This window comes from Collinsella ureilytica, from assembly GCF_019795105.1.
GTDB lineage: Bacteria > Actinomycetota > Coriobacteriia > Coriobacteriales > Coriobacteriaceae > Collinsella > Collinsella ureilytica.
This window is the reverse complement of sequence record NZ_JAIMFO010000004.1, coordinates 230,686-288,356: the sequence shown is the minus strand read 5'-3', so window position 1 is coordinate 288,356 and position 57,671 is coordinate 230,686. Positions and strand designations below refer to the sequence as shown.

The 57,671-nt window shown below is 51.5% G+C and carries 49 protein-coding genes (2 of these 49 only partly in view); 41 read left to right on the top strand and 8 right to left on the bottom strand.

The window, feature by feature from the left end:
- From sufB to K6V98_RS01280, 10 genes are all read left to right on the top strand, one after another.
- Positions 1 to 55, top strand: the 3' portion of a protein-coding gene (gene sufB, locus K6V98_RS01325) for a Fe-S cluster assembly protein SufB (protein WP_222198718.1). The gene continues 1,358 nt to the left of window position 1, outside the view; only the last 55 of its 1,413 coding nucleotides appear in the window; its start codon lies off the left edge, out of view; it ends in the stop codon at positions 53 to 55.
- Positions 55 to 1,623: a SufB/SufD family protein gene (locus K6V98_RS01320; protein WP_306792651.1), complete on the top strand. Its 1,569-nt coding sequence runs from the start codon at positions 55 to 57 to the stop codon at positions 1,621 to 1,623. The genes sufB and K6V98_RS01320 overlap by 1 nt, the downstream gene beginning before the upstream one ends.
- The gene (locus K6V98_RS01315; protein WP_222198717.1) at positions 1,620 to 2,978 is read left to right on the top strand and encodes a SufS family cysteine desulfurase; all 1,359 of its coding nucleotides are present in this window, start codon (positions 1,620 to 1,622) and stop codon (positions 2,976 to 2,978) included. Before K6V98_RS01320 ends, K6V98_RS01315 begins: the two co-directional genes overlap by 4 nt.
- A complete protein-coding gene (sufU, locus tag K6V98_RS01310; RefSeq protein WP_222198716.1) occupies positions 2,971 to 3,411 on the top strand; it encodes a Fe-S cluster assembly sulfur transfer protein SufU in 441 nt (146 codons plus the stop codon). Before K6V98_RS01315 ends, sufU begins: the two co-directional genes overlap by 8 nt.
- A gap of 30 nt (positions 3,412 to 3,441) precedes the next feature.
- Positions 3,442 to 3,900, top strand: coding sequence for an RrF2 family transcriptional regulator (locus K6V98_RS01305; RefSeq protein ID WP_222198715.1), 459 nt, complete (start codon positions 3,442 to 3,444; stop codon positions 3,898 to 3,900).
- A gap of 159 nt (positions 3,901 to 4,059) precedes the next feature.
- Positions 4,060 to 4,878: an ABC transporter permease gene (locus K6V98_RS01300; RefSeq protein ID WP_222198714.1), complete on the top strand. Its 819-nt coding sequence runs from the start codon at positions 4,060 to 4,062 to the stop codon at positions 4,876 to 4,878.
- Positions 4,879 to 4,887: 9 nt separating this feature from the next.
- Positions 4,888 to 5,862: an ABC transporter ATP-binding protein gene (locus tag K6V98_RS01295; RefSeq protein ID WP_371734495.1), complete on the top strand. Its 975-nt coding sequence runs from the start codon at positions 4,888 to 4,890 to the stop codon at positions 5,860 to 5,862.
- A gap of 5 nt (positions 5,863 to 5,867) precedes the next feature.
- A complete protein-coding gene (locus K6V98_RS01290; protein WP_222198713.1) occupies positions 5,868 to 6,956 on the top strand; it encodes a glycosyltransferase family 2 protein in 1,089 nt (362 codons plus the stop codon).
- Between the two features lie 2 nt (positions 6,957 to 6,958).
- Positions 6,959 to 8,113 carry a glycosyltransferase family 2 protein gene (locus K6V98_RS01285; protein WP_306792650.1) on the top strand — a complete coding sequence of 385 codons (1,155 nt, stop codon included), beginning with the start codon at positions 6,959 to 6,961 and terminating at the stop codon, positions 8,111 to 8,113.
- Between the two features lie 18 nt (positions 8,114 to 8,131).
- A complete protein-coding gene (locus tag K6V98_RS01280; RefSeq protein ID WP_222198712.1) occupies positions 8,132 to 9,397 on the top strand; it encodes a glycosyltransferase family 4 protein in 1,266 nt (421 codons plus the stop codon).
- Between the two features lie 40 nt (positions 9,398 to 9,437).
- Here K6V98_RS01280 and glf (K6V98_RS01275) read toward each other — a convergent pair whose 3' ends face one another.
- Positions 9,438 to 10,562, bottom strand: coding sequence for a UDP-galactopyranose mutase (gene glf, locus K6V98_RS01275; protein WP_222198711.1), 1,125 nt, complete (start codon positions 10,560 to 10,562; stop codon positions 9,438 to 9,440).
- Between the two features lie 159 nt (positions 10,563 to 10,721).
- On the opposite strand from glf (K6V98_RS01275), the gene K6V98_RS01270 reads away from it, so the two are divergent.
- The 17 genes from K6V98_RS01270 (at position 10,722) to K6V98_RS01190 (ending at position 32,630) form a co-directional block, all read left to right on the top strand.
- On the top strand, positions 10,722 to 12,998 hold the full coding sequence (locus K6V98_RS01270; protein WP_222198709.1) for a GH25 family lysozyme: 2,277 nt from the start codon (positions 10,722 to 10,724) through the stop codon (positions 12,996 to 12,998).
- A 23-nt stretch (positions 12,999 to 13,021) separates the two neighbouring features.
- Complete coding sequence (rfbA, locus tag K6V98_RS01265; protein WP_222198708.1) at positions 13,022 to 13,897, top strand: glucose-1-phosphate thymidylyltransferase RfbA; 876 nt, start codon at positions 13,022 to 13,024, stop codon at positions 13,895 to 13,897.
- A gap of 40 nt (positions 13,898 to 13,937) precedes the next feature.
- A complete protein-coding gene (gene rffA, locus K6V98_RS01260) occupies positions 13,938 to 15,080 on the top strand; it encodes a dTDP-4-amino-4,6-dideoxygalactose transaminase (RefSeq protein ID WP_222198707.1) in 1,143 nt (380 codons plus the stop codon).
- Positions 15,081 to 16,061 carry a glycosyltransferase family 2 protein gene (locus tag K6V98_RS01255; protein WP_222198706.1) on the top strand — a complete coding sequence of 327 codons (981 nt, stop codon included), beginning with the start codon at positions 15,081 to 15,083 and terminating at the stop codon, positions 16,059 to 16,061.
- A gap of 1 nt (position 16,062) precedes the next feature.
- Positions 16,063 to 17,352, top strand: a complete 1,290-nt coding sequence (locus K6V98_RS01250) for an ATP-grasp domain-containing protein (protein ID WP_222198705.1) — start codon at positions 16,063 to 16,065, stop codon at positions 17,350 to 17,352.
- Positions 17,353 to 17,360: 8 nt separating this feature from the next.
- The gene (locus tag K6V98_RS01245; protein ID WP_222198704.1) at positions 17,361 to 17,735 is read left to right on the top strand and encodes a DMT family transporter; all 375 of its coding nucleotides are present in this window, start codon (positions 17,361 to 17,363) and stop codon (positions 17,733 to 17,735) included.
- Positions 17,728 to 18,081 (top strand): EamA family transporter, encoded by a 354-nt coding sequence (locus K6V98_RS01240; protein ID WP_222198703.1) that lies wholly within the window; start codon positions 17,728 to 17,730, stop codon positions 18,079 to 18,081. The genes K6V98_RS01245 and K6V98_RS01240 overlap by 8 nt, the downstream gene beginning before the upstream one ends.
- Positions 18,082 to 18,101: 20 nt before the next feature.
- Complete coding sequence (locus K6V98_RS01235; protein ID WP_222198702.1) at positions 18,102 to 19,136, top strand: NAD-dependent epimerase/dehydratase family protein; 1,035 nt, start codon at positions 18,102 to 18,104, stop codon at positions 19,134 to 19,136.
- A gap of 9 nt (positions 19,137 to 19,145) precedes the next feature.
- Entirely contained in the window at positions 19,146 to 20,381 is a 1,236-nt protein-coding gene (locus K6V98_RS01230) for a type III PLP-dependent enzyme domain-containing protein (RefSeq protein WP_222198701.1), read from the top strand.
- 62 nt (positions 20,382 to 20,443) lie between these two features.
- Positions 20,444 to 21,448: a dTDP-glucose 4,6-dehydratase gene (gene rfbB / locus K6V98_RS01225; RefSeq protein WP_222198700.1), complete on the top strand. Its 1,005-nt coding sequence runs from the start codon at positions 20,444 to 20,446 to the stop codon at positions 21,446 to 21,448.
- A gap of 260 nt (positions 21,449 to 21,708) precedes the next feature.
- A complete protein-coding gene (locus tag K6V98_RS01220) occupies positions 21,709 to 23,976 on the top strand; it encodes a L,D-transpeptidase family protein (RefSeq protein WP_222198699.1) in 2,268 nt (755 codons plus the stop codon).
- 191 nt (positions 23,977 to 24,167) lie between these two features.
- Entirely contained in the window at positions 24,168 to 27,005 is a 2,838-nt protein-coding gene (locus K6V98_RS01215) for a YfhO family protein (RefSeq protein ID WP_222198698.1), read from the top strand.
- A gap of 13 nt (positions 27,006 to 27,018) precedes the next feature.
- Entirely contained in the window at positions 27,019 to 28,113 is a 1,095-nt protein-coding gene (locus K6V98_RS01210; RefSeq protein WP_222198697.1) for an acyltransferase family protein, read from the top strand.
- A 218-nt stretch (positions 28,114 to 28,331) separates the two neighbouring features.
- On the top strand, positions 28,332 to 29,411 hold the full coding sequence (locus tag K6V98_RS01205; RefSeq protein ID WP_222198696.1) for a glycosyltransferase family 2 protein: 1,080 nt from the start codon (positions 28,332 to 28,334) through the stop codon (positions 29,409 to 29,411).
- Between the two features lie 23 nt (positions 29,412 to 29,434).
- Positions 29,435 to 30,682 carry a glycosyltransferase family 2 protein gene (locus K6V98_RS01200; RefSeq protein WP_222198695.1) on the top strand — a complete coding sequence of 416 codons (1,248 nt, stop codon included), beginning with the start codon at positions 29,435 to 29,437 and terminating at the stop codon, positions 30,680 to 30,682.
- Between the two features lie 300 nt (positions 30,683 to 30,982).
- Positions 30,983 to 31,660, top strand: coding sequence for a DUF3800 domain-containing protein (locus K6V98_RS01195; protein WP_222198694.1), 678 nt, complete (start codon positions 30,983 to 30,985; stop codon positions 31,658 to 31,660).
- A gap of 82 nt (positions 31,661 to 31,742) precedes the next feature.
- Positions 31,743 to 32,630: a DegV family protein gene (locus K6V98_RS01190; protein ID WP_222198693.1), complete on the top strand. Its 888-nt coding sequence runs from the start codon at positions 31,743 to 31,745 to the stop codon at positions 32,628 to 32,630.
- 181 nt (positions 32,631 to 32,811) lie between these two features.
- Here K6V98_RS01190 and K6V98_RS01185 read toward each other — a convergent pair whose 3' ends face one another.
- Complete coding sequence (locus K6V98_RS01185; RefSeq protein WP_306792648.1) at positions 32,812 to 33,861, bottom strand: beta/alpha barrel domain-containing protein; 1,050 nt, start codon at positions 33,859 to 33,861, stop codon at positions 32,812 to 32,814.
- Positions 33,862 to 34,069: 208 nt separating this feature from the next.
- On the opposite strand from K6V98_RS01185, the gene K6V98_RS08645 reads away from it, so the two are divergent.
- On the top strand, positions 34,070 to 34,201 hold the full coding sequence (locus K6V98_RS08645) for a hypothetical protein (protein ID WP_306792647.1): 132 nt from the start codon (positions 34,070 to 34,072) through the stop codon (positions 34,199 to 34,201).
- A 227-nt stretch (positions 34,202 to 34,428) separates the two neighbouring features.
- Here the strand turns inward: K6V98_RS08645 and K6V98_RS01180 are convergent, their stop codons facing one another.
- Both K6V98_RS01180 and K6V98_RS01175 read right to left on the bottom strand, forming a co-directional pair.
- Positions 34,429 to 35,367, bottom strand: coding sequence for an RsmB/NOP family class I SAM-dependent RNA methyltransferase (locus K6V98_RS01180; RefSeq protein ID WP_306792646.1), 939 nt, complete (start codon positions 35,365 to 35,367; stop codon positions 34,429 to 34,431).
- Between the two features lie 96 nt (positions 35,368 to 35,463).
- Positions 35,464 to 36,387, bottom strand: coding sequence for a Fic family protein (locus tag K6V98_RS01175; protein WP_222198691.1), 924 nt, complete (start codon positions 36,385 to 36,387; stop codon positions 35,464 to 35,466).
- Between the two features lie 619 nt (positions 36,388 to 37,006).
- On the opposite strand from K6V98_RS01175, the gene K6V98_RS01170 reads away from it, so the two are divergent.
- The 3 genes from K6V98_RS01170 (at position 37,007) to K6V98_RS01160 (ending at position 40,343) form a co-directional block, all read left to right on the top strand.
- Entirely contained in the window at positions 37,007 to 37,585 is a 579-nt protein-coding gene (locus K6V98_RS01170) for a hypothetical protein (RefSeq protein ID WP_222198690.1), read from the top strand.
- A 201-nt stretch (positions 37,586 to 37,786) separates the two neighbouring features.
- Entirely contained in the window at positions 37,787 to 39,604 is a 1,818-nt protein-coding gene (locus K6V98_RS01165) for an ABC transporter ATP-binding protein (protein WP_222198689.1), read from the top strand.
- Complete coding sequence (locus tag K6V98_RS01160) at positions 39,597 to 40,343, top strand: energy-coupling factor transporter transmembrane component T family protein (protein WP_222198688.1); 747 nt, start codon at positions 39,597 to 39,599, stop codon at positions 40,341 to 40,343. The genes K6V98_RS01165 and K6V98_RS01160 overlap by 8 nt, the downstream gene beginning before the upstream one ends.
- A gap of 87 nt (positions 40,344 to 40,430) precedes the next feature.
- On the opposite strand, the gene K6V98_RS01155 is transcribed toward K6V98_RS01160, so the two are convergent.
- Positions 40,431 to 41,360, bottom strand: a complete 930-nt coding sequence (locus tag K6V98_RS01155; protein WP_222198687.1) for a diacylglycerol/lipid kinase family protein — start codon at positions 41,358 to 41,360, stop codon at positions 40,431 to 40,433.
- Between the two features lie 95 nt (positions 41,361 to 41,455).
- Here K6V98_RS01155 and rnd point away from each other — a divergent pair, with 95 nt between their 5' ends.
- The 8 genes from rnd (at position 41,456) to serB (ending at position 49,589) form a co-directional block, all read left to right on the top strand.
- A complete protein-coding gene (gene rnd, locus K6V98_RS01150; protein WP_222198686.1) occupies positions 41,456 to 42,589 on the top strand; it encodes a ribonuclease D in 1,134 nt (377 codons plus the stop codon).
- A 55-nt stretch (positions 42,590 to 42,644) separates the two neighbouring features.
- Positions 42,645 to 43,340: a zinc metallopeptidase gene (locus K6V98_RS01145; protein ID WP_371734493.1), complete on the top strand. Its 696-nt coding sequence runs from the start codon at positions 42,645 to 42,647 to the stop codon at positions 43,338 to 43,340.
- Positions 43,341 to 43,765: 425 nt separating this feature from the next.
- Complete coding sequence (gene xseA / locus K6V98_RS01140) at positions 43,766 to 45,142, top strand: exodeoxyribonuclease VII large subunit (RefSeq protein WP_222198685.1); 1,377 nt, start codon at positions 43,766 to 43,768, stop codon at positions 45,140 to 45,142.
- 14 nt (positions 45,143 to 45,156) lie between these two features.
- Positions 45,157 to 45,441 (top strand): exodeoxyribonuclease VII small subunit, encoded by a 285-nt coding sequence (gene xseB / locus K6V98_RS01135; protein WP_306792645.1) that lies wholly within the window; start codon positions 45,157 to 45,159, stop codon positions 45,439 to 45,441.
- A 157-nt stretch (positions 45,442 to 45,598) separates the two neighbouring features.
- The gene (locus K6V98_RS01130) at positions 45,599 to 45,943 is read left to right on the top strand and encodes a histidine triad nucleotide-binding protein (protein ID WP_222198684.1); all 345 of its coding nucleotides are present in this window, start codon (positions 45,599 to 45,601) and stop codon (positions 45,941 to 45,943) included.
- Positions 45,944 to 46,005: 62 nt separating this feature from the next.
- Positions 46,006 to 47,184 carry an acetate/propionate family kinase gene (locus K6V98_RS01125; protein ID WP_222198683.1) on the top strand — a complete coding sequence of 393 codons (1,179 nt, stop codon included), beginning with the start codon at positions 46,006 to 46,008 and terminating at the stop codon, positions 47,182 to 47,184.
- Between the two features lie 421 nt (positions 47,185 to 47,605).
- Positions 47,606 to 48,775, top strand: a complete 1,170-nt coding sequence (locus K6V98_RS01120) for an acetate/propionate family kinase (RefSeq protein ID WP_222198682.1) — start codon at positions 47,606 to 47,608, stop codon at positions 48,773 to 48,775.
- Between the two features lie 76 nt (positions 48,776 to 48,851).
- Complete coding sequence (gene serB, locus K6V98_RS01115) at positions 48,852 to 49,589, top strand: phosphoserine phosphatase SerB (protein WP_222198681.1); 738 nt, start codon at positions 48,852 to 48,854, stop codon at positions 49,587 to 49,589.
- Positions 49,590 to 49,896: 307 nt separating this feature from the next.
- Here serB and K6V98_RS01110 read toward each other — a convergent pair whose 3' ends face one another.
- From K6V98_RS01110 to pta, 3 genes are all read right to left on the bottom strand, one after another.
- A complete protein-coding gene (locus K6V98_RS01110; RefSeq protein ID WP_222198680.1) occupies positions 49,897 to 52,269 on the bottom strand; it encodes a zinc ribbon domain-containing protein in 2,373 nt (790 codons plus the stop codon).
- Positions 52,270 to 52,289: 20 nt separating this feature from the next.
- Entirely contained in the window at positions 52,290 to 52,940 is a 651-nt protein-coding gene (locus K6V98_RS01105) for a hypothetical protein (RefSeq protein WP_222198679.1), read from the bottom strand.
- 1,549 nt (positions 52,941 to 54,489) lie between these two features.
- A complete protein-coding gene (gene pta / locus K6V98_RS01100; RefSeq protein WP_222198678.1) occupies positions 54,490 to 55,470 on the bottom strand; it encodes a phosphate acetyltransferase in 981 nt (326 codons plus the stop codon).
- A gap of 195 nt (positions 55,471 to 55,665) precedes the next feature.
- On the opposite strand from pta, the gene glf (K6V98_RS01095) reads away from it, so the two are divergent.
- Together glf (K6V98_RS01095) and K6V98_RS01090 are read left to right on the top strand one after the other, a co-directional pair.
- Positions 55,666 to 56,868 (top strand): UDP-galactopyranose mutase, encoded by a 1,203-nt coding sequence (gene glf, locus K6V98_RS01095; RefSeq protein WP_222198677.1) that lies wholly within the window; start codon positions 55,666 to 55,668, stop codon positions 56,866 to 56,868.
- A protein-coding gene (locus K6V98_RS01090) for a glycosyltransferase family 2 protein (protein ID WP_306792644.1) crosses the window boundary here: on the top strand, positions 56,843 to 57,671 show its 5' portion. The gene runs 287 nt beyond the window's last position; 829 of the gene's 1,116 nt are visible here — the first part of the coding sequence; the start codon lies at positions 56,843 to 56,845; the stop codon falls past the right edge of the window. Before glf (K6V98_RS01095) ends, K6V98_RS01090 begins: the two co-directional genes overlap by 26 nt.

The window sequence follows — 57,671 nt, the reverse complement described above, 5'->3', positions numbered from 1 at the left end:
TGCCGTTGAGATGAATAACCTCATTAAGCTCGAGATGGAAGGGGCGATTGGCTAATGGCACAAAACGTTGCTCAAACCCTCTCAAGCATTAATCGGATGCCTGCTCCTACCTGGAGTTGGCTCAAAATGAATGATGCTCATATTGATCTGCCAGCAGGCTTAGTGGTAGAGCCAAAGACAGCTACGGTTACATGTGTGCCGACGGGTACAGCGGCAGCTACGATGGTGCCGACGACTACGACGGTGGCGTCAGCTGCGCCAGAAAGCGTGTCTGAAAGCACGTCGGGTGGTACGCCCGAAACCGCTCCGGCGGGTACGGCTCCGTCTGCGTCTGTGGCTACACCCGATACCGCGACTGAGGCGGTCTTAGGTGTTGCTGGTGCCTTTGATACTGAGCTCGTGTTAGCAGATAAACGTTTCGCTGGTCGTGAGCGCGGACAGGCTCCGGGAGACGCTGCAGCAAGAGAGCGCCTTGTTGCAGGTGAGCTGGATCCCCTTGAGGTGCCCGCACTTTCTGAGTATCAGCAAGGGGCGCTTCGCGTTGAGCAGGAGCTCTCGGTTGGTGAGGCGTTTCGTACCGGCATGGGATCGGAGGCGTACGCATATCTTCGAGGCCTTGCTGGTAAGCCTGTTGTGCTCGACGTGCCTGGAGGCTTATCTGCAGCAGTGCGTGTGGAGCTCGATGGGCGCATTGGCGCGGCGCGGGCAACAGCGATTGATGTGATTGCACGCCGTGGATCTACCCTTGATCTGGTTATTGCTTTAGATGGCGTGGATGAAGGTGCTTTCAGTCGCACCCAGCTTGGTGCGGAATCAGGTCAGACGTCGTCCACGTCGCCTCAAAACTCGGCACCCCAGGCACCTTCCACGGCAAAGCCCGCGAAAACCCCTGCTCCAGGAGCTGCTCATATTGATGCTCGATCTTGCGCTGGGCTCATTGGTTCGAGCCTGCGGATCTTTGCTGGCTCTGCCGCCCGCGTGCGCGTGACCTATGTACAAACCGCAGATGATGCCTTCATAGCTCTTGACGATACGGGCATCTTGCTTGATGAGGGGGCGCATGTAGATATCTCTCATACGATTTTGGGTGCCGGTACTTCTTGCACAGGACTTGCGGCGGATCTTCGAGGAGATACTTCACGCCTTGAGGTGCGCACCAGCTACCTTGGCGTGCGAGAGCAAATTCGCGATTTTAACTATGCACCTCGCCACCTCGGTCGTCGTACCCGTTCAGATATGGATGCGAATGGCGTGCTTACAGGTGCGAGTACGAAGGTACTGCGTGGCACGATTGATTTGATGCATGGATGCTCTGGCAGTGAGGGGGCTGAGCACGAAACTGTTTTGATTGCCGATGAGCGCGTTGAGAACAAGACGGTTCCGGTCATCTTGTGCGATGAAGATGACGTTGCCGGAAACCATGGAGCGACCATCGGGCACGTGCGCCCCAATCAACTCTTTTATCTGAGCTCGCGTGGCATTTCTGAAACGCAGGCAGAGGCTCTTTTTACCTCAGCCAAGCTTGAAGATGCTGCCCACGCCGCTCCAACAAAAAAGATCCGAGCTGCAGTAGCTCGGCTGGCCGATCATATGGGGGTCGATCTTGAGGAGGAAATCGCATGATCGATGCTGAGAATGTAGCATGTGAGACGTGCACGGCACCCGGTGAGCTCGTGTTTGATGCGAGCGATGAGGCATCGCGGGCATGGCCGAAGATCGATATTGCGAAAAACCCCTATAAGGCTGACTTTCCACTCCTAGCTGCTCGTCCGGATCTGAGCTTTCTTGATAGTGCTGCCACGTCGCAGCGGCCGGCCTCGGTCTTAGATGCCCAGCGGCATTTTTATGAGAGCATGAATGCTAATCCGTTGCGTGGACTCTACTCACTTTCGGTTGAAGCAACTGAGGCGATTGAGAAGGTTCGTACTCAGGTTGCTCGCTTTATTGGAGCAGATACCGCGGCAGAACACTCTGCTTCTGGCTCAGATGCTTCACGTGACATTATCTTTTTGAGAAATACCAGCGAGGCTTTAAATCTGGTTGCCAAGTCCTTTGCTCCCCTCGTGCTTTCAGAGGGTGACGAGATTGCCCTCACCATCATGGAGCATCATTCCAACCTCATTCCCTGGCAAGAGGTTGCCCGAAAGACCGGCGCTCACCTGGTGTATTTGCGCCCGAGTGCCACCGGTGAGCTCTCCGCTCAAGAGATTGCAGAAAAGATCGGGAAGCGCACCAAGATCGTGGCGGTTGGCCATGTCTCCAATGTAATGGGGGTAGAAAACCCGGTTGCCGCGCTGGCTTGCGCTGCACACAAGCACGGGGCGTATGTGGTGGTAGATGCCGCTCAGTCGGTTTTGCACATGCCTATCGATGTTCAGGCGCTTGGTGCAGACTTCTTGGCATTTTCTGCCCATAAAGCCTTAGGACCTATGGGTGTCGGTGTGCTGTGGGGTCGCCACGAGCTTTTGGAGCGTATGCCGCCCATGCTTACCGGCGGGGAGATGATTGACTCTGTAACCGAAGAAGCTGCCGTGTGGGCTCCGGTTCCCGAGAAATTTGAAGCAGGCACGCAAGATGCTGCTGGCATCTATGCGCTGGGTGCAGCCTTGCGCTATATAACCGATGAGGTGGGCTATGAGTCTATTCAGACTCGTGAGCGTGCCTTGGTTCACTATCTGATGAGCCGCATGGTGGAGTTGCCCTTTGTAGATATCATTGGCTCTATCTACTGGGATCGCCACCATGGAGTGGTGAGCTTCAATGTGCAGGGTATTCACCCGCACGACGTTGCGAGCATCTTAGATGCCGAGGGCGTGTGTATTCGCGCTGGTCATCACTGCGCTCAGCCGCTCTTGGCCTGGCTTCAGGTTGAGCATCGGGCGTGCTGTCGCGCAAGCCTTGCCTTCTATAACGATGCGCGTGATATTGATGCCTTTATTGCGGGCTTGAAGAAGGTCTGGGAGGTCTTTCATGGCTAATATCTACTCCTCAGTAACCTTTATGGAGCACAGTAGCCACCCCGACTATCGCTATGAGATGGATGCTCCTACCCATGAGCAGGCAGGTATTAATCCGAGTTGTGGCGACGAGCTTGTTTTGCAGCTGCGCGTTGAGGGCAATCGCATTCAAGAGGCTAGTTTTACGGGACATGGTTGCGCAATTAGCCAAGCCTCGGCAGATATCATGGCGGATCTAATTACAGGAGAAACCATCGATGAGGCTCGCCGACTCGCTGGTCTGTTTCTGGCTATGATTCGCGGTGATGAGCTCACAGAAGATGAGCTTGAAGATTTAGACGAGGCAGCAGAGCTCAAGGACATCTCGCATATGCCGGCACGCGTGAAATGCGCTCAGCTCGCCTGGCGCACCTTAGAGACCATGGTTGCCGATGCACCGAGTGAGTTGCAGTAAGTTCGCGCTGAGCGCAGCGAGGGAGGGAATATGCTCGTTACATCAAAGGGTCGCTATGCGCTGCGGCTTATGATTCACCTCGCTGCCTTTGCTGAATGTGGGGTTCGGGTTTCGCTTCGTTCGGTGGCTGAAAAGGAGCGGATATCGCTCAAGTACTTAGAGCAGCTTGTTCGTCCCTTGCAGGCTGCAGGCTTGATTCGCGGTGTGCGCGGAAAAGGCGGGGGATATATCCTTGCGCGCCCGGCCGCAAATATTACTGCGGGAGAGGTCTTGCGTGCGGCTGAAGGAGATGCTGGAGCCGTTGCGTGCGAGGGCTTAGAGGGGCTCTGTGCGCGCTCGGAGATGTGTTCTACCGTGAGATTTTGGTCTGGGCTTGAAGAGGCTATTGAGCACTATGTTGATGGCTTTACCCTGGCAGATCTTGCGCATATTCCCAACCTTGAGCTAGGGATGGGTCCAAAGGCTGCGGCCTCGCAAAGCTGCTCGTAGCGCAGTGCACAGAGCAGTGCGTGCCCGTATCGTGGATCTCAGGGCTGCAGCCCGTCGTTGGTTTGTCTGTGGTGGCTGCGGATGGTAGCATAAACCGCTGTGAGATCCAGCGATTTCAAATGCTCAAGATCGCTGTCGTTGACGAGGAGGCGGGTTTTTGTGCCGCCAGCATCTACAAAACCACGTGGCCTTTTTCCTCCTGCCTTCTTTAAGAAGGATCTGCTCATCTTAGAGCAGCTTGTAGGTAAGGATTTCAAACTGAAGTATCGCCGCAGTTTCTTAGGTGTGGCGTGGAGTGTGTTGAACCCGCTGCTCATGATGGTCATTATGAGCATCGTGTTTTCCTACCTGTTTGGAAGCAATGTAGAGAACTTTCCGCTCTACCTCATTGTGGGAAACGTTACCTTTACACTTATGGCAGATTCCACAAACGCTGCACTGACCTCAATCATCCAAGCGGCACCGCTACTGAAAAAGATCAAGGTGCACCGCTATATTTTCCCTGTTCAAAAGGTGCTCTTTGCCCTGGTCAACTACTCCTTCTCACTCATTGCGGTGGCGATTGTGATGCTCTTCTTCCGCATCATGCCAACCCTTAATTTGCTGTGGTTACCCGTAGGCCTTTTGCTTTTGATGTTCTTCTGCGTCGGTGTTGGTCTAACCATCGGCGCGCTTGCAGTCTTTTTTAGAGATGTCATACATCTTTGGGGCGTGGTGCTGACTGCGTGGACGTATCTCACGCCCATCTTTTGGGATTTGTCTTTGCTTGAAGCAAAGCATGCTCCCATGTGGATTATCTCCTTGGTAAAGATTAACCCAATGTACAACTACCTGCAGTTTATGAGAGATATTTTCTTGTGGCAGCGCCCACCCTCACCAGAACTTTTGGGTATGTGCACGCTTTGGGCGGCGATTGCTATGCTTATTGGTATCTTTGTGTTTCGAAAGACCGAGCACAAGTTCATCCTGTACGTCTAAGGAGGCGCTATGCCAGATACCAGCAAAGAAATGCAGGCAAGCGCCCCTGCGTGTTGCGCAGCTCATATGGGGGAGAGTTCCGCCACGGACATAGCCTCCGCATGTGAGACCCATGCCGAGAGCACATCTGCTAACGACACCACATCTGCTTGTGAGACTTATGCCGAGAGCACACCTGCCAAGGATGCGCTCGCAGCCAGCTCCCCAGCCGTGAGTGCTTCCGCAACATCTCAAGCTTCTCATGCACCTGAGTATGCCGTTGAGGTCAACGACGTAACGATGGTCTTTAATATGGCAAGTGAGCAGCTCAATAGTCTAAAAGAGTATTTTATTAAGCTCGTTAAACGAGAGCTTTTCTTTAAAGAGTTTTACGCCTTAGACCACGTGAGCTTTAAGGTTAAAAAAGGCGAGGTCATGGGCTTGGTGGGCACCAACGGTTCAGGCAAATCCACCATGCTCAAGGTTATTGCAGGCGTCTTGGAGCCTACCTCAGGTTCGGTTTCTGTGCGCGGATCCATCGCGCCTCTCATTGAGCTGGGTGCGGGCTTTGATCTGGAGTTGACTGCGCGGGAGAATATCTTTTTAAATGGTGCCCTGCTGGGCCACGATCGCGCCTTCATGCAAGAGCATCTCGATAGTATTGTGGACTTTGCCGAGCTTGCAGACTTTCTTGATATGCCCATGAAGAACTACTCCAGCGGCATGGTGGCGCGCATTGCCTTTGCCATTGCCACGGTGGTCGAGCCCGATATCCTCATCGTGGACGAGACGCTTTCTGTAGGAGACGTCTTTTTCCAAGAAAAATGCGAGCGCAGAATTCAGAGCTTTATCGATTCGGGCAATGTAACCGTTTTGTTCGTGAGTCATTCCATCGAGCAGGTGGAGCGTCTCTGCACGCGCGCAGCGTGGATTGAGAAAGGCCAGCTCCGCATGGTGGATGAGGTGGAGGCGGTTTGCCGCGCCTACCGTGAACAGTTTGGCTGATTGTAATGGGGGCTCCACTCGTTTCTATCATTATGCCGTGTTACCGGGTGGCGAAGGATTTACCCGCTGCCATACGTTGCGTGCAGGCACAGACAGTAACAAACTGGGAACTCATCGCCGTCGATGATGGTTCGCCTGATCGTGTGGGAGCAATTTTAGAAGCAGCCGCCGAGCGTGATACACGTATACGCAAGCTCTGCCATGAAAAAAATCGTGGACTGTCTGCCGCGCGAAATACCGGCCTTGCAGCCGCGCGGGGATCCTTTATTTGGATGCCTGATCCCGACGATTGCTATGATCCGGACTTTTTAGAGCTTGCACTAGCAGAGCTGACAACAGACGATGCGCCCGATCTGGCAATTTTTGGCTATACCGAGGTGCTGGTAGATGAGGCAGGCAACCAGCAGGCCTCCCGCGCAATTCTTCCAGCTACAGTGGGTACGTATGCAGGCGCAGAGCTCCACGCGCTGGTACTTGGGCTGGAGGAAGCAACGCTTTTAGGCTTTGCGTGGAATAAGGTGTACCGTCGAGACGTGCTTCGCGATCTGCTCTTTGAAGATGCTCCGCTCATCGAGGATATTCTTTTCAATATTGCCGTACTCGACCGTGCCCATGCTGCGTGCCTCCTTCGTAACGCTCCGTATCACTATGCAAAGCGCGTGCCTGCGGCTCTTTCTGGCAAAAGTTTGACGGGTCGCTTTGAGCCGGCGTATTTTGACCTGCATTATCGCCGTGTGCAAGAGCTCTATAACCAGCAGCGTCGCTGGGGGCTTGACGGAGCCGATACACGGGCTCGATTGGGTGTTCGCTTAACGCGCTATATCATGTCTGCCTTGGAGCGCAATTGCGATCCGCGCTCGGGCATGAGTGCGTCTGAGCGTCTCGCGTGGGCGCGCAAAGTAAGAAATGATCCTTTGGTGGTGCTTTTGGTGCGTGCGGCTACAGGCAAAGGTGGCCGACTTGCACGATGGGCAAATCTGTTAGTGCGCCTCGGTGAGCCTCATCTGATGCTGCTGACCGGGCGCGTATTGCATGTGATGCGCACTCGAGCAGCCCGAGGTTTTGGAGCGGTTATTCGAGAGGAGGTTGGTTAAGGATGGTAGGAGATGATGTTCAGGCACAGGTAGCAGAGCGCGAGCGTGATGATGAACCTGCCGCTCTCGATGAGCTTGAGGGCGTGACCGTAGACGCTTCTGTTGACACGCCTGAGTCCGCGCGTCCGCTTTTGAGCATTGCTATGCCCTGCTATAACGTTGAGGCATATCTTCGCCGTGGCCTTACCTCCTTGTCCGATCCACGTTTTGCAGGCCGACTCGAAGTCATTGTGGTTGATGATGGCTCTCGAGATGGCACGGCAGCTATTGCTCGTGAGTTTATACGCACGGCACCCGAGATTTTTCGGTTGGTATCCAAAGAGAACGGCGGTCATGGCTCGGCAGTTAACGCCGGGCTTGCGGCTGCGCGCGGCAGATATTTTCGCGTGCTCGATGGCGACGATTGGATGGATACCGAGGGACTTGATGCTTTTCTGAATGCGCTGGCAAACCTTCATGCTGATCTAGTTATAGATCGCAAGCGCGAGGTAGATATGGTGACGGGCCTCTCACGAGAGTTTCCGCTGGCAGAAGGTGTAGAGACCGGGCATGCTCTACCGTTTGCTTCGGTGCTCACGAATGGGGATACGGTCTTTCAGATCATGATCCACACGCTCACGGCGCGTACCGATTATTTGCAAGGCTTGAGCATTCACTTGTTAGAACGTACGTTTTACGAGGATTATGAGTATGTGGTAAAAGCTAGCGTGCCTGCAGAAACGATCGCATACCTCGATATAGAAACCTATCAGTACCAGGTAGGCAATGCAGCTCAAAGCGTGAGCCATACCAACTATGTAAAGCGGTGGGCAGATCATACCCGTGTGGTGTGGGAGCTTCTGCACTATCTCGCCGACGTGGAGGTGGGTCGGGGGCCTCAGACGATCTCAGGCGAGGCGCTCGCTGCTCCAGCTCGTGCGTACCTGAGTGAGAAGGTACACTTGCTTATTGATACGCACTACAATATAGCCTTGCTTTTTGACGGAGATCGCCGTCGAGGGCGAGCGCGCGCACGTGAGTTTCGTAAAAAGCTTCGTGAATTTCACCCTGGGCAGTTCCGGCGCGGTGAACGGCGGTACTGGTCTGCTCTCATCCTGAACTACCTTGGTATCAGCTATGCTTTGATTCAGCGGATCAAGAAAGGCTGGCGTTCATGATCGGGAGGGTGGTTGTAGATGAGTAGAGCTCGTCGTATTGCTGTTCTCTCGGTAGATGCCAAGCTAGGAAACGAGGTACGAGGGGCAACACGCTATACCTATCTTGCATCGTTGCTCGCCGAGCATGGCTTTGAGGTTGATTTTATTACGGCGTCTTTCCAGCATTGGGAGAAGCGCCAGCGCAATCTAGCCAGCTTGGATTATGCTGCTCATCCGTTTCGGGTTCGGTTTATTGAGGAGCCTTCGTATCCGGCAAATATGTGTCCGCAGCGCATCTGGGCACACCACGTTATGGCGCGTCGTGTGCGTGCTTATTTTGATGAGCATCCCGATTACGACCTGATTTATTGCCAGATTCCCCCCAATGATGTGGCAGCTGCCGCAGCTCGTTCAGCGCACCGCCATAAGATTCCCTTTGTAATTGATGTCAACGATCTCTGGCCTGAAGCGTTTCGCATGGCACTCAATGTACCGATTATCTCTGATCTGTTATTTGCACCCTTTGCCCGCCAAGCGCGACGTGCTTTTGCACTCGCAGATGCGGTGGTGGGGACATCAGAGAGCTATGCAGCTCGTGCCTTTCGCGATCGTGCAGAAGATATACCCAAGCTCGTGCTCTATGTTGGCAATGACCTTGCTACCTTTGATGCTGAGGTAAAGGCGCATGCAGCAAGCATTCGGGAAAGCTCAGCTCAAGGTGCTCCCTCAATGTTCACCTCGCCTGCGCATGAGGTGTTTCGTGTAGCGTATGCAGGCAATATCTCGCCTTTGTATGACCTTGCAACATTGGTGCGGGCGGTGGCGCGTGCCGCGCGTGAGAACCCAGCTATTGAGCTGGTCGTTTTAGGCGATGGCCCTGATCGGGCGGCTATTGAGTCTGTAGCAAAACAGACCGCATGTCCCGCGCGCTTTTTGGGCTATCTGCCCTATGGAGAAATGGCAGCGCACCTGGCTTGCTCAAACGTTGTGGTGAACTCGCTGGTAGCAGGGGCTCCACAGAGCGTGCCCACTAAGATTGGCGATTATCTTGCTGCTGGTGTGCCCATGATTAACTCTTCAATGGATAAAGAATTTCGCTCAAAGGTTTGCCGAGATGGTTTTGGCATCAATGTTCAGCCGGGCGATGTAGCAGGCTTGGCAGACGTACTCGTAGCGTTGAGCCATGACCGAGCGCGCTGTACCAAGTTGGGACACGCTGCTCGATCGGTGGCTGAGCGCGAGTTTGATCGCGCTCAGTCCTACCTTCGAGCCGTTGAGCTTATTGACCGTCTCTCAGCTCGCTAAAAGCTCAATCGCACACGCACGCTCGCGTACGCGTCCTTGCTTAGTGCGCTGCAGGCTCATGCCCCAGTTCTGCTTGTACCAGACGGAAGGCGGCGGCTACGGCCTTGTCCATATCGTAGTAGCGGTATTCACCTAAGCGACCAGCAAATACAACCCGATCCTCTGCTGCTGCTCGCGCCGCATAGCGCTGATAGAGCTGCATATTGCGCTCGTTATTAACCGGATAGTAGGGCTCGTCTCCGGGCTTCCAGTCTGCCGGATACTCGCGGGTAATAACAGTTGTATCTTGCGCACCAAACTCAAAGTGCTTGTGCTCAATGATGCGCGTATATGGAACCTCGCGCTCGGTATAGTTCACCACGGCAACGCCTTGATAGTTCTCCTCCTCAAGCTCTTCGGTCTCAAAGCGAAGACTGCGGTATTCAAGCGTACCGAGCTCATAGTCGTAAAAGCCGTCAATAGGTCCGCAATAAATAATGCGATCAGCAATATCTGGAGTTTGAGCCACGAGATCGCGATACTCAGTATTGAGCTTGACCTCAGTGCCTTCAAGCATGCGATCAATCAGCTTGGTATAGCCCCCGATAGGGATGCCCTGCCAGCGATCATTAAAGTAGTTATTGTCATAAGTAAAGCGACAGGGGAGCCGACGGATAATATGGGCTGGCAACTCAGAGCACGAGCGACCCCATTGCTTTTCTGTATAGCCGCGCACAAGCTTCTCAAAAATATCGCGCCCCACGAGCGAGAGCGCCTGCTCTTCAAGGTTGGTGGGCTCAGCAATATCTTCTGCTGCAATTTGTGCCGCAATGCGCTTCCGTGCATCTGTTGGCGTTACTACATCAGGCCACATCTTAGAGAAGGTATTCATATTGAAGGGCATGTTATAGAGCTCATCTTTATACCGTGCGATGGGGGAGTTGATGTAGTTATTGAACTCAGCGAAACGGTTTACATAGTTCCACACATCGCGGTCAGAGGTATGAAAAATATGAGCTCCGTACTCGTGCACCTCAATACCTGAGACCGTGCGCGTGTACATATTGCCGGCTGTGTGTTTCCGTCTGTCAATTACGAGGCAGGTTTTTCCTGCGCGCCGTGCTTCATGAGCAAAGATTGCACCGGTAATGCCGGCACCGACGATCAGGTAGTCGTAGCGTGACATGGTTCTCCGATCCTTCGGAATTGCGTAGTCGTATGAGATGGTAACAAATGGAGGACTTGAGCGGCGGTATGGAGGGATAGAGCCTTAACTCGTAGGGGTAGTGTGCATCAAGTATTATAGGTGCAGAGCGTTTATTCCGCATTCTTGTTAAGGAGGCACATGTCTCGTTTTCGTCCCGCTGTGAGCGCGTGCGCCGCTTCTTTATTGCTCGTTTCTGCACTTCTTCACCCGTTTACCGCTGCAGCTGAGATCAGCTCGGCGGCAACTGGTGAAGAGGCTGCAGCCAGTAGCGTTCCTCTCGTATCTACGGATACTCCTGTGCAAACAGATCCTGTAACTGATCTGGAGGCGGCAGATGAGCTCTCGTCTGCAGATGCGTCTGCGTTAGCTGAGAGCGCTACAGACTTGGATAGTGTTGAGTCTGCGAGCACGGATACACCTGAGGGCACCGATCAGGGTGAGGACCCAGCCGAGACTCTTTCAGATACACCATCGTCTGATCCTCGTCTGGCGTATTCTTGGCGTCTTCAGGCAGGAGAGCAGATTGCTGCCACAGGAGCGCGGTTGCGGAGCCGGAGATCGGTATCAGTGCCGCCCATGCCTTCTAACGCAACTGGCTGGGGTGTCGATGTTAGTTATGCAAACGGTAAGGTTGATTGGGAGCGCGCTCGTGCGGCAGGGGTGAGTTTTGCAATCTTTCGTTTGGGCTTTGGAGTCGGTGAGCCCGATGATCAATTTGCTGCAAATATTGCTGGTTGCAAGCGCAACGGAATCCCCTTCGGCCTGTATCTCTACAGCTATGCCTGGGACTGGTCTTCTGCTCGTCAGGAGGCTATATGGGCATTGGCAACGCTCAGACGAGCAGGCGTGAGTCCTGCCGATCTTTCGCTGCCAATTTATTTTGATATGGAAAATGAAGATCCAGATACGGGACGTCCAGCAGGTGTTGATAACACTGGTCATCGTCGCCCGGTTGAGGGAGGTCCTGCCACCTTTGCTGCCATGGCGCATGCATTTTGTACTGCCATAGCTGATGCTGGTTATGAGCCAGGAGTCTATGCAAATTTGCATTGGTGGGAAACGTATCTCACGGATGGCTCATTCAATCGTTGGGATCGTTGGGTTGCTCAGTACAATGACACCCTATCCTATACCGGTTCTTGCAGTATCTGGCAATGTTCCAGTAAAGCGAGTGTAGATGGTATTCGTGGGTATGTAGACCTCAACTATAGCTTTAAAAAGATCAGATCTATTGGGAATAAAGGATGGGTTACACGCGGCGATAGACGTTATTACTATCACGAGGATGGTACGCTCCATCGGGGATGGCTGGATCTTGAAGGGCGTCGTTATCGAATGGATGCCCTAGATGGACACCTCTGGTATGGCTGGTACACCGTAGATGGTGCTCCAAATACCTGGTACTACTCTGACAGTCAGACGGGCGAATTGCACCGTGGCTGGTTGGATATAGGCGGCAAGCGCTATCGCATGGACGCGCAAGATGGCCACCTCTGGTATGGCTGGTTTACCGTCAATGGTGCTCCTCATACATGGTATTACGCTGATACGTCCACCGGCCAGCTGAAAAAGGGCTGGTTAGATTTGGGTGGCAAGCGCTATCGGATGGATGCTCAAGATGGGCACCTCTGGTATGGCTGGTATACCTTAAATGGCGCTCCGAACATTTGGTATTTCTCTGATCGTTCAAGCGGTGTCATGGCTCGCGGTTGGCGCGAGGTTGATGGTTCTTGGTATTTCTTTAAGGATAATGGCCTTGTTACCTATGGTTGGATGGAGCAGAACGGCAATTGGTTCTACTTCCATAGCAACGGAACCATGGCAACGGGAACTGTTCGCTTGGATGGATACGATCGCTTCTTTGATTATCGTAGTGGTCGGTGCACAAAGCTGGGCTATCAAAATCCGCCACAGTACTATCAAGTCTCGAGCCGGACGGTTTCGTTTTGGATGCAAGATAACGGTATCTTTGGGTACCGCACACCCTCGCGAATCGGCCTGTGGTCTTCGCGACAAGACTGTGTGAACGCTATGATCACCCGAGCCATGGAGTATCTAGGAACGCCGTACAAGTGGAATTATGCATGCGCGCCGGGTGTGGGTGTAGATTGCGCGGGTCTCGTGATGCAGTCTCTGTACGCAGCCGGTATGAACTTGCATCCTATGACGCCGTGGGATCACTATTACACGCCCGGCCATGACCAGTATGCAAATTTCATGCGCCTGCATGGACGGTTTAAGCATGTCTCTTTTGATGAGCGAGAGCCAGGAGATTTGATCTTCACTCAAGGTCACGTTTCAATCTACCTCGGTGGAGATCGCATTATCGAGGCCTATCCTTCAAGGTCGGGTGTTAGAATCTCGAACGTTTACTCGTCTACACCGATTCTTGCCGTCGGTCGTCCGTTCGTATAGATGCCGATTGCTAAGGGAGAGTCATGAAAGGCATTATTCTTGCTGGTGGAGCAGGGACACGCTTGCATCCGCTTACAACTGTGACGTCGAAGCAGTTGCTGCCTGTATACGATAAACCAATGATCTACTATCCTCTGTCAGTGCTTATGATGGCAGGCATTCGGGACATATTGATCATTTCCACTCCATCTGATCTGCCGAATTTTGAGCGCCTGTTTAAGGATGGATCGCGTTTAGGCTTGAACCTCTCATATGCGGTGCAGCCTGAGCCTGATGGACTCGCTCGAGCATTTACGATTGGTGAGTCTTTCATCGATGGCGATCGTTGTGCTCTGATTTTAGGAGATAATATTTTTTACGGTAGTGGTTTGGGCTCATATCTTGCTCAGGCTGCAGGTCGCAAAACCGGCGCTACGGTATTTGGCTACCATGTTGAGGATCCTGAGCGCTTTGGTGTGGTCGAGTTCGATGCGTCAGGACGGGCAATTTCTATTGAAGAAAAGCCCGAACGCCCGCGATCAAATTATTGCGTAACGGGGCTGTACTTTTACGATGAGCGGGTTTGCGATTTTGCTCGGCAGGTAAAGCCATCTGCTCGTGGTGAATATGAAATCACTGATTTGAATCGTATGTATCTTGAAGACGGAAGCTTACACGTCACAACGCTTGGACGCGGCTATGCATGGTTTGATACAGGCACCGTGGACTCTCTATATGATGCAGGAGAGTTTATTCGAGTGATTGAAAAAAGCCAGGGCGTGAAGATTGCTTCTCTTGAGGAGATTTCTTATAACGCTGGTTGGATTGGTCGCGATCGCGTGCTTGAGGCAGCTGATGCCTTTGGAAAGGCTGACTATGGTCGTTACCTCAAAAAGATTGCTTCTCCACCAGCGCACTAGATAGCCGGTATGTCTTGCTGTTATTTCGATTGGAGCTTGTGTGATCCCGTTTAATATTCCTCCTTTTTTCGGCACTGAACTGGCCTATGTTGAGGAGGCGATTAAGACCAATCGAAAGATCTGTGGAGACGGTCCTTTTACGAAGCGGTGCCATGCGTGGCTCGAAGAGCATTTTGGTTGTCAAAAGGCGCTACTTACCACAAGTGGTACAACAGCTCTTGAGATGGCAGCGTTGCTTTGCGATCTTATTCCCGGCGATGAAGTGATTTTGCCGAGCTATACCTTTTCAACGACTGCAACGGCTTTTGTGCTCGTTGGTGCCAAGCTTGTCTTTGTTGATATTCGTCCAGATACGATGAATATCGATGAGCGCAAGATTGAAGCGGCAATTACTGAGCGTACACGTGTGATCGTTCCTGTGCATTATGCAGGAGTTGCTTGTGAGATGGATACGATTATGGATATCGCGCATCGCCATGGTCTTCGTGTAGTCGAGGATGCTGCTCAAGGTGCAATGAGTACCTATAAGGGTCGCGCTCTCGGTACCATTGGAGACTTTGGTTGCCTTTCATTTCATGAGACTAAGAACTACTCGATGGGCGAGGGCGGAGCGATTCTCATTAACGATCCCTCCTTCAATGATCGAGCTGAGATTATCCGGGAGAAGGGGACGAATCGTCAACGCTTCTTAAAAGGTCAAGTTGATAAGTATACGTGGGAAGAGTATGGCAGCAGCTATTTGCCAAGCGATATGAATGCTGCCTATCTATGGGGCGAGCTGGAGCATGCTGATGAGATTAATCAAAATCGCTTGGCTTCCTGGGATCGTTATAACAAAGGACTTGCTCCATTAGCTGATCGCGGTCTTATTGAGCTGCCTCAGATTCCTGTTGACTGTAAGCATAATGCGCATATGTTCTATATCAAGCTTCGCTCACTCGATGAGCGCCAAGACCTGATTGAACATCTCAAATCACATGATATTAGTGCCGTTTTTCACTATATTCCTCTTCATAGTTCTCCAGCGGGTAAGCGCTATGGTCGCTTTTTCGGAACAGATGAGGTTACCTCTGCGGATAGTGACCGCCTCTTGCGACTTCCTTTGTACTATGGAATTGATCGAGAAGATATTGATACCGTTGTCGCTGAGATTGAGCGCTACTTTGACCGGGAGGTTGTGTAGATGGATGCTGCCGAGTCAACCAAGCCCTTGGTGAGCGTGGTCATTCCCTGTTACTACTCGGAACAGGTCATTGATCGTGTGGTTGATCTAACCGCTGCAGCGCTTACGGAACTGGGTCATCCCTTTGAATTCATTTTAGTAAACGATGGATCTACCGATGGAACGTTTGATCGCATTCGAGAGCTTGCTCAAGGGCCGTTTGCAATTACGGGAGTGAATCTTGCGCGGAATTTTGGTCAGCACGCTGCAATTATGTGCGGGCTGCGTCATGCAAACGGCGATCTTGTGCTGGTTATGGATGATGATCTGCAAACACACCCTTCACAAATTGGCTTGTTGCTCGAAGAGGCATGCCAGGGTTGGGATGTGGTTTTTGCTGCATATGGAGACCTGCGTGAGGCGTGGTGGCGCCGCTTGGGCTCTGGTTTTACCGTGTGGACTATGCGAGCCTTAACTGGTCGCCCGCGCGGAATTGAGGTCAGCAATTTTTTTGTAATGCGCCGCTTTGTGGCCGAGGAGCTTACGCGATACGAGGGTCCATTTGTATACATTCAGGGCCTTCTGTTTAAGGCAACGCATCATATGGCGAATGTCTCGGTGCAGCATTTTGATCGTGAAGTTGGCCGCTCTGGTTATACCTTGAAGAGCCTGATTGCTCTTTGGTCAACCGTGCTCAATTTCTCGATGGTGCCTCTGCGGCTCGCCTCAATCTTAGGTGCAGGTGTTGGAGGGGTAGGTTTTGTAGGAGCTATTGTGCTCGCCATTCGGCGCCTCTTGGATCCATCGCTTCAGCTGGGATGGAGCTCGCTTATGGTGACGATACTCATTTGCGCTGGATGCATTTTGTTGTGCTTGGGCGTTATGGGTGAGTATCTTGGCCGCCTTTTTATGACAGTCAACCGCTCTCCTCAGTATGTAGAGCGAGAGTCCGTTCTAGCCGATGGTGTCACAGAGACACTGAATGAGCGGAGGCAGAGCTGATATGCAGCTTTCAATCCCTGAAGGTCGTCGTCTCGCCATTTTGGGTTCTATGGATGAGTTTTGTGACCTCGTAGAGCTTGCGCGTTCGTACGGCATTTATACCGTAGTTGTAGATGGATATGATGACGGCCCTGCAAAACAGCTGGCAGATCGCTCCTATCTTATCGATCCTCGTGACACTGCTGCCATTGCTGCCATGTGCGGTGAGGAGCGAGTGGATGCGATCTTTGGTACCTTTTCCGATTTGCTTGCTGAGTGCATGGTAGATATTTCGGCAAAAGCTGGGCTACCCTGCTATGCCACGCCAGAGCGTTTTTCGAGCCTTCGAGAGAAACCGCTTATGAAGCGCATGTTTGATGAGTTGGGTATTGCTCATGCGCACTCATGTGTATTGAGCTCAGGTTTTCAGGATGAAGATTTAGCCGATGTCGGCTTTCCGTGCGTTGTTAAACCTTCGAATGGCTATGGCTCGCGTGGCGTATATATTGCACACGATGTAGCATTTATTCGTGAGCATTTTGATGAGATCGCATCGTATTCTATTGGGGATGACCGAATCATCGCTGAGGCCTATAACAACGGCTACGAGATGAATATGATGAGCTGGATTGTGGATGGCAAAGCGGTAATTTTAAGCATTGCCGATCGTGAGAAGACTCAGCTCAATGAACACGATATCCCGTATGTATCTCGTATTGTATATCCGGGATTTTTCACCGCTGAGCTTGCGCATGAGGCTCAAAAAATCGTGCAGGCAATTGCAGAGTATGTAGGCATTGAAACCGGTCCTTTGTGTGTTCAGCTCTTCTATACTCCTGGCGCTGGTATTCAGGTATGTGAGGCTGCGGGAAGAATCTTTGGCTACGAGCATGAGCTTTTAGAACTGGCTGGGGGTCTTCGCATCGAAGAACTCATCTTGGCGCATCTCTTTGATCATGATGCTTTGCGGCGTATGCTTTCCGGTCATGATTGCACGCTTTCCTCTGTGGCAGCAGGCTTGTACTTTCATGGGTGGGAAGGTCGTGAAGTTGCCGATCTTTCACCTGCAGTTGCGGCGGCTAAAACACCTGGTGTTTCAGCGTTTCTTCCATACTATGAGATTGGCGATACTGTCGCTCATGGCGTAGGTGCCAAGCCCTATGTATGTCGCTACTATCTTCAAGCTCCCTATCGCCTTGAGGTTGATTCGTTAACTGCGGATCTGTTTGAACGCGTACACGTTTTAGATCAAGCTGGAAAGGATCTTCTGTATCACAATCAGATGTCTGACTATCCCGAAAATAAGGCTTAGGGGCATCAATGCGCTTACGAACCTATCTTGGTCTGCATCTTTTGCTGGTCATGTATTCTCTCTCAGGTATTTTTAGTAAATTAGCATCTTCGGCACCGTTTCTCTCCCTTTCTTTTTTTCTTTGTTATGGAGCGGTGCTGCTGATTCTGTTTGTCTACGCACTTGGCTGGCAACAGGTGATTAAACGTATGCCACTTTCTGCTGCCTTTGCCAATAAGGCAGTGACGGTGGTATGGGGCATAGTTTGGGGTTTAACCATCTTTCACGAGCCAGTAAATCTCTTTAAAATCGTCGGTGCTGGCATTATTATCGCGGGAATTGTATTGTTCTCTCTCAGCGATAGCGGCGCTTCGCAAGAGGGAAGGGATGCTTCTCATGTCTGATTTAGCACTCTTTTCCAGCATCTATTTATTTGGCGTTTTTATCAGTGCTGTCTCGCAAGTGTTGTTAAAAAAGGCTGCTCAGCGAGAGTATCCATCAGTTATTAAAGAGTATCTCAATCCGTTGGTGCTGACTGCATATACTATCTTTTTCGCAGCTACTTTGATCGTCATCTACTCATATAAGGTTGTCCCACTTTCCTTAGGTCCGATTCTCGAATCAACGAGTTATATCTATATTGTTGTTTTCGGTGTTGTTTTCTTTGGCGAGCGGATGAACCTCCGAAAACTCTTTGCTTTGGCGCTTATCATAGGAGGCATCCTCCTGTATTCGTGGGGGTTGCGGTAATCCGTATGAAGGGAAGCGCCATGGGAACGGTCGTAATTTTTGGAGCTACGGGAACACTTGGCCTGTATCTTACTGATCGGCTTGCTACCTCCGACGCTGGTTGGCAGGTAGTTGCAACGGGCAGGCGAGCCACCTCCTTTTTCTCCGATGCATATCCAGGTCGAGCCTCGTTTTGTACATGCGACATTACTGATAGGCAAAGCTTTGAGTCGCTTCCAGAGCGAGCAGATGTTGTAGTCCATTTTGCTGGTGCCTTGCCCGCCTATATGAAAGGGTATGACCCATATCGCTATATCGAGGCTAATGTGCTCGGCACCCTCAACGTACTTGAGTATGCTCGGCGCTCAGGTGCTTCGCGCGTGCTCTTTACGCAGACTATTTCTGACTATAACGGGTATTTCGGAAAGCGCGTTGAGCTGTTAGATGATATGCCACGTAAGGTTCCTTTCTCGGGAGATCACTCGGTATATGCAATTACAAAATGCGCTGCTGAGGATTTGTGTTGGAATTACCGGGAGGAATACGGAATTGCAGCATATTCACTGCGCCTTCCGAATATTTATTGCTACATGCCCGAGGCAAAAACTCTCTACCACGATGGTGTTCCGGCAACGAGCTCATATCGTCTTATGATTGAGCGCGCTATGGCAGGTGAGGCTCTTGAGGTGTGGGGAGATCCGCGTAAAGGGATGGATCTGATTTACGTGAAGGATTTTTGCCAGATGTGCGAGTGCTGTATGGCCGCTCCGGCGTCGGCAAGTGGAACGTACAATGTTGGTACCGGTCACCTCACGGCGCTTGAAGATATGGTTCGAGCGATAGCAAGCACCTTTAATGATCCAACAGCTCCCTCAGAGATTATTTATCGTCCAGAGAAGCACGATAGTGTGAACTACTTTATGAACGTTGATAAGGCGCGCAAGCAACTGGGTTATAAGCCGATTTTTACAACTCCCGAGTTAGTATTTGAAGACTATCAACGCGAGATGCAGATCAATCGTTTTGCAGCATACTTTCAAGAGCGCTATGGAATGAGTGGGGCATACGTAGACTAGGAGACTGGCATGCAGAGAGTTCCTTTTCATGAAGCATCAATTCATACACCATGCTTCGTCTATGATGCCGATGAATTTCGTTCTAATCTTCAGGATTTTCAACGTGCGATTCGCTCATCTTGGGGATCGTTATCAAACGTAGCCTACTCAGTTAAAACGAACCCGCTGCCTTGGTTGCTTGATGAGGTGCGGTCATGCGGTTGTATGGCTGAGGTGGTGTCTGACGATGAGTATTGTCTGGCACTTGAGCGAGGTTTTAAGCCACAAGAAATCGTATTTAACGGCCCAGTTAAAGGCAGGGCGTGCTTTGAGCATGCACTCAAGCATGGTGCCTTGGTAAATATCGATTCTGAGAGAGAAGTCTCGTGGCTCAAGGAATTGTCTGAGCACATGTCGGAAGGCACGCTCAAGGTTGGCTTCCGTATTAATATTGCTCTTGAAGAGTATTCTCCTGCGGGTACTACGGCGAGTAAAAAGCGCAAAGGTCGCTTTGGCTTTTCATATGAGGACGGCTCAGTTCAGCGTGTACTGGATCGTCTCAGGGCAATGAACAATGTAGTTGTGCACGGCTTGCATATGCATGTTACGACGTTGACACGTACACAAGATGTCTATCGCATTCTTGCGTCTTTTGCTGCCCGTATTATCCGAGAGTTTGATCTTGCTGCACATTTGAGATATGTGGATATTGGTGGTGGCTTTTTTGGTGGTGGTGCAAACAATGTAGGAGCCTATGATACGTACGCCAAGACTATTGCTGCTGAACTTTCGGGCTCGTGTGATCCATCGAGCGTGGCCTTGCTCGTTGAGCCAGGAGGGGCGGTGGTCGCAACTCCGGGGTATTATTGCGGTCGAGTTGTTGATGTGAAGGAAGTCCGTGGCGAGCGCTTTGTTGTTTCTGAGCTATCGCGTCTCAATATTGATCATGAACTAAAAAAGACAAGCTATCCACTCGAGGTCGTTCCTGCATCGGGAGTTGCTGCTGCACCTATGAACCATCAGGTTCTTGGTGCCTTTACATGTATGGATAGTGATCGTCTCTGCATACTTTCAGATTTTGAAGAACTAAAGGTTGGGGATCTGCTTGTAATCTCATATGCAGGTGCGTATTCTCAGTCATTCACTCCAGACTTCTTCATTTGGCATCCACCTGCGGTTTATTCATGGGATGATGAGGATGGCTTTGTTCTCAGGCGTGCTCCCTTTACACCTGAGGACTCGCTTGCAGCGTTCGCAGGCTGCTAGTAGGTGCCTGTCTCAGTTTGTTCCATATTGAGCTATGAAATGATAAGGAGCGTTTAAGACGGATGTTCAAGCGTATTATTGTCACCGGTGGCTGTGGCTTTATTGGGTCGAATTTTGTGCACCATGTTGCTCGTGAGCATCCAGATGTCCATATTACGGTTTTGGACAAACTTACCTATGCAGGTAATCCAGAAAATATCTCAGATCTTCCCACCGATCGCGTTGAGTTGGTTGTTGGGGATATTTGCGATGCGGCGCTGGTAGACTCGCTTGCTTCTCATGCGGATGCAATCGTTCATTTTGCTGCGGAATCCCACAATGACAATTCCATTGCTGATCCAAGGCCATTTTTAGAAACAAATGTAGAAGGCACCTATACCTTGCTCGAGGCAGCTCGAGCCCATGGTGTGCGCTTCCATCATGTTTCGACCGATGAGGTCTACGGTGATCTGGCGCTTGATGATCCTGCTCGTTTTACGGAAGAGACACCCTATCATCCTTCGAGTCCATATAGTTCAACAAAGGCTGCGAGCGATATGCTTGTTCGTGCGTGGTATCGAACCTATCACGTGCCTGTTACTATCTCGAATTGCTCGAATAACTACGGTCCGTATCAACATATTGAAAAGTTTATTCCGCGCCAGATTACGAATTTGTTGATTGGTGGACGTGCAAAGTTGTATGGGGATGGTAAGAATGTGCGAGATTGGATTCATACCGAAGACCATAGCTCTGCTGTTTGGGAAATTTTGACACGTGGCCGCCTTGGTGAAACGTATCTGATTGGCGCTGACGGAGAGCGAGCTAATATTGATGTGCTTCGCGCAATTCTAGAGCGTATGGGTCATGACCCAAATGATTTTGATTGGGTGCGAGATCGTCCGGGTCACGATCGGCGGTATGCCATTGACGCTACGAAGTTAACGACAGAGCTTGGTTGGCGGCCCACACACACTGACTTTTCAGCCGGGCTAGATGATACGATTGCGTGGTATCGATCGCATAAGGCTTGGTGGCTACCTGCAAAGGAGGAAACTGAGACACGGTACCTGCAGCAAGGTCAATAGCTAAAGGGTGCACCAGCTCAGGGTTGCTCTACTATACTGCTGTAAGGATGTGTATTTTTAGCTGTAAGGCCTTGTTTCGGTTCGTGTATTCTTCGACGTCTGGATTTTGCATGATGCACCGTTTCACTCCCAGTCACCTCGACAGTTCATTTTCACGCATTTCTTTGCGGGGCCGATCGTTACAGGTAGTCCCTGCAGCTCTTTTTCTTGCGCTTATTATTGGCGTTGCCCCGGTCTATGCACGCTCAGAAGACAGCAGTGTGTCAAGTGCGCATGCGACTGCAACTTCTGATGCGGTTCGCAATACTAGGCAGCCCAGCCTCAGCCCTCTTGTGCCTGAAGATAATTCAGAGGCGTCCACTACCGGTAGCCCTAGCCCTTCAAGTCCTTCAGCCGGTGTTGGCGACCGAACTTCTGCTACTCCAAGCGACTCAGATGAATCTGCTCATAGGGCTGTAAGCTCCCGTGCTGGTACCTCAGATGCTGAGACTCCTGCAAATACGTTGCATGATGATCTAGCGGCTGCTGATCAAGAGGTTTCAGAGTCCAATCAACAACAAACTCTCGCAGGCCTATCCTTGAAGCGTGAGGGTGGTCGGGTCTTTGTTGTTACGCCTGAGGGTGGGCACCTCTTGGGATTTCAGGAAGTTGATGGTAGGCGTTACTATTGCGATCCTGCTCGGGATGGTGAGGTGTATCGCGGCTGGCTTGACCTAGATGGTGAGCGCTATCGCTGTGATATGACCGATGGCCATCTATGGTATGGCTGGTATCAAACTGCAGAAGACCCACGTGGCTGGTATTACTCAGATCCTGCAACTGGACGGCTTGTGCGCGGTTGGCTCAATTTAGGCGAGCGCCGTCATCGTATGGATGCTCAAACTGGGCGGCTGTGGAAAGGTTTTTATACGCTCGATGGTGAGCCACACACCTTGTACCACTCAGATCTCGCAGGTGTGCTTGATCGTGGTTGGTTTACCGCAGATGGTAAGCGCTATTATGCCGATCCGGCAACAGGCGCTATAAAACGCGGCTGGCAAGATATTGCGGGCAAGCGGTACCGCCTTGATGCTCAACGTGGTTATCTCTGGACAGGTTTTTATACGCTCGATGGCGAGCCGAATACTTCATACCACTCAGATGGAAATGGCGTACTTGATTATGGTTGGTTTACAGCTGGCGGTAGGCGTTATTATGCCGACCCAGCAACGGGTGCTGTAAAACGAGGTTGGTTAGATGTTGCGGGCAAGCGATATCGTCTTGACGCACAGCGAGGCTATCTCTGGACAGGTTTTTATACGCTCGATGGTCAGCCGCATACTTTGTATCACTCAGATGGAAATGGCTTACTTGATTACGGTTGGTTTGCGGCTGGTGGCAAACGCTACTACGCTGATCCAACAACGGGTGCTGTAAAACGTGGGTGGCTCGATATTGAGGGGAGGCGGTATCGCATGGACGCTCAGACTGGGCGTCTCTGGACAGGATTTTATACGCTTGATGATAAGCCAGGTTCTCGTTTTTACTCGGATCCCCAAACAGGCGAGCTCCAACATGGTTGGCTCGATCTTCATGGGCAACGGTATCGTTTGGATGCCACGTTAGGATTTTTGTGCACCGGTTGGTATCACTTAGATAACGAGCCATCCGTATCCTTCTTCTCAGATGCTGAGGGAGTGTTGCGCGGGTCTATTGCTACAGATGCCGCTGGTCGGCGTTTTTTGAGGAGAGCAGATGGATCCCTTGCTCACGGATGGTTGAATCTTAAGCTCATGTGGCTATATGGAGATTCCACAACTGGTGAGCTTCAAACGGGTTGGCGCGAAATCGATGGTCAGTGGTATTACTTTCAGAATAATGGACGGGTTACGTACGGTTGGATGAAGCAGGGTGGTAATTGGTTCTATTTCCATTCGAATGGTACCATGGCTCGGGGTTGGCACGAGATTGATGGCCAGTGGTATTACTTCCAGGATAGTGGTCGGGTAACGTACGGCTGGATGCAACAGGGTGGTAATTGGTTCTATTTTCACTCGAATGGCACCATGGCCAAAGGGTGGACATGGGTTGATGGCTCGTATCATTTCTTTAATGGTGTTGGTCGCCTCATTGCAAATCCGAGTGAGATGACGGTGTGGGCACAGGATTATAGAAGTCCTACAAACTGGCTTATTATGGTCGATACACAAAACAATAATGTTGGCATCTACTATGGGCATCAAGGTAACTGGCAGTGGCACACTGGCTTTGTGTGTACCACGGGCGCTTCTTGGAGTCCCACCATTAAAGGCGTGTTTAGCGTTACTGGTAAGGGATATTCTTTTGGCCACGGATACACATGCTATTACTACACGCAGTTTTGTGGAGACTATCTTTTCCACTCTGTTCTCTACCATGAGGGAACATTTTGGGTGAAGGATGGCAGGCTTGGACAGCATTTGTCTGCAGGCTGTGTACGGCTTGATATCGATAATGCCTATTGGATTTATCAGAATATTCCTTACGGCACAACGGTCGTTACGTACTAAAGTATTGATTAGTGCTGGTAGGGCTGCAGGATGTAGGAATATATAGTCGTGCAGTATACTCATATGGTGATTATTCAGGGAGGTCAGGTCAATCTGGGCTCCCTTATGCCAGATAACTGAGCATATCGGCTACGCTATTCAATAGTGAAGGGATTTCTGAGCCTAGGCTTGGACATTGAAAGGAGACCGCTATGAAGCAGCTTGGTCGCCGCATGATAGATTGGGTCTCTTCGTCGCGGTTGCATCTGTATATTACTGGCTGGGCACTTACCCTGTTGCTGTTTCTTCTGGGTAACCTTACGCTTTTTTGGGCACATCGAACCTTTTTTTGGACATGGGACGGTTTAGAGCAGCAGTTTCCTTTCTTTTTATATCAAGGCCGATGGCTGAGAGCTGTTCTGGGTTCGGTCATAGCAGGTAGACCTGAGGTGGTGCTTTGGGAGCCTTTTGGTATCTATGGTGTTGATGCTCTTGAAGTGCTCATGAATACGATCGGAAACCCAGTCAACCTAATTTCGGTCTTTTCAAGCCCTACAACTGCTGAGTTTCTGATGCAGCTCACCTTGCCAATTACGCTCATTCTAGCGGCAACAACTTTTTTGGCCTACTGTGAGCATCGGAGATTTGAGCGAGTGGCAAGCCTGATGGGTCTTTTGACTTATCTGTTTAGTTGTCATACGCTGCTCATGTATCACCAAGTGCATATGATTTATCCCTTGGTTTTAGCTCCCATCATCCTTCTTGGAACCGACCGTATTTTTAATGGCAAGGGTTCTTTATCGTTGATAGTAGGCATGGCGCTTTTGGGCATGTATTCGCTCACGGGCACCTATATGGCATGTATTCTCTTGTTCGTGTATTGCTTGAGCCGCTATGTGTTTCTTGTCCAAAAGAAGAGCCTTCGAGTCTTCCTTAGTCTTTTTGTTCGCATGGCAATTCCTCTTGTGATCGGGATTGCTATTTCTGCTTTTCTCTTTGTCCCGATGGCCATGAACGTGCTTGGTCAAGATCGCATTGGTATCACAAGGACCTACAGTGCTTTTTACTCATTTGAGTATCTTCAGTCCATGCTCTTGGCAGCCCTATCCTTTGCCCCAGCAGGTGCAGATTGCTATTGGAGTCTCTGCTTTTTAGGCATCATTTGTCTTGTTTGTGCGGGAGGTACCACTGCAGGTAAGGCGGAGCGACGCTTAAGTTGGGTCTTATTGATCGGCTGTATTCTCATTCTAGTTATACCAGCGGCCGGTAGAGTCATGAATGGCTTTTCTTATCCAAATAACCGCTGGACATGGATGTATAACTTGCTCATGGGCGTGGTTGTTGCTCGTGATTTCCCAGCACTTATGGATGCAGAGCGCTCAGCGGTGCCTGCCCGTAGACTCTTCTGGATGCTTATATGTCTGCTTGCACTGAGTGCTCCGATGATAGCGCGTTTGCAGCAACCAGTTTTCTTTGCCGTTTCTTTCATTGCCTTAGCAATTTTGGCAGTGGTGGCATTTTCATACTATGTGCGCTCTTCGCGCATGCTTATTTTGGGTGCGCTTTATAGCGCCCATATTCTCATGACGTTCAACCTTGCTGCGGTAGCGGCTGTGACTAATCAAGTGCCAATGGGGGAGGCGTGGTCAAGTCATGCAAACAATCAAGGGCTTGATCTGTTAGGTGCCGCAGCAGATGCAAGGGTACATCAGTTTGATGCTACGGGTTTTCCACGTGCAGTACGAAACGCTGGTTTTGCAACGGGGCTTCGTGATGCTACGTGTTATAACTCGTTCTATCACAGTGGTGTTGATGCGTTTCATACAAGTCTTGGTCTTGCTACATCTTTTGTGAACTTTAGCTATGAGGGTTTGAATGCTCGGCCAAATCTTGAATTTTTTGCAGGAGTCGATCGCTTTGCAACGCCGATTGGTCAAGAAGCTGCTCGCCCCTGGCAGTTTAGCCAGCGCCTTGATGAGCGAACAGGAGTTGACGGGGGAGCTGTTCTGTTCGGTACGCATGATTATGCGCCAACAGCCTGGGTGGCTCCACGCACGCTCTCTCGCAAAGCTTATGAAGCGTTGCCAATGGTGGTGCGGGAACGTGCTCTACTAGATCATGTGGTATTGGATGAGGCTTCTGACCAAGATAGCGTGGCAATAGATGCCGCAAGCGCTGGAGTGGAGCGGCTTGCATATACCTGGTCGGTTAATCCGGAGAAAGACATGCTTGCCGGAACTGAGGCCGAACCAGCTGCAGTGGAGGTGAACGATCATCAGATCACCGTGTGGCAGCCGGGTGCTTGTGTATATCTAAAAACAAATATACCTGCTGAGCGTGTGCTTTCGGTTGCCGTGCGAGGTCTTGAGTACGCTGTGTTCGAACCCGATCCCGCGAATGGACTTTCACTTGCAGAGCGTTATGACCGTAAGTTCAAGACCTACCAGCCCTATCAATCCTATGGAATTACCGTTACGGGAGAACCAACGTCAACCCTGCTTCATGGGTATACGTCGATGAGTCCCTTGTACGCTGGGAAAACTGATTGGGTAGCCTGTGTGGGTTATTCAGATGAGGCACGAGGAGTGGTTACCCTCTGCTTCAATAATCCGGGTATATACACCTTTTCCGATATAGAGTTGTATGTCGATGATCTTTCTGCCTTGAAGCGAGTGAGCGCTGAGATGCCAAGCTGGGCTGCGGATGAGCAGTCTTGGAGCACGAATGCATTTAGGTGTACGGTTGATACTCCTGAAGACGGGTCATTTCTTATGCTCCGTATTCCGTATTCTTCTAATTGGATAGCACGAGTTGATGGTCAAGAGACATCGCTTCAACGTGCAGACCTTGCCTTCATGGCACTTAAGCTATCTGCGGGGCAACACCGCGTGGAGCTTGCCTACCATTCACGTCCGCTTGAGCTTGGGTTATGGGTAAGTTTTGCAGGTATGGTTGCTGCAGTGTTGTATGTGGCTATAGAGTCGCGCATGCGTACGTGTGTAGCTGGGAGCGCAAAAGATGCTCATGCGTTGCATATGATGCGCGATTAGGGAGTATTCGCTCATGAACATAGGCAAAGATCAAGAAATCTCAAGTCAGACCCCGCCGGCTGTTCTCCAACGTACACGTGAAAGGCTAGATGCCTTTGATATAGCAAAGGCTGTGGCACTGCTGGCAGTTGTGGTGGGTCACTGTTCGTTTATGGGACTTCCGCCTGTTCTAGCTCGTGCGAGCTACAGCTTTTCGATGCCGCTCTTTTTCGTGGTGAGCGGATACTTTACGCCCGCGGGCCGCCTTCATCGCGCGGGTGTTTTGCGAAGTGTAAAAAAACTCCTTATTCCTTATGCGATAACTGCAGTTTTGGTCATCGTAGGCATGGCGGCTCGTACTGCATTGTTCCAGGATGGCTCAGTTTTAGAAGCTATTCGATATTGGACAGTAGCTGCGCTTTATGGCTCAGGCGCAGCACCTGATTCTATGCCTGCTGATATTGGAGCAATTGGAGCAATTTGGTTTCTCTGGGCCTTATTTTGGGCTCGAATAGTTCTCTCTGCGATCAGTGAGCTTGAGTATCCTGGCGTTTATGCAGTAGCTTTGTTCTTCGTAGGTGTTGTGAGCAAAGAGCAGATATGGCTGCCGCTCAGCATACAGCCAGCTCTTTGTGCTGTGCTCTTCCTTTGGTTTGGACAATACATACGCAGGAGCGCTCTTTTGGAGCCTCGACGTCTTTCTGTCGTTCTTTTCGTGCTTATGTTCGGTATTTGGCTCTATTGCATCAAGTTTGCTGGCGGTCTTTACATCGTTGAATGTACCTTTACCCAAGGTCCGCTCGATGTGATTGGTGGCTTCTGTGCCTCGCTTTGCATTCTCAAGATGGCTCAGCTTGCTGAGAAGTATTTTCCATATGGTGCCAAGCTCTGTGCTGCTAGCGGTCGTATGAGCTTGCCATTATTTTGTATGCATTTGGTTGTTCTGAATGTCACTCGTTGGGATGTATTCATTGATTTCATGGGTGGGGCTACGCCCAAAGCTGCACTTGGTGCTTTTATAGTCAATATTGTAGGCGCTGCTGTATTGACTGGTCTGCTCTATCTGATGCCCAAAAGGATTTCTGGAGCGTTTTTTGAAGCTCGGAAGCAGAGCGTATCTGTGAGTTAGTAAATCTGCCTTGCCGGAGATTGATGAGTTCCAACGTACACATACAGAAGTTTTATAAGTTCAGCATCCTATATCTTTTGACTCTTCGACATTCGATCTATCTTTGGTGCACGTCTCATATCGTATTGATTCTGCGGTAATCTGATGCTTCAGTTAATAAGGTGATCATCTGTTACGATAGGCGAGTATGAAAGGGCGATCGGAAGGTCGAGGGCTGCATGTCGCATGAGGCTCCGTCGGTATCTTTGTTGGTACCAATATGCAATGTTGAACGGTATCTACGAGAGTGTCTAGATTCGGCCTGTAAGCAAACGTTGCGCGATATAGAAATCATTTGCATCAATGATGGCTCAACGGACAATTCTTTGGCAATCATTCAAGAGTATGCAGCTCAAGATCCACGGATTGTAGTTATTGATAAGCCTAATTCTGGCTATGGCGACTCGATGAACCTGGGGCTTGCTCGTGCGCGTGGTGAGTATATTGGCATTCTTGAGTCTGATGACTATATGGAGCTTGATGCACTTGAACGCATGTATCGTGCGGCTCAGCGTGGGCATGCTCAGGTTGTAAAGGCGGACTTTTATTTCTTTTGGTCTACGCCAACGGTTTGCAATAAGCGTGCCCACTTCGTTGATAGTGTTATTGAGGGTCATGTAAATCCCCAAGTTGAGCGTGAGGTTTTTTATCGCAAGCCCTCAATTTGGTCGGCCATCTATAAGCGCTCATTCCTTGAAGAATGTAATGTTTCGTTTTTGCCAACACCGGGAGCTTCGTATCAAGATGCTGGCTTCAACTTTAAGGTTTGGTCTTCGTGCACCAATGCCGTTTTGCTTGATTATGCTGTTTTGCACTACCGTCAGGATAATGAGAAGTCCTCAGTAAATAACCCGGGTAAAGTTTTTAACGTTTGCGATGAGTATGAAGAGATGTGGCGCTATCTTGATGAAGCGCATGCTGATCGTCCCTATCTCCGGGCTGTGTTGGCGCGGATGCAATTTGATAGCTATGAGTGGAATTATGATCGTCTTTCAGACGAGTTGGCAGCTCAGTTTTTGCCCAAAATGCGTGAGGATATGAAGCGCAATATTGAGCTTGGTCGGGTCAACCTGAATATCTTTGAGCCTGCTAAGCGCGTCGGCATCAAGCTCTTGCTTGAGCGGCCGCGTTTGTATGCAATAAAGCGAGCTTCAGATGAAGATAAGGTAAAAACTCGCATGGAGCGCTTCCGCTCATTGTTACGTATTGGTGGCTTGATCAACACCTTCCGCCTCATGGCTTTCCGCGCTATTCATTAACGGACATCAGAGGAGATGTAATCGTGCCTACGGTTAGCATTATTGTTCCAGTCTATAACGTTGAGCGCTATCTGCCCATGTGCTTGGACTCTATTCGCGCGCAGCGATTTCAGGATATTGAGATTGTTTGTGTCAATGATGGCTCTCGCGATCGTTCAAGGCTGATTCTCGAGCTGTATCGCAAGGTGGATCCTCGTGTGAAGATCGTAGATAAGGAAAATGGCGGTCTTTCATCTGCTCGAAATGCTGGGATGCGCGCAGCAACCGGTGACATTATTTGCTTTGTTGACTCAGATGACCTGATTGTTCCTACTTTTGCCGGAAGAATTGTTGAGGCTTTTGCAGAAGCTGAGGCAGACGTGGTCACGTTTGGCGGTGAGGCAATCCCGGTAAGCACGAGCGATGCCTGGCTGGAGCAGACCCTGTCTCCTCGTGATAAGGTCTATGCAAAGTTTACGCCTGACATCTTTTTTGATGAGGCGTGTGAGCCCTTTGTATGGCGAACTGCCCTGCGTCGGAGTTTTCTTGAGAAAAGCGGCATCCGCTTTGATGAAGATCTTCGTTTTGGCGAAGATAAGCTCTTTCACTATGCGCTGTATCCACGCTCTTCCAAAACGGTTTTTATCCACGATAAGCTGTATCTGTATCGAGTTTCGCGTGCTGGCTCGCTTATGGCAAGCAGGCGTGACGATAGGCTTATGAAGCTGTATGATCACGTGCGTATTGTAGAGAAAATCTCACAAGACTGGTATGAGGCTGGGTTTATCAAGCGCTATGGTTCTGAGCTGCTCGAACTTATGAGCGAGTTTGTGCTGATCGATATTATGCGCGCTCCGGTGGGGGATCGTACGATTTTAGCGAACTACCTCGATGCAGTATGGCGTACCTATTTCACACCTCAGCAACTTGAAAAGCTGGTAGCACATCGGCTGTATGGTTCTATGGCAAGGGCAATCCTGAGTGATCGCCGCCGTGCTTTTGGCATCAAGCGCAAGCTCGTGTTTTACATGAATACGCTGAAAGGCAGTCCTCGTTTCTTTATGCGGCGTGTGGGCTCTCGTGCCTTAAGCGTGCCTCCATTGAGTTTGATGAAAAAGTTGGCATCGCACGTCTTTCCCTTGTCAGCGTATCGTACGAAGCAACTTTTGGGTAAAGGTGAAACTCATTTAGAAGACGAGCAAACGTTGGTGGAATCCCTTGCCTTACTTGAGCTCGAGCTGCGCGCGCGTACACGTATGGAGGAAGATGCGAAGAGTGCTCCGGGCGCGTGATCTTCTCGTCACGCACCTGCATTACACCTGGTAGTTGTTGCCCGCAGGCTCATGTCTCAAAAGTTGGTGTAATAGCCGCTTCGAGTTAATAAGAAGGAAGCGACCTTCGCCTAGAATCTTTAGTTAACAGCACAAGATTCAAAGAAAGGAAAAGGCACCTATGGACATTGCCATTCGTTGGCTGATGCTATTGTAGGCTTCTGGTTGGTGGGGTAATATATACGTACTGGGTTTGCCGTAGTGCACGCCCACCCTTGGGCGGGGACTTTTTCCCCGCCATTTTTATTTCCAGGAGAGCTGTTGTTGTTAGAACTGAGTATCTTTATTGACGAGTCAGGCGACTTCAGAGCCTACGAGTCCCATGCGCCCTTCTACCTCATCACGCTTGTTCTACATAACCAGTCAAAAGATATCTCCATTCCTATCGAACACCTGCAGCGCAAGGTGTTCGAACGCGGGCTGCCTGCAGACCACGCGATTCACACGGGACCGCTCATCAGACGTGAGGGAGAGTACAAGGTTCTCGAGCTTCCAGACCGCCGAAAGCTCTTCCGTCACCTCTTTGACTTCGCCCGTATCGCTGACATTCACTATAAGACGTTCGTGTTCGAAAAGCGCGAAAGTCTGGAGCACGATGCGTTGGCCGGGCGCATGGTTCGCGAACTAAGCCTGTTCGTGCGTGACAACCTCGAGTTTTTCCAGGCCTTCGATCGCATCATTGTGTACTACGACAACGGCCAGAAAGAGATGGTGGCCATCATCAAATCCATCTTCAACTCGCTGGTCAATGCAGAAATTCGCAAGGTAAAGCCTGCCAGCTACTACCTGTTCCAAGCGGCTGACCTGTTCTGCACATTGGAGCTCGTGCGGCACAAGATGGAAAATGGCGGAATCAGCAAGTCTGAGGATACTTTCTTTCGGGGAACACGTAACCTCAAAAAGAACTATCTCAAGCCGATTGGACGAAAAAGTCTCTGACTTTGTAAGGTCACATTTTTCTTGTGCGACAATTAGGTTATAAAAATGGCGCGTATTGCCTACGTCACAAAAAGGAGTTGATATGGCTACGTTCACCCTTTCTACCTGCTCAACTGCAGATTATCCCCGTGCATTTTTTAGCGAACGGAATATCTTGTGCCTGTACTTCCACTATCAAATGGACGGGAGTACGTATCCAGATGATTTGTACGAAAGCATCAGCCCCGAGCAGTTCTTTGGCAAGATTAAGGCTGGATCTCAGCCAACAACGTCGCAGGTTGCAACCGGAGATTATGTAGACGTCTGGCGTCCGTATCTAGAGCGCGGTTCAGATATTTTGCACATTGCCCTTTCATCGGGTATATCTGGCAGCTATAACTCTGCACTGCTTGCCCGCGATGAGCTTGCAGAAGAGTTTCCAGATCGCACGATTCACGTAATTGACTCGCTTGGCGCAAGTGGTGGTCTTGGCCTCTTGGTTGAATATGCGGCAGATCTGCGTGACGAAGGCAAGGGCATTGATGAGGTGGCGGCGTGGGTTGAGCAGAACCGTCTCTCAATAAATAGCTGGTTTTACGTGTCTGACCTTGAGTGCTTGAAGCGCGGTGGTCGTATTTCTGCCACGAGTGCCTGGCTTGCAACGGCATTAAAGATCTGCCCGGTTCTTGAGGTTGATCGTGCAGGTACGCTTCAGGCACGAGAGAAGATTCGTACAAAACGCCGTGCCATTGCCGCTCTTGCTAGTATCTGTATAGAAAGGCTGCTGCGCTCAGGCGATCGTCCGGCAAAGTGCACGATCACACATTCAGTTTGTCGTGAGGATGCCGAGGAGGTTGCGCGCCTCATCGTTGAAGGCGCTCCTGAGCTTGCAGGTAAGATCAAGATTCACAATATCGGAACTGTCATTGGTGCTCACACAGGACCGGGTGCGGTGGCGCTTTTCTTCTTAGGCAAGCCTCGCGAGAGCTGATGCGTGCTGTGATGAGAGTAGGTTGCGCGTGCACACATGGTGTGCAGTGAGCAGCTTTCTGCGAGCCAGGCGCCACGAGCCGCGCGCCACGCGCTGTGAGCTACGAGCATCGCGCAGCAGCCGCGAGCCGTGAGCCACGGAGCCACGGGCCACGGAACTGCGAGCAGCTGGCCACGAGCCCCTAGCTTCTATCGTCAAAGAAGAACTCCAAGTTTGTGTTTGGCTTTTGGCAGCATCTTGGTGTGTTGTGCACACGGGCTATGAGCTCGTCTGGAATGGGTACGTCTGCTCGCGCACTCTCAAGCGGATTGACGTCTGCAGCAGCAATGGGGTCAAAAACGGCAGTTTCTGGCTCAGGGCCGGGTGCTTGTTCTGCTTCGCGATACCGCCTCATCATATCGGCTTGGAGCTGCTGAGCAGAAGGCGGTGTCCAAATCACTGCATTTGCTCCTGCAGCGATGGTTTCACGCACCGAGAGTGAGCTGCGCCCACCTGAGGCAATGAGCGGAAGGTTAGGGTAGGCCTGCCTTAGGGCGCAAAGTCCTGCCGGAGTTTCTTTACCAGCAGCTACATTTAAGATCTTGGCACCAGCAGCAACCTTGGCATGAGCTTCTGCATCTATGCGTACAACGGTTGCAATAACGGGAATATCCACCATGGATGCAATCTGCTCAACGAGTTCAGGCGAGGCAGGGGAGTTCACAATCACGCCTGCCGCACCCTGCATTTCAGACACGGCGGCCAACTGCACAGAACGCTTGCCGCTCGTCGTGCCGCCACCTACACCTACAAAGACCGGGCACTCTGCAACGGTGAGCAGGGCTTGGGTAATAGCGGGCTGCGCGGTGAAGGGATAGACCGCAAAGATTGCGTCGGCGTTGGAGTTTTTGATAACCGCCACGTCGGTGGTATACAGCAGAGACCGGATGCGACGACCGAAGAGGGTGAATCCGCCACATTCTGAGGTTTCTTCAGGTACGCTGAGCGCGGCGCGGCGAAGCCTGCCTTCAATGGGTGTGGGGTCAAGCGTTAAAACACCCGGCATGGAGGGCTCGATGAGCGGGGCAGCAAGCTCAGCGTCAATTTCGACTTCTGTAAAGTCGATGGCTGTATCTACCTCGCCAGGAACCTCGGCGGGAACAGGAATGGAAGCGGGCGTAGAGCCGAAGTTTTGCGAAGTATGGCTCGTATCGTTGTTGCCTGATTCAAAGATCTGATCGCTCAGGGGCATGAAACCTCCTCAGACAGTTCATGAAACTGTTTTTCTGCGGATCATTTTTACCCGAGAGCCCGCGTTCTATGCGTTTTAATGTGCAAGGAACAGCTTAATTTCTGCTTCTTGGCGCGGATCTTTTGTAGGAACACTCGGGTGCCACACGGTGTCGTGAGCCTTCTGATAAGCTGGTGCGAGAAAAGTTACTTGAACCGGAGGGTAGTACATGGGCTTGGCAGAGGTAGCGGCACCGATCTTTTTCTGCGTCATCGCCATTGCCTTGACTGCCGGTCTGTATTTTGCTGTTACAGCGTTGAAGGATCGAAGCGGCCGTCGTCGCGCAGACCGCAAAAGGTAAGCCCCAGTTTTAGATAGTTGAGAGCTTTGGCATGCGGCTTCTTGTAAAATGAAGATGCAGGCGAGCGGAAAGCCTTCAGGTGTTGTAAAGGCGGGATCCGGCGGGTCTTGCTCTTGCTTTCTGAGATTGGATCCTTTGTCTTGCTTGTTGTATTGCTCGTTGTTATTGGTATCGCTTGCGCTGACGCACGCGCACTCTCGTTGTCTTGCTTGTCGTAGTGCTCATTGTTATTGGGCGTACTCTTTTTTGATGAGAGCCATATAGAAGCCTTCGAATTCTTTTGTGGGAGCTATAGAAAGCGTCTCTGGCTGCCCGCCCAAAAGCAGCGGAATTGGATAGGGCTCAGCATTCCACGCGCTTGGGTCGAGGGCTACTAATGAGCAGGTACGGTGTCGTTTTTTGCTCAGAGCCTCAAGTACTTGCTCATCATTTTCTTCGGGCAAAATTGAGCAGGTGGAGTAGAGGAGCGTACCGCCGGGTTTGAGAATAGTGAGTGCCCGATCAAGAAGAGCCTGTTGAGATCGCACTACCTTGTTCAACAAGCGCTCGGTAATGCGCTCATTGGCCGTCGTATCGCCCGCTCGTACGGTGCCTGAACCCGTGCAGGGGGCATCGAGTAAGATGTGATCAAACGAGAAGAATTCATCGAGCCTTCGGGCATCGCTTCGCATGACCTGAACGTTTGTAGCTCCAAGTTTTTTGAGATTATATTGCAAGCGCTCAGCGCGTGGCGCATGCATCTCGCAGGCTGTGATTCGGGCCGTAGGGTCGATAGCGGCAAGTTCGGTTGTTTTGCCACCGGGCGCAGCGCACATATCAAGAATGTCTGTGTTTGAGCGCGGTGCTAGAGCGAGCGGCGGCAACATAGAAGAGAGGCTTTGCAGATACACCGCGCCTGTTTCATAGATCGGCAAGCGTCGCAGCTCATCGAGGCGTACGTTTGGATCCATAACAAAGGCATCTTCATACCAGCCAACGCGCACAAACGAAAGGCCAGCGCTCTCGAGCTCTTTGGCAACGTAGTCTGCATCTGTACGCAGGGTATTGGCGCGAAGGGTTATCGGGCGCTGTTGCGCAGTCTCAAAACCAGAAAAGATGCGCTCTGCCTGATCGGTATCAAACGCCGCCGAAATCTTTTCGTATAAAAAGCTGGGGATGTCTGTCATGTTCATCCTTTTTGTAAATACCTGCACCGAGCTCATATGTGCGCATTCAAGCGTAGCAAAGGGCTTACACCTCGCATGCCTTGGCAGGGATTCTGCTTATAAGCTCAGTATTTCGAAATAGCGGTCAAGCTGCTCATTGATGTAGGAAGCTACGAGCTCAACCATGGCATTTGGCTGTCCGTCACGATAATAGGCATCAAAGGCATCGTAGTAGCGCTTACGATCCGTAAATTTCACGCTAATGGCAGGATAGCCACTTTGAAGCAGCTCTAAGTTCAGCAACAATCTTCCGGTGCGGCCATTTCCATCAATGAAGGGATGGATGCCTTCGAACTCTAGATGAAAGCGGGCAATGCGCTCAATTGGATGCATAGTCTTTTTGCGTTCTTCGTTGGTTCGCAGGAGACGCTTCATGCTCGCTTCTATTTCATATGGATGAGTGGGCGTTGTTGCAGCCCCGGCAATTCGTACTGGGATTTTTCGATAACTGCCCTTGTCTTGCGGGCGATGCATAAGTACAAGGGCATGGATCTCCTTAATTTCACGCTCACCGATCTTTGTCTTTGTTTGTGCAAGTTCTTCAACGTAGATAAAGGCATCTTTATGTCCGATGGCTTCCAGATGATCTTTAAGCGGTTTTTGATCAATCGTCATGCCTTCTAACACCAGTGCAGTTTCTTGCAAGGTGAGAGTATTGCCTTCAATCGTGTTTGAGTTGTACGTAAAATCTATCAGGAATTCTTCTCGTAAGCGTGCAAGCTCACCGGTGGTGAGCGGACGCATACTATCCAAACGTATCTTCTTCTCATCAATTGATCGGAACAATTGCGTAAAGCAAGACGAGCTATGCTGCTTTCGAAGTTTCCGACGATCGATTGGTCGTGGGGCAGTAGCGGGAATAAGATATTTCTTTCCTTCTCGTAGTACGCCTTCAATGGAATTATCTGCGCAAAGCTTGCGTACACGTCGGGTGGAGAGACCCCACTTTGCGGCCATCTGAGTGACAGTTACATATTCCAAAAGGACCTCCTCTCGTAGCGTACATCGTAGCGTAAAATCGGAATAAAAGAAGAGTTTTCTGCTAGCTTCTCTTACAATCATTCCGATAAAGCTTATGCTTACGATTGCTGGGGCAAGGTGGACGGGTGACCATGGCCTCCAAAACGGTTGGGACTGGGAGAACAATCCGGCTTTCGCCCAGCTTTCAGATGCCGCACGTTGCATCCACGTAAGTAGGAAAGGGCAGGTCATGTAGCTGCTACTCAGGTTAGAAAATGGCAGGCAAGTACGGCAGGTAAGCAGGATTTGGAAATCAATTCGAAATTCTGAAATCTTTGAGCGCGCATCTTGATTTACTGTGCTACAGTATCTCCCAACAGAAGACCCCGAACACACGAGAGGAGCCATCACATGTCTTTCTGCACCATGATCCGCAGCAACTGGTGGTGGCGTGATGTGAACTCGTTCGGTCGACGGTGAGTCCCTCGCTCCTATCTAGGTAGCTTTAGGCCTCCGGTTTGACCGGGGGCTTTTTTGTGTTTCGAGCTGAGTTGCTCCCGGTTCATTTCGATCGTTCGTTTGCATCGCGCGCCCTCGCTGCAGTTGTACGCATCGTAAAGATAAGGGAAAGGAACCCATCATGACTAACACATCCACTCAGCCTCGTACCGTATCTACTGTTGATCGTGGAAAGCTCGATATTAAAGCGCTCGTGCTCTTGGCTGTTTTGCTTGCAGCAGGATTCATCTTGAACTTTACGGTGGGTAAGTCCATCGCTACGCTGACCGGTAATGCTATAGGACCTGAGTTCATCATTTCTGCTTTCTGTCTCACGATTTTGATTATTCGCCCAAATATTGGTCAAGCGTTGGTGATTGGCCTCATTTCTGCTGCGGTGATTCAGCTCACCACATCTTCTCCCTTCATTGATTTTGCGGCTGAAGGAATTGCTGCCATGCTCATGGCTTTGATTGTTAATCTTGGCATGCGAACCCCTGCCGCTAAGCTTATTCCGCTGGTAGGCACCTTTGTAGCCACTGCGGTCTCGGGCATCATCTTTATGACGATCAAGCTTGCTACCATGGGATTTGCGCCTGAGGTTGTGGCTGCGTTGCCAGCTGCTATGCTGCCGGTCATTTTTGCCACAGCTGCCTTTAATGCTGTCGTTGTAGCTGCTTTGTATCTTCCCATGCGCAAAGCCTTAAAGCTGGGAGACTAGGGGTCGTACATGGTTCAGATGCTTAAAGCTTGAGGTTCTCACGAGCTGTATGTTGAGACGCGCTGATGTATTGAGGAGTACATACGCTGCGGCTTTCGGTAGCGAATGTACGGAATTGATGCTTCAAGGCATATTGCTTGCTGTTGATAAGGCCTCTAAACTGCTCCTTTTGAGTGCCTCTTTTGTATCGGAAAGGTTCGTATGGCATTGCTTGATTCAGAGCCTACTACCTCAGTTATTGAACTCGATGGCGTTTCGTTTGCCTATGGAGCACATGCAACAAAGGCGATTGACGGGATTGATCTGCAGGTTTTAGAGGGTGAGTTCTTAGGTATTATCGGCCCTTCTGGTTCGGGAAAGTCCACGCTTGCAGCAGCACTTTCTGGGGCGATTCCGCATCATTTTGGTGGTGAGTTGTATGGCGCAGTGCGCGTCTGTGGCCATGATACCTGCGAGGTAAGTCTGACTGATATTTCGCGTATGGTGGGTAGCGTTCTGCAAGATATTGATACCCAGATGGTGGCCTCAGTTGTTGAGGATGAGCTGCTTTTTGGTTTAGAGAACTTCGGTGTTGCTCACGACGAGATTGAGGCGCGTATTGCACACGCTTTGGATACCGTCGGTATTACAAGCTTGAGGCACCGTGAGATCGCAACGCTTTCTGGTGGTCAGAAGCAAAAAGTTGCCATTGCCGCAATCTTGGCGCTTGAGCCTCGCGTGTTAGTTATGGACGAGCCTACTGCTGCTTTGGATCCAGAGAGCTCTCGAACGGTCTTTGAAACGCTCGCTCGTGTAAATCGTACGGCAGGTGTCACGGTTATCGTGATTGAGCAAAAGGTCGCCCTGCTCTCTCGGTATTGCAAAAGAATTGCTGTCATGGCGGCGGGCAAGGTGGAGATCGTGGGCACGCCTCACGAGGTGTTTTCTCATGCGGAAGATCTGCGAGCGCTTGGTGTAGATAGCCCGCGTACGGTACGCATCTCAAATAGTCTCATCCAAGAAGAGCTTGCATCAGCTACTACGCTGCCCGCCTTGGATGCTGAGTCTGCCTGCAAGCTCATTGGCTCGATCGTAGAGGCAGATGCTGTAGCACCTAAACGAGCTCGTTTGGCCGCCGAAGAGAAGCAGACGAAAGCTATATCCGGCCTGGGCACATCGCCTGAGCGACAGGAGGCTCAGCCCGTCTCATCTGGTGCTCCTGTGATCTGCCTTGAGGACGTATCATTTTCGTATGGACCGGGAGAAGCTGCAGTATCCCATTTGAGCTTCGAAGTTTTTCCTGGCGAAATTTTGAGTGTTATTGGTCAAAATGGCGCAGGTAAAACCACGCTCACGAAGCTTTTAAATGGTCTTTTGCATCCAAGCTCAGGTGTCGTGCGCGTTGCAGGGATGGACACGGCTCAGGTTTCTACCAGCGAGCTTGCTGCACGGGTGTCTACGTTGTTCCAAAATCCTGATCGCCAGATCAGCAAAGAGAGCGTTGTGGAAGAGGTAGCCTTTGGGCTTGAGCTTACAGGAGTTGAGCGCACAGAAGCCCATCGTCGCGCCGAGGTCGTGCTTGCACGGTTTGGTCTACCAAAAGATGAGTCTCCGTTTTCGCTTTCACGTGGCCAGCGGCAGATGGTAGCCCTTGCAAGCGTTTTGGTGATGGAGCCGCAAGTCGTGCTTTTGGATGAGCCGACGAGTGGTCTTGATTATCGTGAGTGCATGACTGTTATGGAAACGGTTCGTGAGCTGGCAGAGCAGGGGAGTGCGGTGGTGATGGTTTGTCACGACATGGAGGTCGTTTCAGACTTTGCTGATCGTGCAGTAGTGATGGCAGACGGGCACATCATTGGTGCTGGCGCTACAGCAGAGATTTTTGCCCAGCCGGAGCTGCTGCAAGCCGCCAGTGTGGAAGCCCCACAGGTGGTGCGGGTTTCAGAGCAGCTCTCTCGAACTGTGAGCTCGGCTTTTGCTGGCGTGAGTGAAGTGTCTGATATTGTTCAGATTACAAGGGAGCTGATCGATCGTGGTTGATGTCATTGACTTTAAGCCAGGCACGACCGTGCTACATCGCTTAAATCCCGTAGCTAAGCTTGCGCTCGCCGCAGGCATTATTGTGGCAACTCTTTTGAGCTCAACCTATCCCATGCTTTTAGGGCTTTTGGCGCTCACGTGTGCGCTTGCTGCCTATGCTGGTGTGAGCCATCAAATCATCGGCCTGCTCAAGATCATTGCTCCACTTGCAGTTCTTATGCTTGTCGTGCAACTTGTGTTAGTCAGAACTGGCAAGCCGATTTTTTGGACGATTACCGATACCGGCCTGATCACCGGCACTAAGGCGTGTCTTCGTCTTATCGGTGTGGCCTTGCCGCTGGTGCTGATCCTTGCTGTGACCAAGCTTACGGATCTCGCGAATGCCTGTGTTGAGCATCTGCATATACCGTATCGCTACGCGTTTACCTTTACCACGGCTCTGCGTTTTGTGCCGGTTTTCTCGCGCGAGATGGATGCCATTATGGAGGCACAGACTGCACGCGGCGTGGCCTTTGATACCAAAAATCCCCTGCGCAAGCTCAAATTGATGCTGCCGCTGTGCATCCCTTTACTTATTACCTCAGTAGGAAAGACCGATTCCACGGCACTTGCCGCCGAACAGCGTGGCTTCTATTTACGGACGCGCGCGAGCAGCTATAAGCGTTACCCATTTATGCTGATCGATTATGTAGCTCTGGCCGCCTCAGTCCTGCTCTTGGTGCTCGGTGCCTTTTTCTAGTGTGCGTGTACGACACGCTTGCTCCCGCACGCACACGACGCGCTTGCTCCTCGATCGCTTTGAGTATGCCTTTCTGGGCGTGCATCCCTAGTGAGCAGCTTCTGAGTGATTGAGCGGCGAGAACTCATCGATGATGAGCGTAAGGCAGCGTGGAATAGCATGAGCGGTAAACGAGCCTGGTTTTCCCTCAATGAGTTCTCCGTCAAACTCCATGCCAAGCGAAGGCGTGGCGGTAATTTTTGCCTCTTTTGCCTGGAAGAAGGTAAACTGCGGCCGTCCAAGGCCGGTTCCTGCAGGATCAAGGACTCCAGCAATAACGGTTGGTAAGAGTCCAATAGGGCCAGAATCAATTACCGCAATATCTATGAGGCCATCATCCATGCGACAATCAGGGAAGAGATTGATTTCATTTTGCAGAAGAGCAGTATTTCCCACCATGCAGCCAATGCCTTCCAGCTCATCTACCTTGCCATCGTGCTCAATAACAAAGTGAGCACGCTGCGGAGCTATCTCGGTGAGGGCTGCAAGCATATAGGCAATCTCGCCCATCTCGCCATGGGTCTCTTCTGCTCGGCGCATAATGGCTGCATCATAGCCAGTACCTGCGATGATAATAAAGCCGTGGCGCTGATGATTCCCTTCATCGTCAACCCAGGTCAGCTCGCCCATGTCTACCGTGGCAGTTCGTCCTGCGCGGCAGGCTTGAGCGAGTGCGGCAGCTTCTGGCGCGTTTCCAATATTGTTAAAAAAGAGATTGGCAGTTCCTGAAGGAAAAACAAGAACCGGAATGCCGGTGAATCTGAGGTAATCGAGCACACTCGATACCGTACCGTCTCCTCCCGAGACAACAACTCGGTCAAAACTGCAGGCATCACGTGTTGCTTCGGCTGCTTCGAGCCCAGGCCCTAAAAACCGAAAGATCACTTCATCTCCGGCTTCAGACAGCGCGTGAGCAAAGGTGAAAATCTCATCTGATCCAGGACCAGACGCAAGATTGTGGATGATGAGGCAACGCATGGTTGTAATTCCTATCCGATGACGAGCCGAGTATAGTGGTATCCGTCTCCATACCCTACCGCGAGTTGTTCTAACTCGCATCTCCAAGGTGAGATATGTTGATTTCCACATTTCCCGAACTTGCAAAGGTCTGCGAGCGAGCCCGCACCCATGATGCCGTAGCGATTGATACCGAGTTCATCCGAGAGAATTCATATCATCCGCGTCTCTGCCTCGTTCAGATTGGAACTGAGGAAGAGTCGGTGCTCATTGATCCATTTGCATTTCAAGATATGAGTCCGCTGGCAGAGCTCTTAGAGGATCACTCAACTACAAAGGTCTTTCATGCCTGTGCTCAGGATATGGAAGTTCTGCATCATGCCCTGGGCGTTTTGCCAGCTCCAATTTTTGATACACAGATCGCCGCTGCCTTTTTAGGGTCTCGCCAGCAGATCTCATACTCTTCGCTTGTGCACACCTTTTGCAAGGTTGTGCTGCCAAAAAGTGAGTCGCTGACTGATTGGGCTCGCCGTCCGCTCACGGAGCGCCAAAAGGCCTATGCCATAGATGACGTGTACTACCTGATCCAAGCATATAAAAAGATTGCGAAACGTCTTGCTGAGACCGGTCGCGCTGAGTGGGTAGCGGCAGAAACTGCTCCGCTCGCTCGGCTTGATCATTATGTGGTTGATCCACGTCGGGCGTATTTGCGGGTCAAGCGCGTATCTGCGCTCACGCGTCGCCAGCAAGCTATTGCGCGTGAGCTCGCTGCATGGCGCGAGTATGAGGCGAGCCGTCGGGATATTCCGCGCAAGTGGCTTATGTCAGATGAGGTATTGGTGGCTGTTGCCAAGCGCGCACCCGAGACCTTTGACGAGTTAAAGCGGGTGCGTGGTACGAATAATCTTTCCACAACCGCTGTGGCGGAGCTTTTGAGAGCAATTCAGCGAGGCCAGGTATGTCCTTCAGAAGATCTACCTGCGCAGACCCGTTCGCGCCATACGGTGTCTCCCGAGCTTGAGAGTGTTGTGGACTTGATGTATGCGCTCATTCGGCTGGTTTCTGAGCGCTCAGGCGTTGCGGCTCAACTCATTGCTTCCCGCGATGATTTGCTTGCCTATATTGAGCATCCAGACCAGAGCCCCCTGCGTGATAGCTGGCGCTTTGAGCTGGTAGGTCCTATGATTGACGATCTGCTTGCCGGCAATATGGGCCTTACGGTTAAAGATGGCCATCTGGAACTGTTATAGCCTTGGTAAAGTGATTTTGAAGCGGTTTGCCGCGCTTGCATAAAGGGAGGTTCCCGTGTTTGGTTATGGTTTTTGGTATCACACTGACCCGTTTTATTTGCTGCTTGTTGTAGCGTCAATTTCTATCGGAACTGCTGCTCAGAGCTATATTAAAACCACGTACCGCAGGTGGTCTGCTGTGGAGTCTGATGGTGCAAGTGGCTCGCAGGTTGCCCGGCGTATGTTGGATGAATTTGGCTGTGGCCAGGTTGGGATTAAGCCAGTAGCAGGATCGTTAACCGACCATTACGATCCGCAGGATAAGAATTTGTATCTCTCTGAAGAGAATCGAGCAGGCGGATCGGTTGCAAGTGTAGCCGTTGCCTGCCACGAGGCGGGCCATGCCGTTCAGCATGCTCAGGGTTTTGCCATGATGCGCATACGCACGGCCTTGGTTCCGGCGGTAAATTTCACACAGAGCATCTGGTTTTATGTGCTGCTGGGTGGTATGTGGCTCAATCTTTCTGGCTTAACTACGGCAGCGATTGTCCTCTTTGCCTTTTCGGTTCTTTTTCATCTGGTAACACTTCCAGTTGAGATTGATGCAAGCCGCCGCGCCATTGCCTATATTGATGCCTCGGGCATGAGTCCTGCCAACGCAGCTGGCGCTCGCGAGGTCTTGCGCGCTGCAGCTCTCACGTATGTTGCTGCAGCACTTACCAGCGTTTTGCAGCTCCTCTACCTGATCGGTCGTAATCGCTCGCGAGATTAAGGCGTTACGTGCTTGAGGCTGAGTGCCTTGATCCGCTGGATCGTACCGGGCACGTGAGTCTGTTTGTGTTCAGGGCTTCTGAAATCGTGCAGCGCGCGTGAGCTGGCGTGTTTTGAGTTCGCTTGCTCTGGGTTTCTGAACCCTGAAGTGCCGAGCCTGTGTGTTTTAAGCTCGCTTGTTCCGGGCTTCTGAATCCTGAAGTGTCTATCCTGTGTGCTCGGAGCCGCTGAATTGTACCGGGCACGTGAGTCGGTGTGCTCGATCTCTCTACATTCGCCGTATGTGATACGTCTGCTTTCCCCTACATGTCGGCTGTTGAGCTGTGTATACAGGACGCTCAAAAAGTATCTGCTTACCCTCGTTGCGGTATTGTCCGGGTGCTGCGTTATGCTTTTGGGTGAGAAAAAGCATAGAAAGGGGTTTGAGTGAGCATATGGGAACAAACTACGGCTCAGAAGTCGAGTGGTGCTGACTCGGTTTCGGTCTCGCAGGCGGTTGCCCTTGCTGCTGATGCTATTGGGTCACTCCCTCAGATTACCGTTTTGGGTGAAGTTACAGGCTTTCGTGGCCCCAATGCCCGCAGTGGGCACTGCTATTTTCAAATTAAAGACGATGCAGCTGCTATGGATTGCATCATTTGGAAGGGCGCATATGCAAAACGCAGCTTTGACCTGCGTGATGGCCTGCAGGTTAATCTAACGGGTTCATTTGACCTCTACCGGCCAACAGGGCGCATGAGCTTTGTTGCCCGTTCGTTTGCACTGGCAGGGGAGGGCTTGCTGCGCCAGCAGGTTGCGGCGCTCGCAGAAAAGCTGCGCCGCGAGGGCTTGATGGACGTTGCTCGCAAGCGTCCAATTCCGGCATTTTGTATGCGCGTAGCTGTGGTGACCTCGCTATCTGGTGCCGTTATTGACGATGTTAAGCGCACACTTCGGCGGCGAAACCCCTTAGTTGAGATTATTTGCGTGGGAGCAAAGGTTCAAGGTGAGGGGGCTCCGGCAGAGCTTGTTGAGGCGCTTGAGCGAGCAGCAGCTCTGCGTCCTGCTCCTGAGTGCATTTTGCTGGTGCGCGGCGGCGGCTCGTTTGAGGATCTCATGACCTTTAACGACGAAGCGCTTGCGCGCGCGGTGGCTGCATCTCCCATTCCGGTAGTTACAGGCATTGGGCATGAGCCGGATACCTCAATTTGTGACATGGTAAGCGATCGTCGCGCCTCTACGCCAACGGCAGCTGCAGAGTCGGTGGCTCCTGCAAAAGAAGACCTCGCTACCGTTTTGGAAACCAGAGCTGAGCGCCTGGCTCGCACCTTGTCTCTTTCTGTAGCGACAGGCGTGCAAGATACTGAGGCGGCACGTACTTGTCTTGCTCGAGCAATGCAGGGCTTAGTTGCGCGTGAGCGCATGCGTCTGGAGGCACAAGCAGCTCGTCCGGTGCTCGCAAGCCCAGGAGCTGCCGTTGAGCGGCGAGTAGCTGAGCTCGAACAAACAGCTGAGCGCTTGGCGCGTGCTGGAGGCTCGTCGGTGCGTGCATGCGGGCACGATCTTGTTTTGGCTATTTCGCGTTTGCGTGGTCTTGCGTCAAGTATTTTGAGCCTATCGAAAGCTGAGCTTGCTGCCGCAGCAGCCCAGCTTGATGCCCTGTCTCCTTTGCAGGTTTTAGCTCGGGGGTATTCCATTGCGTATACCAAGGATAAGGTGGCAGATTCGGTTGCTGCTTTTGAGCCAGGTGCTGCCTTGCGCGTACGCATGGCCGATGGTGAGGTGCTCGGCACGGTGAGCGAAGTCATAAGACGAGAGTTTTGATAGAAAGGACTGGTATGGCTACAGAGGAAACGCAGGTCGATATGAAAAAGATTGATGAGATGAGCTATCGCGAGGCATCTCAAGAGCTCGAGCGTATTATCCGTAACCTTGAATCGGGCGAGCTGGAGCTTGAGGAGTCGCTCGAGGGCTATTCGCGCGGTGTTGAGCTGCTCAAGAGCTTGCGCGAGCGTCTGGCAGATGCTGAACAGAAGGTGTCTGTGTTGGTGAAAGATGTTGATGGGGCAGATGTTTTGGAGCCTGCTCAGGCGGCAGATGAGGATGATTCCCTGTCGTTCTAGCGGATGGCTCGTCTGCTCAGGCGGCAGATGAGGATGATGTTCTGTCGTTCTAACTGCTGGTCAGACTACTTGGCCGGCGGATGAGGATGATGTTCTATCGTCCTAGTTGATGGCCAAGCTGCGACCTTGTTTCAGATTTGGTTAAGAAAGGAAGATCATGAAGACTGATCCCGATTGCATTTTCTGTAAGATTGCCAGCCACGAGATCCCCTCTACGGTGATTTTTGAAAATGATGAGGTTATTGCCTTTGACGATCTCAGCCCTCAGGCACCTGTTCATACTCTCGTCATTCCTAAGGGTCACTACGACGATATTGCAGATGATGTACCAGCTCATGTTTTGGCTGCTATGACAGAGGCAATTCGTGAGGTTGCAAAGGCAAAAGGCCTTGCAGAGGGTTATCGCGTCATTACCAATAAGGGTGCTGATGCCGGTCAGACCGTCATGCATTTTCATATGCATGTCTTGGGCGGCAAGACCTTGGGTGAAGGCTTGGTCTAAGCATATCTTTCGCTCACTGGTTGTATGATGGTGTGGTCTGATTAATCCGTTGAAGGAGTTCCATGAACGTTCTCGTTGTAAATGCCGGTAGCTCAACTCTTAAATACCAGCTCATGGATACAAAAACCGGGGAGATTCTGGCGAAGGGTTCATGTGAACGCGTGGGTTTTTCGGGCGGTACTTTTACGCATACAGCTCAGGGCTCGCCTAAGGTGACCGATAAGGTTGAGTTCCCCGATCATAAGCGTGCTATTGAGGTCGTGCTTGCCGATCTTGAGGAGCATCAGGTTGCAATTGATGGTATTGGCCACCGGATCGTTCAGGGTGGCTGGTATTTTGGAGATTCCGCACTGGTAGATGAGGATATCCTAGCAAAGATTCGCGAGGTCGCTCCGCTCGCTCCACTGCATAACAACCCTGAGGCAGATGTTATTGAGTATTGCCTGAGTTCATATCCCGACCTTCCCAATGTGACGGTATTTGATACGGCTTTTCATTTCAATATGCCTGAGGTTGCGCGCACGTATGCGCTGCCGCGTGAGGTGTGCGATCGCTTACATATTCGCAAATACGGTGCCCACGGTACGAGCTATCGGTTTATCTCCCGTGCTTTAGCGGAGATGAAGCATGGCGCTGCTGAGCGTGTTGTGGTCTGCCATATTGGTTCAGGTGCTTCACTTGCTGCCATTGAGCACGGTGCCTGTGTAGATACCACCATGGGTTTAACGCCGCTCGATGGCGTGATGATGGGTACGCGGTGTGGCTCGATTGATCCAGCAACCGTCATTTACCTGCAGCGTGAGGGTGGTTACACCTTTGATGAGATTGACGACATGATGAATCGTCAATCTGGCTTGCTTGCGGTTTCTGGTACAACAAACGATGTTCGCGATATTGAAGAGGGTGTTGCTGCGGGAGATCCTAACTGCACGCTCGCCTTCGATATGTTCATCTATAAGATTGCTGCAAAGGTGGCCGAGATGGCCTGCGCGATGGGCGGCATGGATACCCTGGTATTTACTGCTGGTATTGGTGAGCATGCTCCTGCCCTCCGCGCGGGTGTATGTGATCGGCTGACCTGGGCTGGCGTTGAGCTTGATCATGCTCGTAATGCCTTGCGTGCAGATGGTGCTTGGAAGCTTTCTCGCCCCGATTCTCCTGTGGCGGTCTATGTGATCCCAACCGATGAGGAGCGCATGATCGCTGACGATGTAGAGCGGATTGTGTCTCAAAGCGTCTAGATGAGGCTGCAGCGTTGGGTCTGTCTTGCTCCGCAGCGGGCTGCGCTTCTTCGGACTCGCTTCTGCGGGTGCGCCTGTCCGGCTCATATCTCAGCGAGGTTGTGTCCTTGTGGTTGCACGTCTGCGGACGCGCCTGCAGCGAGCTGTGCTTCTTCGGGCTCGCTTATGTGGGCGCACATCTGCGGTGTTTTGGCGTGCTCAAGCTAGGGGCAACGGGTTTCCGTATCTTTTGCGTACTATGTGAGTAGATTGGTGTAGGACTTGAGCGAAAGTTAGGCTACCGTTTCTGCGCTGTCCAGCAACTTGTTCACCCCAATGGTGGCAACTGTTGGAAGAAGATAGGCTCTTGCCTCTGTACTGTCCATCATCTCGATCCAAGGGTTAGCGCGTATTGCCATGTGAGCCCCGAAAAGGAGCACCTATGAACGTACTCGTCGTGAACGCCGGCAGTTCAAGCTTGAAGTACCAGCTGATGGATGCGGGTACTCGTGAGATCTTTGCAAAGGGCAACTGTGAGCGGATTGGTCTTGATCGTGGCATCTTTGGGCACGCGGTACAAGGCGAGGCGAAGGTAGAAGAGGAGGCACTCTTCCCCGATCATCGCTCAGCAATCCGTACGGTGCTCGACCATCTTTCAGAGCTCGATATTGCCATTGATGGAATCGGACATCGGATCGTGCAGGGTGGCTGGCATTTTTCTGACTCCGCGCTGGTAGATGATGAGGTGTTGCGAAAGATTCTTGAGGTAGCACCTTTAGCACCGCTGCACAATTATGGTGAAGCAGCAATTATCGAGTATTGCCGCGAGCGTTTCCCGAGCCTTCCTAACGTCGCTGTTTTTGATACGTCCTTCCATATGAGTATGCCGGCGGTGGCATCAACCTATCCGTTGCCGCGTGAAGTATGCGAGAAATATCACATTCGCAAATATGGGGCTCACGGAACCAGCCATCGGTATGAGTGGATGCGTGCAAAGGCGCTTTTAGGTGACTCTTGTCACCGGCTCCTCTCGTGTCATTTGGGCAATGGCTCTTCGCTTTGTGCGATCGAAGATGGACAGTGTCGCGATACCACGATGGGTCTTACACCCCTCGATGGATTGATGATGGGCACGCGCTCAGGCTCCATTGACCCAGCTACGGTGTGCTATCTCCAGCGTGAGGGCGGCTATACCTACGACGAGGTGGACGATATGCTCAATAGGCAGTCCGGCCTCTTGGCAGTCTCTGGCATCTCAAGCGACGCGCGCGATATTAGAAATGGAGCCAAGGCTGGAGATGAGCGCTGCCTGTTGGCCTTTGATATGTTTGCGTATAAGGCAATGACTCATGCCGCCGCTATGATTGCAAGCATGGCGGGTGTAGATACCATTACCTTTACGGCAGGTATTGGTGAAAATGACTGGTCAATTCGTCAGGCATTTTGTCAGACGTTTGAGTGGCTTGGTGTGCGCGTTGATCGCGAGCGCAATCGCGCAGAGGTTGGCGGTGAGCGGGTGATCTCAGCTGCTGGATCTGCTGTAACGGTTATGGTTATTCCTACCGACGAAGAATATATGATCGCCAAAGATGTTGAACGTCTTGCATTTTGATGACCATGAGCTGCGTTGAGTTTCCTGATGTTTGTGGTGTGCACTTCTTTTCTCGTGTGCAGAGGTGAGGAGTGAGATGCTGAGCGATTCGAGTGTTCAAGACGACGCTGCTTGCGCACGCCTAGCTTGCGTTGATGGTAGCGAGAGGCGAGCGCTGGCTGCTGGAGCTACACCGAGCGCTGAGCGGCGACTCATCGTTATGGATATCGACTCTACCCTCATTAACGAGGAGGTCATTGACCTTATTGCTGATGAGGCTGGACAAGGTGAGCGCGTCGCTGATATTACGGCTCGTGCCATGGCGGGGGAGCTCGATTTTGCTAAAGCTCTTTCTGAGCGTGTGGGTTTGCTCGCGGGTCTTTCTGTATCTGTTTTTGAGCGGGTGCTCGATCGTGTGAGCTTTACGCCTGGAGCCTTGGATCTTATTGCTGAAGCACACCGTCGCGGCTGGGTGGTTGGTGTGGTGTCCGGTGGCTTTCATGAGGTGGCAGACGAGTTGGTGATGCGAGCAGGAATTGATTGCTGTCTTGCGAACCGCCTTGAAGTGTGTGCAGGATGCTTGACTGGAAAAACGACCGGGCCGGTTGTTACGCGTGAACTTAAGCGTGAGACCATGCTTGCATGGGCACGCGAGCATGGGATCCCGGCTTGCCGCGTGATTGCCATAGGGGATGGAGCAAACGATATCCCTATGATTCAGGCTGCAGGTATCGGTATTGCGTTTTGTGCAAAACCAGCTGTTCGTGCTGCAGCTCCTTATTCCATAGATGAGCGGAATCTCTTGCGGGTTCTTGATCTGATTGCTGCTGTGTAAGGACGCATTTTCTAGATGAGCGGAATCTCTTTCGGGTGCTTGATCTGATTGCGGCCGTGCGTGCATTTTGGTGTCGTTAGGAGCATTTTTGCCCGCACGTGGCGTCAAATCTGTGCCTAAGGGGCAATAAATGTACTAAAAATAACCCCTCTACTCGTAAGAGCGAGGGGTTAAGAATAGATGAATGGCCGCAGTGCTACCGCTGTTTGCTTTCGACTAACAGCGGCAGGTGCCTAGAGATGTAAGGCTAGCCTAGAGATGCAGGGCTGACCTGAGGATGCAAGAGCATCCTCAGGCTTAAAAGGTGCTACGCATTGAAGGGATGAACAAGAAGCTCTGCTGTGCCCTCTGCATAAATCTTTCCGAATGCATAGTAGGGAATGTACAGATAGACCCCATCTTCTTTGAGAAGATATCCACCGGTCGCAATAAGATTTTTGAGTTCTCCTTCTATCATGTTCTCATCAAACGGAGTACCCAATGACCTCCGCTGTTCATGCGAGAGGACAGCGCGATGCGCTTCCTCGAATAGTTGATGCTCAGAAATGCCCGCCACGTCCCATGCGCATATTGGTCGACCGGTGGCGACGTCGTAAATCTCACCGGTGGCTTTGCCATCGCCATGTGGCCCCCAGAGCGTTCCATAAATCGTTGTCGTGATGCCGACGATCCCGTCGCGCACATAGGTGCAGGCTTGATCGTAGCGGATCGTAGTCCAGCTGGTTCCCGTTGCATTCGTGGTTGCTTCACGATGCCGTTCAAAACGCTGTTTAAACTTTTCATTCAGTTCGTCAACAGCGGTATCTGGTTCTGTTGTTTCGAGCTGTACATAGGTCCATGTTGCAGTCTCCGTGCTATAAGGTTCGAAAGGCCCTATATAGTAGGTGTTATAGGTAATAGCAGTACTTTCGGTAGTAGAGGTAACGTCCTTCACTGATCCCCTGTTGTTGCAGCGCCGCGTCAGCTCGTGGTGAGTTGCCCGGGCGCGGTCGCAGAGTTCGGCGGGGAGTATGAACGTGGCATCGGTGCTTCGGATATTGTTGCTTCTGAGGCCTTCTGCGACGTCCTGTGCCTCTTCTTCGGTCATACCTTCTACACTCCACGTGAAGGTCTGATATGTTCCACCGGTCTTGCGATTTGAAAGTACTGCACGGAACAGTCGTTTGAACTCGTCAAGATTCATTTCACCGTCGATATCCGTCGCGACTGAATCTTCTCCCGGGATGCGTGCGAATTGTGACGTTGCGCGGCAGAGTAGGCCGAACGATCCATCTTTCATGACTCCATAGACTTGGGAAAGGCCTATGAGTCCACCGTTGCCTATGAAATCTTCGAACACGAGATAACGGTTTCCATCAGGATCTTGCACAATTGAAACATCACGCTCGTGCATGGGATCGTCGGCTGTTGAGACAGTGCCGCATTCGATTGGGTCGCAGGCTGCTCGTACAGATCCGGTCGCTTCGTCGTACTTCCAGAGTTCGACCTCGTATCTGATCCCGCTGTCTGGAGATAGTAGGCTCGCAAAGCCATCTTTGGTGAGGTGTGCCGTAACAAGGCGCTCTACGCCATCTCCAAAATCGATGAGTTCAGCATATGCAAGCCCGTCTGCACGAGCCTGAACTAATGACTGATTAGCACCTCCTGTGTCGCTCAACTTGGTGATGTTGTGGCAGCTGATCTCCGGTTCTCCGTACGCTTCTGAGAGCTCCTCGATTTTAGCAAGGAATAGCTGGTTGGAGCTTGGATGGTTCGGATCCCCGGGTGCTGGAGTGATGGTTACCGATTCGTTGGAGCCGTTGGGTGTGACTTCGATCGGAGGGAGGGTTTTGACATTACCTTCGCTGGTTCGTAGCGTGATCTGATAGGTGCCATCTGGAAGCTCTTGATCCAAGAGCGCATCCATCGTGAAGCCGTCTTCACCTTTCACTTTGAAGCTCGGGGCTTCGTCGAGATCAATGGGCTTGCCGGAGCTATCAGTTGCTTTGGTGATACTGAGGGTATACCGCTCGAGTGGTGTTCCTTGTTCATCGGCGGGAACGATTGGAGCACGACGGGACACAGTTATGACGGTCGCCTTTCCGTAATGTACATGATTGTGTGCGAAACCGAAAAAGCCGCCCCGAACGAGGAAAAATCCACCGCCGATAAGAAGGGCAAGGAGTAAAGCGGTGGCAACGGCGATGAGCATGCTCTTTCGTTTTCCACTTATGGGGTGTTTCGGTGCACTCGGAGTTGTTACCAGCTGAGGCACGGTTGGCATGTATGTAGTCGCAGGTTCTTCAGCTGTTGGAGCAGTCGGTGCAGCTTGATCCTTCGGGGTAGTTTCAGGCAGAGAATCCGTTTCGCTGGCTGACTCCGTTGCCTCTTCGACCACAGTCTCTTGAGTTTCTTGAGTCTCTGGAGCGGACGTGTTGACCGTCACCGCCGCAGTCTCGTCGTCAATATCCGAATCAGCTTCAGGTACTGAAGTTGCTTGGGCAGTGTGTTCAGACGTGGTGTCAGTTTCGACTTCCGGAGTAGTCTCGGACAGGGTTGCCGTTGTGCGATCCGATAGAGGTGCAGCCGGGTGTGTAGGTGCGTCAGCAATCTCAGTTGTGTCCTTGCACACGGGATGGCCGCACTCGATGCAGAAGTTCGCATCAGGTACGAGTTCTGTGCCGCAGTTTTCACAAAACATCTCAGCTCATCCTTTCGGCCTTACGCCTCTATTGCGGGATTTCCACAAACAACAGAAGGCTTTACATCGTGCATCCAGTACCCCACAGCCCGCAACGAAATGAGTAGAGCGGCAGTATGAAGGTAAAAGAATCCAAAAACGAGCGGCAGCCATAGCAGAACCATTGAGAAGAGGGTGCCGATGATGGAGGAGATGATTACAGACACGTCTATACCGAACATGCCGTAAAAAAGCATACTCTGACCCATCATCGAGAGCGAGTTGGCTTGAGACGCCACAGAGGCCGTCATCATGGCAGCAGCGATCATGAACCAGATAAATCCAGCTAAGAGCGTAAGCGTGAAGACAATAATGGCGGGCACGCAGGTGGCGGTGAGGAGATGTCCGGTTTTATTTGACGATGTGAGCAGCGTCCAAGCACGTGAGATATTGAGACCATCACGCACACCGCCCGTAAGAGCAGAGGTCATCTGGCAAAGAGCGATGAGCGGGATACTGACGAGGGAGAGCCCGAGAATTAAAAGGGCAGCGAGGCTGCTGAGCTTTGAGGGAACGAGCAGAAGGAGCAAAAGAACGCTTACGGAGAACAAAGCGATCTTATAGATGAGTGTGGTTATGAAGCCATAAAGACCTGCATCGAGGACTCCGGGGCGGACGATCTTACTGTTCATGAGGTGGGGGTTGCCTTCTGCGGCTTCTTGTCCCCACGAAAGAGCGAAGCCGTGCAGCGTGAGATTGCCAACTCCGGGAAGGAATTGGAACAAGGCGAGTTTGGCGGCGATACCTAGCTTGTTTGGTGATGTTTTCCAGTCAGTCCAAGCTAGAGAGAGTGGAGAGGGCGGAGTTTGAGGTAGGGCGGCTGCAGATACCTGGTTGCTCGACTCCTGTTGAGGTGCGGAAGAAAGAGGAGGCACTGGAGGCTGAGAGGTGGATGCTGCGGCGGCCGGGAGAGTGATTGTAGGTCTCGCTGGTGATTGCTGCTCAGTAGTAGGTGCAGGAGCAGGTTTTTGAGCAGGTGCAGGCTCCGGAGTAGGTTTTGAAGAAGGTTCTAAAGCAGGTTTTGGAGCAGCCTGTGCCGACCCGCAATACGGACAGAATTTAGCGATATCGCTGATCGATCGGTGGCAGGTATTGCATTCGGACATGAATAACCCCTTTCAAAGAGCGCAACAAAGCTGCTCATGGTAGATAACTATCTATCATAATTGATACCACGCGGCGCGGACGTGGTGGGTCGATACTTTTAACTCAGTGCGCGCTTCTTGAGCGACTGTTATCGGTACCGTTTTGGTATTGGGAGTCATTGCAGTTGTCGGTAGGATTATCGTTCGCCGCCGTCGTAGCATGTAATGTGTTGCATATTGTTGTCTGATGAGGCCGGTGCGTTTTCACAAGTGTGGCGACTGGCCTCTGTGTGGCGTGTTCAACTTGATTTGTAATCGTGCATCGCTCCTGCCGGTGTGGCGCACCGGCCTTTTGTTTGGTTCGTACAACGTCTTGCTTATTCGGGGCTTTATGCAATTGAGGAAAGATGTCATGGCGCTTGCAGCCGTGGTTGTTCCGCGCGATCTTACCGTTCAAAGCGCTGCACCTGAGCCAAGCGTATCTCGTTGTGTGCGTGCATTTTGGTGGCTCGAGGAGCATTTTTGCCCGCACTTGGCGTCAAATCTGTGCCTCAGGGGCAATAAATGTACTAAAAATAACCTCCTAACGATCAGAATGCTGATAATACGAGCTTGCTGCCAGGCTGAAGCCTGGGCACGCACTCTGTCCACTTGAGTGATTCTTTCTGATATTTCGATTTCGCTGAACGGCAGGCTCGTACAAAAAAGCTTGCGTCAGAAACAACTGGAAACCAGACTCACATAAAAAGGCTCGAACCAGAGATAGCTGCCAGGTAAGCTCACATAAAAAGGCTCACGCCAGAGACAAGTCCCTCGAGCGCGAGCCTTAAACAGTGAGCCTTAAGTAGCCAGAAGAAAAGATCTCAGCCGACTTTCACCAGAAGTTAGCATCTTCTTCAGCGCGCTCTAAGCAGCAACCACAAGCAAAGATCTCAGCAAGTTCGAACGAGCAGGCTTGTGCCAGAAGCGCGAGCCTTCAGCGGCAAGCATCTTCTTCAGCGAGCTCTAAGCACCAGCCGCAAGCAAAGGTCTCAACAAGTTCAAACAAGCAGGCTCGCCCCAGAAGCTAAGCATCTCGAACAGCGAGCCCTAAGACCTACTCTGCCATCTGAGCCTGAACAGCGGTGATAGCAACTACGCCAACGATATCGTCTGCCGTGCATCCACGGGAGAGATCGTTGACCGGCTTGGCAATACCTTGCAGGATCGGTCCGTAGGCGTTGGCTCCAGCAAAGCGCTGTACGAGTTTATAGCCGATGTTTCCTGCCTCAAGATCAGGGAAGACCAACACATTTGCTTTGCCGGCAACCTCGCTTGCAGGAGCTTTGAGCTCAGCCACGGTGTCTACGATAGCGGCATCAAGCTGGAGGTCTCCGTCCACGGCAAGCTCAGGTGCGCGCTCCTTAGCAAAAGCCGTGGCTTCTTGCACCTTTTTGGCAACATCTCCGCCTGCAGAACCCATGGTGGAGTATGAGAGCATGGCTACACGCGGTTCAATTTCTCCCATGAAGGTAGACCAGGAGTGAGCGCTCGCAATTGCAATCTCGGCCAGTTCGTCAGCGGTTGGCGCAATATTTAAGGCACAGTCCGCAAAGACCAGGGTGCCATCTGAACCAAAGCGCTCATCAGGCGTGACCATAATAAAGAAGGCAGAGACAAGCTTGGTGCCCGGGGCAGTTTTTAAGATCTGAAGAGCGGGGCGTAGGGTGTCTGCGGTGGAGTGGCAGGCACCGGAGACCAGACCGTCGGCGTCTCCCATTTTTACCATCATGGTGCCAAAATAGGTGGCGTCCATTACCTGTGCGCGAGCCTGTTCGATGGTAACGCCCTTCTTGGCACGCAACTCAGCAAAACGTTGGGCATAGGCCTCATGGCGCTCATCGGTACGAGGGTCAATGGCGGTAGCGCCCTCAACGTCAATTTTGGCTGGGTCTCCTAGGATAACCACATGGGCAATGTCTTCAGCGATGATTTTTTTCGCCGCTTCAAGTGTGCGTGCATCTTCACCTTCAGGCAAAACGATCGTGCGCTTGTCTGCCCGTGCAGCTTGCTTCATTCGGTTTAAAAAGTCGCCCATCAAAACCCTCCGCTCTAACACGCCCATCCGCACGGTCTGGGCGTGGTGCGCGCGCCCGATTTTGCCAAGCCTGGCGTATGCGTTGAGCTTTCCTTGTGTGGCAATGCTTATTATACGGCACGGGCTGTATAATCCCGTGAGGGCGAGACGTCTGTGCACCCTCGTCGAACCATCGTCGTGTGCAAGGGAGTTCAGATGGTCTTCGGCTCTGGCTTACCACAGAGCTTTAATCCGCATAAGTACGACATGATTGTCGTGGGCGCGGGCTTTGCTGGTTCGGTATGCGCTCGCCGCATTGCAGAGGGCTTAGGCATTCATGTTGCGGTGCTGGAGCGTCGAGGCCACGTTGCGGGCAATGCGTATGATTGCGTCAATGAGGCTGGTATTCGCGTCCATGTGTTTGGACCGCATGTATACCATACAAAAAGCCAGCGGGTGGATTCGTTTCTTTCACGCTTTACTGAGTGGACGGATTATCGTCATCGTGTGCTTGCAGACGTTCATGGTGTGCTGATGCCCGTGCCATTTAATCGTCAAAGCCTGCAGTTGGCCTTTGGCCCGGCGCGAGCGGAGCGTCTGTTTGACAAGCTGGTAGCTACGTTTGGAAAAGACGTTACCGTTCCCATCTTGGAGCTGCGAGATACCAATGATCCTGATTTAGCCGAGGTGGCAGATTATGTGTTTGAAAACATTTTCTACCATTATTCGGTTAAGCAGTGGGGAAAGACCCCCGATGAGCTTGACCCAGTCGTGCTTGATCGGGTGCCCATTCTTATTGGTGAGTGTGATCTGTATTATCCCGAGGCGCGTTTTCAGGGGTTGCCGTGCGATGGCTATACGGCCATGTTTGAGCGCATGCTTCACCATGACCTGATCGACGTCTTTTGTGATGTTGATGCCCGGGATCTCATTTCTTTTGAAGAGACCCGTACCTTGTTTGCTAACGAGCCCTATGGGGGAGAGATCATCTACACCGGTCCTTTGGATGAGCTCTTTGGTTTTGAGTTTGGAGTCTTGCCGTATCGCAGCTTAGAGCTGGGCGTAGAGACCTTGGATCAAGATCGGTTCCAGCCGGTAGGAACCATTAATTACACGGTAAGCGAAGCCTTTACGCGTATTACCGAGTTTAAGATTTTGACTGAGCAGGACGTACCAGGTAAAACCACCATTATGCGCGAGTACAGTCGGCCATGGTCGCCTTCGAGTGGCCAGATTCCGTATTATGCTGTTATTGATCGGGAAAGCCGCGCGCTGTACGATCGCTATCTTGAACGTGTGCGAGAGCTTACCAATTTCCATCCGGTGGGTCGTCTCGCCGAGTATCGCTACTACGACATGGACGCGGTTACTGAATCCGCGCTGGAGCTTTCAGATGAAATCATCGCCTTGCATGCCTAATATGATGTCAGAAAATCTTACCGAGCACGAAGGGCTTGATCAGCAAAAGCCCGCCGAGCGGGATGTGACCGTTTCCTTTGGTATTCCGAGCTATAACGCTGCAAAGGATCTAGATCGCTGTGTTGCCTCCATTTTGGATGGGGCAGATGGAGCTCAAGATATTGAGGTCATCATCGTCGATGATGGCTCTCAAGATGAAACCCCGGCTCTTGCCGATTCTTGGGCAGCTCGGCATCCGGATATTGTTCGGGTTGTTCACCAAGAAAATGGCGGCCATGGCATGGCGGTTTTGGCGGGGCTTCGTGAGGCGCGAGGCACCTACTATAAGGTTGTGGACTCCGATGATTGGTTGAACGCAGAAGCCCTTGCATCTATGCTCAAGGCGCTTCGGAGTTTTATTGCAACCGGTGAGCGTGTCGATCTATTCATCTCAAATTACGTGTACGAAAAGGTACATGAGGGAACGCATACCACGATTGGCTACAAGAGCGCTCTTCCTCAAAACCGTGTATTTGGGTGGGAAGAGGTGGGTCGCTTCTTACCATCGCAAAACCTTATTATGCACAGCCTGTGCTACCGTACTGACGTGTTGAGGCGCGCTCCGCTCCCCATGCCAGCACACACGTTTTATGTTGATAATATCTATGCATATGTTCCGCTGCCACGCTGTTTGACCATGTATTACGCAGATATTGACCTGTATCGTTACTATATTGGTCGTGAGGGACAGAGCGTAAATGAGACCACCATGATTGGTCGTTTGGATCAGCAGTTCCGGATTACGCGGATCATGATGGATGCCT

Coding starts and splice junctions, on each gene's coding strand:
- K6V98_RS01320 (WP_306792651.1), top strand. CDS start 55: ATGGCACAAAACGTTGCTCAAACCCTCTCAAGCATTAATCGGATGCCT.
- K6V98_RS01315 (WP_222198717.1), top strand. CDS start 1,620: ATGATCGATGCTGAGAATGTAGCATGTGAGACGTGCACGGCACCCGGT.
- sufU (WP_222198716.1), top strand. CDS start 2,971: ATGGCTAATATCTACTCCTCAGTAACCTTTATGGAGCACAGTAGCCAC.
- K6V98_RS01305 (WP_222198715.1), top strand. CDS start 3,442: ATGCTCGTTACATCAAAGGGTCGCTATGCGCTGCGGCTTATGATTCAC.
- K6V98_RS01295 (WP_371734495.1), top strand. CDS start 4,888: ATGCCAGATACCAGCAAAGAAATGCAGGCAAGCGCCCCTGCGTGTTGC.
- K6V98_RS01290 (WP_222198713.1), top strand. CDS start 5,868: ATGGGGGCTCCACTCGTTTCTATCATTATGCCGTGTTACCGGGTGGCG.
- K6V98_RS01285 (WP_306792650.1), top strand. CDS start 6,959: ATGGTAGGAGATGATGTTCAGGCACAGGTAGCAGAGCGCGAGCGTGAT.
- K6V98_RS01280 (WP_222198712.1), top strand. CDS start 8,132: ATGAGTAGAGCTCGTCGTATTGCTGTTCTCTCGGTAGATGCCAAGCTA.
- glf (WP_222198711.1), bottom strand. CDS start 10,562: ATGTCACGCTACGACTACCTGATCGTCGGTGCCGGCATTACCGGTGCA.
- K6V98_RS01270 (WP_222198709.1), top strand. CDS start 10,722: ATGTCTCGTTTTCGTCCCGCTGTGAGCGCGTGCGCCGCTTCTTTATTG.
- rfbA (WP_222198708.1), top strand. CDS start 13,022: ATGAAAGGCATTATTCTTGCTGGTGGAGCAGGGACACGCTTGCATCCG.
- K6V98_RS01255 (WP_222198706.1), top strand. CDS start 15,081: ATGGATGCTGCCGAGTCAACCAAGCCCTTGGTGAGCGTGGTCATTCCC.
- K6V98_RS01250 (WP_222198705.1), top strand. CDS start 16,063: ATGCAGCTTTCAATCCCTGAAGGTCGTCGTCTCGCCATTTTGGGTTCT.
- K6V98_RS01245 (WP_222198704.1), top strand. CDS start 17,361: ATGCGCTTACGAACCTATCTTGGTCTGCATCTTTTGCTGGTCATGTAT.
- K6V98_RS01240 (WP_222198703.1), top strand. CDS start 17,728: ATGTCTGATTTAGCACTCTTTTCCAGCATCTATTTATTTGGCGTTTTT.
- K6V98_RS01235 (WP_222198702.1), top strand. CDS start 18,102: ATGGGAACGGTCGTAATTTTTGGAGCTACGGGAACACTTGGCCTGTAT.
- K6V98_RS01230 (WP_222198701.1), top strand. CDS start 19,146: ATGCAGAGAGTTCCTTTTCATGAAGCATCAATTCATACACCATGCTTC.
- rfbB (WP_222198700.1), top strand. CDS start 20,444: ATGTTCAAGCGTATTATTGTCACCGGTGGCTGTGGCTTTATTGGGTCG.
- K6V98_RS01215 (WP_222198698.1), top strand. CDS start 24,168: ATGAAGCAGCTTGGTCGCCGCATGATAGATTGGGTCTCTTCGTCGCGG.
- K6V98_RS01210 (WP_222198697.1), top strand. CDS start 27,019: ATGAACATAGGCAAAGATCAAGAAATCTCAAGTCAGACCCCGCCGGCT.
- K6V98_RS01205 (WP_222198696.1), top strand. CDS start 28,332: ATGTCGCATGAGGCTCCGTCGGTATCTTTGTTGGTACCAATATGCAAT.
- K6V98_RS01190 (WP_222198693.1), top strand. CDS start 31,743: ATGGCTACGTTCACCCTTTCTACCTGCTCAACTGCAGATTATCCCCGT.
- K6V98_RS01185 (WP_306792648.1), bottom strand. CDS start 33,861: ATGCCCCTGAGCGATCAGATCTTTGAATCAGGCAACAACGATACGAGC.
- K6V98_RS08645 (WP_306792647.1), top strand. CDS start 34,070: ATGGGCTTGGCAGAGGTAGCGGCACCGATCTTTTTCTGCGTCATCGCC.
- K6V98_RS01180 (WP_306792646.1), bottom strand. CDS start 35,367: ATGACAGACATCCCCAGCTTTTTATACGAAAAGATTTCGGCGGCGTTT.
- K6V98_RS01170 (WP_222198690.1), top strand. CDS start 37,007: ATGACTAACACATCCACTCAGCCTCGTACCGTATCTACTGTTGATCGT.
- K6V98_RS01165 (WP_222198689.1), top strand. CDS start 37,787: ATGGCATTGCTTGATTCAGAGCCTACTACCTCAGTTATTGAACTCGAT.
- K6V98_RS01155 (WP_222198687.1), bottom strand. CDS start 41,360: ATGCGTTGCCTCATCATCCACAATCTTGCGTCTGGTCCTGGATCAGAT.
- rnd (WP_222198686.1), top strand. CDS start 41,456: ATGTTGATTTCCACATTTCCCGAACTTGCAAAGGTCTGCGAGCGAGCC.
- xseB (WP_306792645.1), top strand. CDS start 45,157: ATGGCTACAGAGGAAACGCAGGTCGATATGAAAAAGATTGATGAGATG.
- K6V98_RS01130 (WP_222198684.1), top strand. CDS start 45,599: ATGAAGACTGATCCCGATTGCATTTTCTGTAAGATTGCCAGCCACGAG.
- K6V98_RS01125 (WP_222198683.1), top strand. CDS start 46,006: ATGAACGTTCTCGTTGTAAATGCCGGTAGCTCAACTCTTAAATACCAG.
- K6V98_RS01120 (WP_222198682.1), top strand. CDS start 47,606: ATGAACGTACTCGTCGTGAACGCCGGCAGTTCAAGCTTGAAGTACCAG.
- serB (WP_222198681.1), top strand. CDS start 48,852: ATGCTGAGCGATTCGAGTGTTCAAGACGACGCTGCTTGCGCACGCCTA.
- K6V98_RS01110 (WP_222198680.1), bottom strand. CDS start 52,269: ATGTTTTGTGAAAACTGCGGCACAGAACTCGTACCTGATGCGAACTTC.
- K6V98_RS01105 (WP_222198679.1), bottom strand. CDS start 52,940: ATGAACAGTAAGATCGTCCGCCCCGGAGTCCTCGATGCAGGTCTTTAT.
- pta (WP_222198678.1), bottom strand. CDS start 55,470: ATGGGCGACTTTTTAAACCGAATGAAGCAAGCTGCACGGGCAGACAAG.
- glf (WP_222198677.1), top strand. CDS start 55,666: ATGGTCTTCGGCTCTGGCTTACCACAGAGCTTTAATCCGCATAAGTAC.